Source organism: Novosphingobium aerophilum (assembly GCF_014230305.1).
In the GTDB taxonomy this organism is placed as follows: domain Bacteria; phylum Pseudomonadota; class Alphaproteobacteria; order Sphingomonadales; family Sphingomonadaceae; genus Novosphingobium; species Novosphingobium aerophilum.
This window is the reverse complement of sequence record NZ_JACLAU010000010.1, coordinates 1-56,726: the sequence shown is the minus strand read 5'-3', so window position 1 is coordinate 56,726 and position 56,726 is coordinate 1. Positions and strand designations below refer to the sequence as shown.

The window sequence follows — 56,726 nt, the reverse complement described above, 5'->3', positions numbered from 1 at the left end:
ACGGCACGGTGTCGCTCTCGGTCTTCACCTCGACCCCGGTCGGGTTCGACGAACCCGGGATGTGCAACGCCCAGATGTGCAGGATCACGACCGCGGCGATCACGAAGGGCAGGAGGAAGTGCAGCGAGAAGAAGCGGTTCAGCGCGGCATTGTCCGGCGCATAGCCGCCGAGCAGCCAGATCTGGATCGGCTCGCCGACCAGCGGGATCGCGCCGAACAGGCCGGTGATCACCTTGGCGCCCCAGAACGACATCTGGCCCCAGGGCAGCACGTAGCCCATGAAGGCAGTGGCCATCATCAGCAGAAAGATGACCACGCCGAGCAGCCAGATCATCTCGCGCGGGGCCTTGTACGAGCCGTAGAAGAAGCCGCGGAAGATGTGGGCATAGACCACCACGAAGAAGGCCGAGGCCCCGTTGGCGTGAGCGTAGCGCAGCATCCAGCCCCAGTTCACGTCGCGCATGATGTGCTCGACCGAATTGAAGGCGACATCGGCATTGGCCGCATAGTGCATCGCCAGGATCACCCCGGTGACGATCTGCAGCATCAGGCAGAAGCCGGCGAGCACGCCGAAGTTCCACGCATAGTTGAGGTTGCGCGGCACCGGATAGCCCGCACCGACCGCGTTGTAGACGAAGCGCGGCAGCGGCAGCTTTTCGTCAAGCCACTGCGTCAGCGCATTGGCAGGCTTGTATTCGTTGGCCCAGGGGAAGCTCATGGTGGTGACCTCAGCCGATCTTGACGATGGTGTCGGAGGTGAATGCGTACTCCGGAACCTGAAGGTTCTTCGGAGCCGGACCCTTGCGGATGCGCGCGGCCGTATCATAGGACGAGCCATGGCAGGGGCAGAAGTAGCCGCCGAACTCGCCCTTCACCTCGCCCTCGCCGGCACCCAGCGGCACGCAGCCGAGGTGGGTGCAGACGCCCATGGTGATCAGCCAGTTTTCCTTGCCTTCCTTGGTCCGCTGCTTGAGCGTCTCGGGATCGCGCAGGCTGGCGACGTCGACCTTGTTGGCGGCCTCGACCTCGGCCGGGGTCAGGTTGCGGATGAACACCGGCTGCTTGCGGAACATGCCCTTGATCGCCTGGCCGGGCGCGATCGCGCTGACGTCGATCTCGGTCGAGCTTTCGGCCAGCACGTCGGCCGAGGGGGCCATCTGGCTGACCAGCGGCAGCAGCGTGATGACACCGCCGACGCCGGCGGCACTGACCGCGGCAATGTTGATGAAGTCGCGCCGACGCACCCCTTCCCCTTCGGGAAGTACGGCTTCAGTGCCCGCATGATCTGACATGGTTGACCTTGCCCTGCTCTAGCGGCCCGCTCCGGCTGGTGCCGGGCCGGGCCCGTCGAAGTATTCGGTCGATGTTCCGGGTGACCGCAGACGGCGCGATTGCGCCTTTTTCAGCCGTTCCCGGTCCGACTTGGCCGGCCTGATAGACGCGAAACCAAGCCCTGCCAACCGCATTTTTACCGGCCCCGCATAGGCCTCTTGGTGCCGCGAGGGGAGTGTCCTTCAGGGCAGGGCAATCGCGGAAATCTGCCGGCCATAGGCGGGTTCGCCGCGGTGCGTGGCGCGGCGGAACGAGAAGAACCGCGACTCCTGGGCATAGGTGTCCTCCCCGAGCCGCTCGACCCGACCCACCCCGGCCGCGGCCAGGCGGTGGGCGACATAGCCTTCCAGATCGAACTGGGCATGGTCGGGGCGGCCGGGCGCGAAGAACCGTCCGTTGGCGGGATCGGCAGCCAGGAAGCGGGCCTCGAATCCGGCGTCGACCTCGTAACTGGCCATGGCGATGCACGGCCCGACCGCGGCGACGATCGCTTCGCGCCGGGCGCCCAGGGCCTCCATCGCCATGACGGTGGCATCGGTCACCCCGCCGAACGCCCCCTTCCACCCGGCATGGGCCGCACCGATCACTCCGGCGGTCCGGTCGGCAAGCAGCACCGGCGCGCAATCGGCGGTGACCACACCCAGCAGCAGGCCGGGCCGGTCCGTCACCAGGGCATCGGCCTCGGGCCGGGCGTCGTCGGGCCAGGGTTCGCCCACGGTGACGCATTCGGCCGAGTGGACCTGGTAGACCGTGACCAGCCGCGCCGTCGGCGCGATCGCCGCGGCCGCGCGCTGGCGGTTGGCGCGGACCGTGTCGGGATCGTCACCCGCGCCAAGGCCGACGTTCAGCCCCGCGACCGGCCCGCCGGAGAGGCCCCCGGCCCGTCCGAGGAAGCCGTGCGGCCAATCGCCGAACACGGCGGCCCGCAGGACCTCCACCTCAGCCAAGGCTGCGGCTGACCTGTTCGTAGGTGTCGCGCGAGAGGCGGGGCGCGGCGAGGATCCGCTCGAGCTCGGCGCGCATCAGGGCGGCCCGGCCCGGGTCGATCCGCCGCCAGCGACCCAGCGGGGGCACGAAGCGCGCGGCGGTCTGGGCATTGAGCGGATCGAGCGCGAGGATCAGGTCGGCGATGATCCGGTATCCGGATCCGTCGGCGGCGTGGAACGCCCCGGCATTGGCGGCGAAGGCCATGTAGAGCGAGCGCACCCGGTTGGGATTGGTCAGCGTCATGTCGGGATGCCCCGCAAGGGCGCGGACATGATCAAGCGCCGCAGGGTGGAGCGAGCCCGCCTGGAGCGAGAACCACTTGTCGATGACCAGGGCATCGGCGGCATAGCGGGCGTGGAAATCGGCCAGCTTCTGCGCCCGCAGCGGGGTGTCGAGCCCGCACAGCACCATCATCGCGCCCTGCCGGTCGGTCATGTTGTCGGCCGCATCGTACTGCGCCGCGGCCCGGCGCGCCGCCTCCTCGGGTCGCCCGGCGGCCAGGTAGACCAGGGCCTGGGTCTTGACCTTGCGCGCGCCGCGGGCCGCAGCGTCGAGCGAATAGGGCACCAGGATCGCCCGATCGTGGAGGGCGAGGAAACGGTCGGCCAGGCGGTCGGCCAGCCAGGCCTTCAGCGCCTCGCGCTCGCGGCGGATCGACACCGGATCGGCGGCGGCGACCTGTTCGGCCAGATAGCTTTCGGCGGGCAGGATCAGCAGCTCGCCGCGCATCAGATCGTCCAGCGCGGGATCGTCGAGCACGGCGGCCAGCGCCCCGCCGATCGCCTCGCGCCCGGCCTGGCGCCCGGCCGCGTCGAGCGTGCCATCGATCGCGCCGGTCAGGTGGCCGACGATCAGCCGTTGCAGCGCCTCGTAGCGGGCGAAGGGATCGTCATCGTGGGCGGCAAGGAACACCAGATCGGCGTCCGACTGCCCGGCATCCAGCGCCACCGGGGCCGAAAAGCCGCGGTTGATCGACAGGACCGGCGGCTGCGCATGGCCGGGAAAATCGAACCGCGCCTCGGCCGTGTCGAGCACGACCAGGTGTTCGCCGGCGTGGCGCCCGGTGGCGCGGTCCAGCAGGGCGATGCGCAGCGGGATCGGCATCGGCTGCTTGCTCGGCTGGTCCGGCGTGGCCGGGACCTGCTGGGCCAGGTGCAGCGTGGCGGTATCGCCGGCATGATCGAGCCGGGCCGTGACCCTGGGGGTGCCCGCCTGGCTGTACCACAGGCGGAACTGGGTCAGGTCGAGCCCGGCCCCCTCCTCGATCGCGCGGATGAAGTCCTCGCAGGTTGCGGCCTCGCCGTCGTGGCGGGCGAAGTAGAGGTCGCAGCCCGCGCGGAACCGCTCGGGACCGGCCAGGGTGCGCATCATGCGGATCACCTCGGCCCCCTTGTTGTAGACCGTGGCGGTGTAGAAGTTGGAGATCTCCTGGTACGAATCCGGCCGGATCGGATGGGCCAGCGGGCCCGAATCCTCGGGGAACTGGGCCGCGCGCAGCACCCGCACATCCTCGATCCGCTTGACCGGCTCGGACCCCATCGCGGCGCTGAAAAGCTGGTCGCGCAGCACGGTGAAGCCTTCCTTCAGGCTCAGTTGGAACCAGTCGCGGCAGGTCACGCGGTTGCCCGACCAGTTGTGGAAGTATTCGTGCCCGATCACCCCCTCGACCGCGTCATAGTCGCCGTCGGTGGCCGTTTCCGGATCGGCCAGGACATAGCGGGTGTTGAAGACGTTGAGCCCCTTGTTCTCCATCGCCCCCATGTTGAAATCGGACACGGCGACGATGTTGAACAGATCCAGATCGTATTCCCGCCCGAAGGCTTCCTCGTCCCAGCGCATCGACTGGATCAGGCTGCGCATGGCGTGGGCGGTGCGCCCCTCGTCCCCCGGGCGCACCCAGATCGCCAGCTCGACCGCGCGGCCCGACATCGTGGTGAAGCGGTCCCGGGTGGCCACGAGATCGCCGGCGACCAGCGCGAACAGGTAGGACGGCTTGGGCCAGGGATCGTGCCATTCGGCCCAGTGGGTGCCATCGCCATGGTCCCCGGTGGCGATGCAGTTGCCGTTTGCCAGCAGCACCGGGAAGCGGGCCTTGTCCCCGCTCAGCCGGACCCGGTAGACCGACAGCACGTCGGGCCGGTCCGGATGGAAGGTGATGCGGCGGAAGCCTTCGGCCTCGCACTGGGTGCAGAGCATCCCGCCCGAGGCATAGAGGCCCATCAGCTGGCTGTTGGCCGCCGGGTTGATCGCGGTCTCGATCCCGATCCGGTGTTCGGCGCCCGGCAGGTCGATCACCAGGTCGGCCCCGTCCATCCGCCACGCGTTGCTGGGCAGGCCATCGACCGTCACCGCCCGGGCGGCGATCCCGTCCCCCGCAAGGCGGAGCGGCGCGCGGTCGATGGCGGGGTTGCGGCGCACGGTCAGCTCGGCCCGGACCGTGGTCGCGTCGAGACCCAGCGCAAAGTCCAGCGCCACCTCGGGGACCAGCCAGGCCGGGGGGCGATAGTCGGCCCGGCGAATCACCGGCGGAGGGGTCGGCGCCGTCTCGGCATTGGCGGTCGGGGGGGGAGCGGTGTCGGGCAAGAGATCCATGACCGCCTTCTTAGTGCCTGCTTGCCCGAATGCCAGCCGTGCCCCTATGGAAAGTTACGATGCGGCGTCTGTTCATCTTCGGGCTGGGCTATTCGGCCGGCGTGATCGCCGATCGCTTCACCGCGCAGGGGTGGGAGGTGATGTCCACCGGGCGCCACGGCACGCTGGGCTTCGACGACGAGGGCACCGTGCGCGCCGCGCTGGCCGATGCCGCTGCGGTCCTGTCCTCCGTCCCGCCCGGGGGCGAGGGGCTGGACCCCGTGCTGGACCGCTATGGCGATGCCCTGGCCGGGCGCTGGCTGGGCTATCTGTCCTCCACCGGGGTCTATGGCGACGCGGGCGGGGCCTGGGTCGATGAAAGCGCGCCCACCGGCACCGGCCGGCGCAGCGCCCGCGCCGAATGCGATGCCGCCTGGCTGGCGCGCGGGGCCCGGGTGTTCCGCCTGCCCGGGATCTATGGCCCGGGACGATCTCCGTTTGACCGGCTGCGTGCCGGCCAGGCCCACCGGATCGACCTGCCGGAACAGGTGTTCAGCCGCGTGCATGTCGACGACATCGCCAGCGGTGTGCTCGCCGGGATCGCCGCGCCGCCGGGGGCCTACAACCTGGCCGACGACCTGCCCTGCCCGCAGAACGCGGTGATCGAGGAAGCTGCCCGGCTGACCGGCCTGCCCCTGCCACCGCTGCTGCCGCTCGACCAGGCCGGGCTCTCCCCGATGGCGCGCGCGTTCTATGCCGAGAATCGGCGGGTGACCAACCGCAAGGCCCGCCGCGTCCTCGGCTGGGTGCCGGCCTATCCAACCTATCGCGAGGGGCTGCGCGCGGTCCTTGCCGCCGGCGGTTAGGCCCCCGGGTCAGGTCCGTCTCGCGCTCAGCGCGATCAGCAGCCCGACCATGGCCAGAACCGATCCGGCCGCGGCGAGCAGAGTCCAGTGATAGCCTTCGAACAGGGTCGACAGGATCATCGCGACGATCGGGGTGACCACCGAGGTGTAGGCCGCCCGGCCCGCCCCCATGTCGCGGATGAGCTTGAAATAGAGCGGAAAGGGCAGGACCGAGCCGAAGATCGCCAGATAGACCACCCCGCCCCAGTAGGCCGGCCGCGGATCGATCACCGGGGGTCCGGCGGTGGCCAGGGCCCAGACCGTTTCGAACAGCACGCCCCACAGCATGGCCCAGGTGATGAACGGGATGGTCCCGCAGGCCGCGGCGCGCGGCGTGGCCTGGGCGACGTTGGCGCAGGAGGCGCAGAGCAGCCCGGCCAGTGACAGGACGATCCCCAGCCAGACCTGGTCGGCCGCCGGGGCAAGGCGGATCTCGTGCAGAAGCAGCAGCGCGATCCCCGCCACGGCCACGGCCGAACCGGCCAGGAACCGCCCGGTCACCCGGGTGCCCAGCACCACGGCCGAGAGGATCGCGTTGGGCACCATCAGCAGGGCATAGAGCACCGCGACCAGGCCGGAGGTGAGATAGGCCTCCGAATGGTAGACGAAGTGGTAGTTGGCGAGGAACTGGGTGAGCCCGACCAGCGCCGCCAGGCTCTGCCCGCCGGGCGGCAGGCGCAGCGGCTCGCGGCGAACCGCGGCAAGCAGGACCATGGCCGCACCGGCGACGACAAAGCGCCAGGTGATCGTCCAGGCCGGCGGCACCACGCTGATCTGGTCCTTGATCACCAGCCAGGTCGATCCCCAGACCACCGAGATGATCGCGAACGAGAGGATCGCCCCGGCCCGCGACGCCGGGGCCGCGGCGGGGCCAATCGCCTGCGGCGCGGTCACAGCGCCGCCAGGGCGCGGGCCAGCGCGGTGACGTGCGCGGGATCGCTGTTCCAGGCCGTGACCAGGCGGGCGGCGTCCGGGCCCCAGTCATAGAAGCCGAAGCCCTGCGCGCGCAGCGCGGCGCGCTCGGCCGCGGTGCAGCGCAAGAACAGCTCGTTGGCCTCGACCGGGTGGAGCAGCCGGTCGCCGCAGGCCGTCGCCAGCTCGGCCGCGGCGGCATTGGCGGCGCGGGCATTGTCCAGCCACAGGTCGCGCTCCAGCATGGCCAGGATCTGGGCGGCCAGGAACCGCCCCTTCGACTGGAGGTGCCCGGCCCGCTTGCGCCGATAGCGGGTCACCGCCGCCAGCTCGGGATCGAAGAACACCACGGCCTCGGCCCCCATCCCGCCGTTCTTGACGAAGCCGAACGACAGCGCGGCGACCCCGCCCGCGCAGCTCGCCGCGGCGGGGGTGCAGCCGAGATGGGCCACGGCATTGGCGAAGCGGGCCCCGTCCATGTGCAGCCGCAGGCCGCGCTCGCGCGCCAGGGCTCCCAGCGCCGCGACCGCGGCCGGGCGATAGACCCGGCCATATTCGCTCGCCTGGGTGATCGAGATCGCCTGGGGCTGGACCTGGTGGACATCGGGGCGAATGCCGGCGAGCACGGCCTCGACCGAAGCCGGGGTCAGCAGCGCGCCCTCGCCTTCGGCCAGGAGCAGCTTGGCGCCATGCAGGTAGAACCCGGGGGCCCCGCCCTCGTCGGTTTCGATATGCGCCTCGCGGTGGCAGATGACCGCCCCATGGGGCGGCACCATCGCCCCCAGCGCCAGGCAGTTGGCCGCCGTGCCGGTGGCCACCCACAGGGCCGTGCAGCTCTGCCCGAACAGGGCCGAGAAAGCCTCGTCCAGCCGCGCGCTCCAGCGATCGCCGTCATAGGGCGCATCGGGGGCATCGGCATCGCGCAGGGCCTGCCAGACGGCAGGGTGGACGGCGGCGGCGTTATCGGAGAGGAACTGCATGGGCTTTCGCTGATTGCGAAGAGTGCCCGGCGGGTCAAGCCGACAACCGCCCCGCTGCGCGAAAGGACTAGCCATCATGGATCATCTGGAGATCGTCAGGCTCGAGCAGGGTGGCGTGGGCGAGTATCACGCGCAACTGCCCGGCAGCAGCGAGGTTGCGCGGCTGACCTGGGTCGCGCGCGACGATGCCGGCGGTCCCGTCCGGGTGGCCGAGCACACCCTGGTCCCGCGGGCCTTCGAGGGGCGCGGCGTGGCCGGGCAGCTCGTCGCGGCGCTGATTGCCGACGCCCGGACGCAGGGTTTCCGTATCGTGCCGCAGTGCTCCTACGTGGCGGCCCAGTTCCGGCGCCATCCGGACTGGAGCGACCTGCTGGCCTGACGGCGCCGGGCAGGGTCGGCCGTCGGGCCGGAGCGGTCAGCCCTCGCGGCGCGACAGGCGGCGGCGGTTCGCGGCGACCTGGCGGCGATAGAAGGCCACGCTGCCCCGCGCGGCGCGATGCGGGGTCAGACCGAAGCCGCCCGAGGCGAGGCGCCACGAATGTTCGACCGCGGCCTGAACCTTCTCGCCCAGCATGAGCTCGCCTTCCGCCAGGGCCGAAGCGTCGAGCGCGGCCAGCTTGCCCAGGCGCAACCAGATCACCGCGGCCGATTCGAGCGACAGGCTCCAGGATTCGACCAGCAGGGCGGCGGTATCGCGGGCCAGGTCGAAACCGGCGTCGAGCGCGGCGGACGGAGAGGCAGACATCGGGACAGACTCCGGGCGCCGACGGGCAGGACCGGCCCGGCATAGGCCAGCAGGCCCGGAATGAACAGCGCTGACGACGGGAAAAAGGGAAATGGTGCTGCTGGGGAGGATTGAACTCCCGACCTCAGCCTTACCAAGGATGCGCTCTACCACTGAGCTACAGCAGCACACCATTTCCGCGCGCCGCTGGGGCCTGAGGGCACCGGCGGGCAGGGCGGCGCTAATGGAGGGGCAACCCCGGCTTGTCAAGCCGCGTTCGGCGGCCTGCGACGCCCGGCCTCTTGCCGGAAGCGTCGCCAGGCGGCAGGGAGGGGCGGTGACCGATCCGTCGACCCAACCGGGGCGCGCCGCGCCCACCACCCGCGAGGAGCGCCTGGCCGCCAAGCTGCGCGAGAACCTGCGCCGGCGCAAGGCCCAGGCGCGCGCGCTGGAAACGGGCGAATCGTCCCCCGCCCTTCCCAAACTGGACCCCAGCCGCTAGGGGCTGCGCGGTCCAGTCCTGCCCTCAACCAGCCGGGAGCCTGCCCAACCGTGCCGCGCCTGATCCTTGTCCGCCATGGCCAGAGCCAGTGGAACCTCGAAAACCGTTTCACCGGGTGGTGGGATGTCGACCTGACCGCCCAGGGCGAGGCCGAGGCCCGTGCCGCCGGGGCCCTGTTGGCCGCCAAGGGCGTGCTGCCGACCGTGGCCTTCACCAGCCTGCAGACCCGCGCGATCAAGACCCTGCACCTGGCGCTCGAGGCGGCCGGCCGCCTGTGGATCCCCGAAACCAAGGACTGGCGCCTGAACGAGCGCCACTATGGCGGGCTGACCGGGCTGGACAAGGCCGAGACGGCCGCGCAGCATGGCGACGAGCAGGTCAAGATCTGGCGCCGCAGCTTCGACATTCCCCCGCCGGTGCTGGAGCCCGGCGGCGCGTTCGATCTGGCGGCCGACCCGCGCTATGCCGGGATCGCGATCCCCAGCACCGAAAGCCTGAAGGACACGATCGCCCGCGTCCTGCCCTATTACGAAAGCGCGATCGCGCCCCAGCTCGCCGCGGGCGAGACGGTGGTGGTCGCGGCGCACGGCAATTCGCTGCGCGCCCTGGTCAAGCATCTGTCGGGCATTTCCGATGCCGACATCACCGGGCTGGAAATCCCCACCGGCCAGCCGATCGTCTACGAGCTCGACGCCGCGCTGAACGCGACCGAACGCTATTACCTGTCGGAGCGCTGAGATGAGCCAGCACGCCCCCGTCGCGATCATCATGGGCAGCCAGTCCGACTGGGCCACGATGCAGGGCGCGGCCGAGGTGCTGGACCAGCTGGGCGTCGCCACCGACGTGCGGATCGTGTCGGCCCACCGCACGCCCGAGCGGCTGTTCGCCTTCGCCAGGGGCGCCGCGGACGAGGGCTTCAAGGTGGTGATCGCCGGCGCCGGCGGGGCGGCGCACCTGCCCGGCATGGTCGCCAGCCTGACTCACCTGCCGGTGCTGGGCGTGCCGGTGCAGTCGCGCGCGCTGTCCGGTCAGGATTCGCTCCTGTCGATCGTGCAGATGCCGGCGGGCATTCCGGTCGGCACCCTGGCGATCGGCGAGGCCGGCGCGGTCAATGCCGGACTGCTCGCCGCGGCGATCCTGGCGACTCACGACGAGGGGCTGGCCGACCGGCTGAAGGCCTATCGCGCAGCGCAGACCGCCAAGGTCGCGGAAAGGCCGTCGTGACGCGATGATCCCGCCCGGCGAGACCATCGGCATCCTGGGTGGCGGCCAGCTGGGCCGGATGCTGGCCATGGCCGCGGCGCAGCTGGGCTATCGCTGTCACGTCTATGCGCCCGAAGCCGATTCGATCGCGGCCGAGGTCTGCGCCGCCTTCACCTGCGCGGGCTGGGACGATGCCGCCGCGCTGGCCGCCTTCGCTGCCGACTGCGCGGTGGTGACCTACGAGTTCGAGAACGTGCCGGTGGGCCCCCTCGCCGCGCTGGGCCACACGCCGCTGCTGCCTGGGGCCCGGGCGCTGGAAGTGGCGCAGGACCGCCTTTCGGAAAAGACCTTCGTCTCCGGCCTCGGCGGCCGTCCCGCGCCCTTTGCGGCGGTGGACGACGCCGCCGGGCTGGCCGAGGCGATTGCCGCGATCGGTGTGCCCGGCATCCTCAAGACCCGGCGCGACGGCTATGACGGCAAGGGCCAGTGGCGGATCATGGCCCCGGCCGACGCCGTCGGGCTGGACCTGCCCGCCACGCCGCTGATCTACGAAGGCTTCATCGATTTTCGCGCCGAGTTCTCGGTGATCCTGTGTCGCGCGGCGGATGGCGACGTGCGCTTCTGGGACACGCCCGAGAACGTCCACCAGGGCGGGATCCTGGCCCGGTCGACCGTGCCAGGGTCCACCCTGGTCCGGGACGAGGTGGCCGAGGCTCGCGCCCTGGCCCGGCGGGTGGCCGACGCGCTCGACTACGTCGGCGTGCTGACGCTGGAGTTCTTCGCCACCGAGGCCGGGCCGGTGTTCAACGAAATGGCTCCGCGGGTCCACAATTCGGGTCACTGGACGATCGAGGGCGCGATCACCAGCCAGTTCGAGAACCATGTCCGCGCGATCTGCGGGCTGCCGCTGGGCGACACCGGGCTGGCGGCGCGCGGCGTGGTGATGGACAACCTGATCGGCGATGCCGCGCATGACTGGCCGGCCCTGCTGGCCGATCCCGCCAATCACCTGCACCTCTACGGCAAGGCCGCCGCCCGCCCGGGCCGCAAGATGGGGCATGTCACCCGGCTGGTGCTGGACTGAAGCCGATGGCGCAGGACCTGTTTCTGATCGTCGCGGCCGCGCGCAACGGCACGATCGGCGTCGACGGGCGTCTGCCCTGGCACATTCCCGCCGACCTGAAGCGCTTCAAGGCGCTCACCATGGGCAAGCCGATGGTGATGGGGCGCAAGACCTTCGTCTCGCTGCCCGGACTGCTGCCCGGCCGCCGCCACATCGTGCTGACCCGCGATCCGGCCTGGTCCGCGCCGGGGGCCGAGGTCGCGCACGATCTGGACGCGGCACTGGCCCTGGCCGGCGCGGGCGAGGTGGCGGTGATCGGCGGGGCCGAAATCTTCGCCCTGGCCCTGCCCCGGGCGGCGCGGCTCGAGCTGACCGAGGTCCAGGCCGAGGTGGCGGGGGATACCGTGATGCCGCCGCTGGGGCCGGGCTGGCGCGAGACCTTCCGCGAGGACCACGTCCCTTCGGGCGAGACGCCGGGCCACGCTTTCGTGACGCTGGTCCGCGACCTATAGGCGCCGCGATGATCCGTCTCGACAGCCGCGAACCGTTCCCCGCCGAGCTGCGCGGCGCCGTGCTGGCGCTGGGCAATTTCGACGGCTTCCACCTGGGCCACCAGGCGGTGGTCGGCGAAGCGGTGCGCTGGGCAAGGGCCGAGGGGCGGCCGGCGATCGTCGCGACCTTCGATCCGCACCCCAAGCGCTTCTTCGTGCCGGACGCGCCCTGGTTCCGCCTGACCACGCTGGACCAGCGCGCGGCGCTGTTCGGCGCCGCCGGCGCCGCGGCCATGCTGGTGATCCACTTCGACGCGGCGGTGGCCGCCATGACCGGTCCGGAATGGATCGCCGCGATGCTGGACGAGCGGTTCGGCGTGGCCGGCGTGGTCACCGGCGAGGATTTCACCTTCGGCCGGGCGCGCAGCGGCACCACGGCGGTCCTGGCCGAAACCGGCGCGCGCCACGGCATCGCCGCGCGCACGGTCGGGCCGGTGCTGGACCAGGGCCAGCCGGTTTCCTCGACCCGCATCCGCGCCGCGCTCGAGGCTGGCGACTGCGCCACTGCCACCCGGCTGCTGACCCGCCCCTTCACCGTGCGCGGCGAGGTGCAGCACGGCGACAAGCTGGGCCGCACGATCGGCTTCCCCACCGCCAACCTGCCGATGGGGCACTATCTGCGCCCGCGCTACGGCATCTATGCGGTGCGCGGCCGCCTGCCCGACGGCCGGGTGCTGAACGGCGCCGCCAACATGGGGGTGCGGCCCAGTTTCGATCCGCCCAAGGAGCTGCTCGAACCGCACTTCTTCGACTTTGCCGAGGACCTCTATGGCCAGGTGATCGACGTGGAATTCCACGCCTTCCTGCGGCCCGAGGCGAAATACGACGGGCTCGAGGCCCTGACCGCCGCGATCGCGGCGGACTGTGCGGCGGCGCGGCAACTGCTTACCGCCTGACCTGCGGCAAATCCCGACAGGCGATTGTCGGAGTTGCAGCGGTCCCTGCGAAAAAGCGGTTCCCGTTCTTTCGCCGAATGTTCTAAGGCCGCCGATCATGACCGAACAGCGCGACTACAGATCGACCGTCTTCCTGCCGAAGACCGATTTCCCGATGAAGGCCGGCCTGCCCCAGAAGGAGCCGGGCATTCTCGCGCGCTGGCAGGACCAGGGCCTGTACGGCCAGTTGCGCGCGGCCCGGGCCGGGCGGGACAAGTTCATCCTCCACGATGGCCCGCCCTATGCCAATGGCGACATCCATGTCGGCCACGCGCTGAACCACATCCTCAAGGACATGGTCGTGCGGACCCAGTCCTTGCTGGGCAAGGACGCGCCCTATGTGCCCGGCTGGGACTGCCACGGCCTGCCGATCGAATGGAAGGTCGAGGAGGAGTACCGCAAGCAGAAGCGCAACAAGGACGAGGTGCCCGCCGCCGAATTCCGCGCCGAATGCCGCGCCTATGCCCAGAAGTGGGTGAACACCCAGCGCGAGCAGCTCAAGCGGCTGGGGATCAACGGGGACTGGGACAATCCCTACCTCACCATGGACTTCCAGGCCGAGGCGACCATCGTCGGCGAGCTGCTGAAGTTCGCGGAAAGCGGCCAGCTCTATCGCGGCGCCAAGCCGGTGATGTGGAGCCCGGTGGAAAAGACCGCCCTGGCCGAGGCCGAGGTGGAATACGAGGACATCGTGTCCACCCAGATCGACGTCGCCTTCGAAATCGTCGAGGCGCCCGATGCCGACCTGATCGGCGCCCACGTGGTGATCTGGACCACCACGCCCTGGACCATCCCGGTCAACCAGGCGGTCGCCTATGGCCCGCACATCGATTACCACCTGATCGAGACCGGCGGGCGGCGGTACCTGATCGCCGAACCGCTGGTGCAGGAATTCGTCCGCCGGATCGGCCACGAGACCCACGACCTGCACTTCTTCATCAAGGGCGCCTCGCTGGCCGGCACCAGGGTGCGCCACCCGATGCACGCGCTGGGCGGGTTCTTCGCCACGCTGCGCCCGCTGCTCAGCGGTGAATTCGTCACGGTCGATTCGGGCACCGGCTTCGTCCACATGGCGCCCGACCATGGCGAGGATGACTTCATCCTGTGCAAGGCCAACAAGATCGATCCGGTCTTCGCGGTCGAGGGGGATGGCCGGTACCGCGCCGACTGGCCGTGGCTGGGCGGCGAGGGCTCCGTCATCAATCCGAAGTTCAACGCCCCCGACGGGCCGATCTGCTCGGCCCTGCGCGAGGCCGGCGGGTTGGTAGCCGCCTCGGCCGATTACCGGCATTCCTATCCGCATTCCTGGCGGTCCAAGGCCAAGGTGATCTACCGCTGCACCCCGCAGTGGTTCGTGCCGATGGACAAGCACATCGATCCCGAGGGCGAGCACCTGGACGAGATCGAGAAGGCCATGCGCGAACTGGAGGGCGCCGGCACCACGCTGCGCCAGACCGCGCTGCAGGCCATCGACGACACCCGCTTCGTCCCGGAAAAGGGCCGCAACCGGATCCGTTCGATGGTGGAAGGGCGCCCGGACTGGGTGCTCTCCCGCCAGCGCGCCTGGGGCGTGCCGATCACCCTGTTCGTGAACCGCAAGACCGGGCAGTACCTGGTCGATCCGGCAGTCAACGCCCGCATCGTCGCGGCGGTCCATGCCAAGGGGGTGGACGCGTGGTGCGACGACAATGCACCGGCCCTGCTCGGCGACCAGTACCGCGTCGAAGACTATGAGCGGGTCACCGACATTCTCGACGTGTGGTTCGATTCGGGATCGACCCATGCCTTCGTGCTGGAAAGCGGGCGCTGGCCCGAACTGACCTGGCCGGCCGACCTCTATCTGGAAGGATCCGACCAGCATCGCGGCTGGTTCCAGTCCTCGCTGCTGGAAGCCTGCGCGACGCGGGGGCGGGCGCCCTACAAGGCGGTCCTGACCCATGGCTTCACGATGGACGCCAAGGGCATGAAGATGTCCAAGTCGCTGGGCAACACGGTTGATCCGCTGAAGGTGATGGAGACCTATGGCGCGGACATCGTCCGGCTGTGGGCCCTGTCGGTCGACTACACCGAGGACCACCGCATCGGCGACGAGATCCTGAAGGGCGTGGCCGACCAGTACCGCAAGCTGCGCAACACCTTCCGCTATCTGCTGGGCGCGCTCGACGGGTTCGACTGGGCGAGCGAGGGCATCGAGCCGGCGACCATGCCCGAGCTGGAACGCTATGTCCTGCACCGGCTGAGCGAGCTGGACGCCGCGCTGCGCCAGGCGATCGCCGATTTCGACTTCAACGGCTATACCCGGCTGCTGGTCGACTTCTGCAACGAGGACCTGTCGGCCTTCTTCTTCGACATCCGCAAGGATTGCCTGTACTGCGACGCGCCGTCCGATCCCAAGCGCCGGGCCTACCGCACCGTGCTGGACGTGCTGTTCCAGGCGCTGATCCGCTATGCCGCGCCGGTGCTGGTGTTCACCGCCGAGGAGGTCTGGGCCAGCCGCTTCCCGGACCGCGGCAGCGTCCACCTGGAAGAGCTGCACCCCCTGCCCGCCGACTGGCACGACCCGGCCCTGGGCGAGCGCTACGGCGCTTTGCGCGCGCTGCGCGAGCAGGTGACCGAAGCGATCGAGCCGCTGCGCCGCGACAAGGTGATCGGATCGAGCCTGGCCGCCGCGGTCACCCTGCCCGCCGGGGCGCCCGCCGACGTGTCCGCGGCGGACCTGGCCGAGCTGTTCATCACCGCGACAGTGTCGCCCGGGCAGGGCGAGGCCGTGACCGTCACTCCCACCACCGATGCCAAGTGCGGGCGCTGCTGGCGCCACCTGCCCGAAGTGGCCGAGGATGGCGCGCTGTGCGGCCGCTGCGAGGACGTGGTCGCGGCGCAGGACGCGGCCATGGGCGCCGGGGCTTGACCCCGGTCGGGCGGCATCGGCTGGCGGGGCTGATCGCCGCGGCGCTGGTCTATGGCGCCGATCAGCTGGTCAAGCGCGCCATGATCGGCCCGCTGCGCCTGCCCGAGCTGGGCGTGATCGATCTGCTGCCGGTGTTCGACCTGCGCTGGGCGATGAACTTCGGCGTCTCGTTCTCGCTGCTCAGCGCGACCTCGGTGGAGAGCCGCTGGCTGCTGGTCGGACTGACCGGACTGATCGCCGCCGCCGTGCTGGTCTGGCTGCTGCGCGAACGCACGCGGCCCGAATGCCTGGCCCTGGGCCTGGTGCTGGGCGGCGCGCTCGGCAACATCCACGACCGGGCGGTGCTGGGCTACGTGGTCGACTATGCCGACCTCCACTTCGGCGAGTTCCGCCCGTTCCAGATCTTCAACCTGGCCGATGCGGCGATCAGCATCGGCGTCCTGATAATCCTTGCCCGCTCGTTCCTTTCGCGCGACAAGCGCGCCGACGTGGACGGCGATGCCGGGCACGTGCCTTCGGAGAGTTGATACCATGCGCAAGTCCATCCCGCTCCTCACCCTTGCCGGGACCTCGCTGCTGCTCGCCGGCTGCGGATCGGGCGGCGGCTTGCTGAGCCGGGCGCGCCCCGACGAGTTCGCGGTGCAGCGCCAGGCTCCGCTGGTGGTGCCGCCCGACTTCGCGCTGACCCCGCCGCAGCCCGGCGCCCCGCGCCCGACCGACGCCAACAGCCAGCAGCAGACGCTCGACGCCCTGTTCGGCGGATCGGCCCCGCGCAGCGAGATCGAACGGAGCACACTGGGCCGGGCCGGCACCCCCGCCCCGGGAATCCGCACCGCCGTGGGCGATCCCAAGACCAACACCGTCGCCAAGGGCGAGGTGACCCGCGACATCATCGCAGCGCCGCAGGGCGACGGGCGCGAGGCGCAGGTCTCGATCTGACGTCTGTTCCCCTGGCGTGGAATCGGCGCCGGCCCGCTATGGCGCCCGGATTGCGCGCGTAGCCGCTTGACGGGACGGCCGATTTCGCCAAGCGCGTGCACCAGCACGCGTGGCGGAAGAGGGATCGAATCATGAGCGGAGCGGATGTCGTCATCGTCGGGGCCGGGCATGCCGGGGCCCAGGCCGCGCTGGTGCTGCGCCAGGCGGGCTTCACCGGCACGGTGACGATGATCGGCCGCGAAAGCGAGCCGCCCTATGAACGCCCGCCGCTGTCCAAGGAATACTTCGCCCGCGAGAAGACCTTCGACCGGCTCTACATCCGCCCGCCGCAGTTCTGGGGCGAAAAGGACGTGGCGTTGAAGCTGGGGGTCGAGGTCACCGCGGTCGATCCCGCGGCCAAGACCCTGACCCTGTCGGATGGCGGCACCTTCCCCTATGGCAAGCTGATCTGGGCGACGGGCGGCGATCCCCGCCAACTGACCTGCGCCGGGGCCGACCTGGCCGGGGTCCACGCGGTGCGCACCCGCGTCGACTGCGACCAGCTGATGGGCGAGATCGACGGCGGGGTGCGCCACATCGTGGTCATCGGCGGTGGCTACATCGGGCTGGAAGCGGCCGCCGTGCTGACCAAGCTGGGCTGCCAGGTCACCCTGCTCGAGGCCATGCCCCGCGTGCTGGCTCGCGTCGCCGGGCCCGAATTGTCCGCCTTCTACGAAAAGGAGCATCGCGCTCACGGGGTCGATCTGCGCACCGGGGTGGCGGTCGACAGCCTGGTCGGAGAGGGGCGCGTCAGCGGGGTCAAGCTGGCCGACGGCAGCGTGATCCCCGCCGATGCGGTGATCGTGGGCATCGGCATCGTCCCCGCCGTGGCCCCGCTGATCGCGGCCGGCGCCGCCGGGGGCAACGGGGTCGAGGTGGACGAGTTCTGCCGCACCTCGCTGCCCGACATCTATGCCGTGGGCGACTGCGCCAGCTTTGCCTGCGACTATGCCGGCGGTCTGGTGATGCGGGTCGAATCGGTCCAGAACGCCAACGATCAGGCGGCCTGCGTCGCCAAGGCGATCTGCGGCGAGGCCAAGCCCTATCGCGCGTTCCCGTGGTTCTGGTCCAACCAGTACGATCTCAAGCTGCAGACCGCCGGGATCTCGGCCGGCTACGACCAGAGCGTGATGCGCGGCGATCCGGAGGCGCGCTCGTTCTCGGTCGCCTATCTGAAGGGCGGACGACTGATCGCGATGGACTGCGTCAATGCGGTCAAGGACTATGTCCAGGCCCGCAAGCTGGTCGAGGCCGGGGCGGTGATCGATCCCGCGGTCCTGGCCGATGCCTCGGTGCCGCTCAAGGACCTGGTGCCAGCCTGAGCCGCTTCGGTTCGCGCAAAGGCGCGAAGGCGCAAAGGTGGCGTGACTGAGGCGAAGCTCCCCGGCGGAGCAGGCGGTCGGAGCAATCGTCATGATCGGTTTGGGCCGATTCGCGGAAGTCCGGGCGCCACCTCTTCGCGCCTTTGCGCCCCCTGCGCGAACCGCCTTACCGCAACCGCGCCAAGGCCCACCGCGCGGCGTCGGCCACGGCCTCGTCCGGATCGTCGAGCAGCGCCTGCACCGGGCCGACCAGCCCGGCATCGCCGCTGTTGCCCGCGGCATAGAGGCAGTTGCGGACGAAGCGGTCGCGCCCGATGCGCTTGATCGGCGAACCGGAGAACAGGCGGCGGAAGGCGGCATCGTCCAGCGCCAGCAGATCGGCCAGCTTCGGCGCGGCCAGTTCGGCCCGGGGCAGGAAGGCGCGCAGGGCCGCCGCGCTCTGGGCGAACTTGTTCCATGGGCAGACCGCCAGGCAATCGTCGCAGCCATAGATGCGGTTGCCCAGGGCGGCGCGGAATTCCTCGGCCACGGGGCCCTTGTGCTCGATCGTCAGGTAGGAAATGCAGCGCCGCGCATCGAGCCGGTAGGGGGCCGGGAAGGCCTGGGTCGGGCAGGCCCGCTGGCAGGCCTCGCACGAGCCGCAGCGATCGCGCGCCGGAGCCTGGGCGGGCAGGTCCAGCGTGGTGTAGATCGCGCCGAGGAACAGCCATGAGCCGTGTTCGCGGCTGACCAGGTTGGTGTGCTTGCCCTGCCAGCCCAGTCCCGCCGCCTGCCCCAGCGGCTTTTCCATGACCGGGGCGGTATCGACGAAGACCTTGACCCCGACCGGGCCCAGCCCCTGTCGCTGCGCAGCGTCGACCAGCCAGCGGGCCAGGGCCTTCAGCGCCTTCTTGACCGTGTCGTGATAGTCCGCGCCCCGCGCATAGACCGAAATGCGCGCGCGATCGGGATGGTCGGCCAGGGCGAGCGGATCGTCCGCCGGGGCATAGCTCATCCCCAGGGCGATCACGCTGCGCGCCTCGGGCCACAGCGCCTGCGGGCCGCGGCGGTGATCGAAGCGCTGCTCCATCCAGTCCATCTGCCCGTGCATCCCGGCATCGAGCCATTCGCGCAGGCGCAGGGCCGCCTGCCCGGGTTCGGCCGCCGGAGCGATCCCGCAGGCGGCAAAGCCCAGGCGCGCGGCTTCGGCGCGCAGCGCGGCGAGCAGGTCGGTCATGACCGGATCGTTAACCAAGACTGCTTAGGTCCATCTTCACACGCGGGGCTTAGCAGGGCACACCGATGAAGATGGACCTAGGCAATTGGCAGGCAGCGGGCAACGCGCCTGATTCGCAACCCGTCCCGGCTGGCGCCGCAACCGATCGGCCGCTGGCGATCGAGGCGCGCGGGCTGGTCAAGCGGTTCGACGGCTTCACCGCGGTCGACGGGGTGGACCTGACCGTGCCCGAAGGCGCGATCTATGGCGTGCTGGGCCCCAACGGGGCGGGCAAGACCACCACGCTGCGCATGCTGCTGGGGATCATCGATCCCGACGAGGGGGTGCGCCGCGTGCTGGGCGCCGAGCGGCCGCACGACGTGGCCCATGCGATCGGCTACCTGCCCGAGGAGCGCGGGCTCTATCCGGCGATGAAGGCGCACGAGGCGATCGCCTTCGTCGGCGCGCTGCGCGGGCTGCCGCTGGCCGAGGGCCGGCGCCGCGGCAAGCTGCTGCTGGAGGAGCATGGCCTGGGCTATGCCGCCGACCGGCAGATCCGCCAGATGTCGAAGGGCATGGCGCAGCAGGTCCAGATCCTGGCCTGCCTGGTCCACGAGCCGCGGCTGGTGATCTTCGACGAGCCCTTCTCCGGGCTCGACGCGCTCAACCAGGGCAAGCTCGAGAAGATGATGCGCGGTCTGGCCGAGCGCGGCACCACGGTGATCTTTTCCACCCACGTGATCGCCCATGCCGAGCGGCTGTGTGACCGGATCGCGATCATCGCCGGGGGCAAGGTGCCCTTCGCCGGGCCGGTGGACCTGGCGCGCGACCGGATCCGCCCGCAGGTGCGGCTGGAGACGCGCGCCGCCGAGGGTGCCTGGCGCGCGGCCCTGCCCGCCGATGCGCGGCATGACCGCAAGCTCGACGGATCCAGCTTCTTCTACTTCCCCCTGCCCGAAAGCGGGATCGAGCCGCTGCTGCGCGCGCTGATCCAGGGCGAGGCGGGGATCCTTTCGCTGTCGATCGAGCGCGCCGGGCTGCACGATGCCTTCGTCGCCATCGCCGGCGAGGCCGCGGCGCGCGCGCTGGACGCCAACCCCGAAGAGGAGCGGGCCCGATGACCACGACCCCCGACCGGTCCGGCGGCCGCCTGACCGCCCTGTCCGCCGCCCTGGTGGTCGCCCGGCGCGACTTTTCCGCCGTGCTGTTCTCGCGCAGCTTCCTGGCCTTCCTGATCGGCCCGCTGTTCATGCTGGCGGTCAGCGCGCTGGCCAGCAGCGTGGGCCAGCAGGTGGAGCAGAACGCCGGCCGGCCGCGGCTGGGCGTGGCCATGGCCCCGGCCGACACTGCGGCGATGACCGCGGCGGCGCGGCGGATCGATGGCGAGCTCGATCGCCTGCTGCCCGAACTCGTGCCCCTGCGCGCCCAGCCCGGCGAGGCCCCGGCCGCAACCCTGGCGGGACAGCGCGGCGCGGTGGACGCGGTGCTGAGCGGCACGCCCGAGCATCCGGTCCTGACCGGGTCGGCCGGCATGGTGGAAGCGCAGCAGGTGCCGGTGCGGCTGATCGCCGCCGCCGCCCTCGACACCCGGCCGCGGGCCATGCCCAAGGTGACCCTGGCCCCGGTGGCGGTGCCGTCCGGAACCAACAAGATCGCCCGCATGCGCACGGCTCAGCTCGGCCAGACCGTGCTGTTCCTGCTCACCATGCTCCTCGCCGGGATGGTCCTGTCCAACCTGGTCGAGGAGAAGGCCAACAAGATCATCGAGATCCTGGCCGCCGCCATCCCGATGGACGCGGTGTTCCTGGGCAAGCTGTTCGCCATGCTCGCGGTGTCCTTCGTCGGCATCGCGGTCTGGGGCCTGGCCGCGGGCGGGGTCCTGCTGGGCGGCGGGCATAGCCTGGCCGAGCTGGCCGCGCCGGCGGTCGGCTGGCCAGCCTTCCTGGCGCTGGGCGTGGCCTATTTCGCCATGGCCTATCTGCTGCTGGGCGCGGTGTTCCTGACGATCGGATCGATGGCCTCGACCGTGCGCGAGGTGCAGACGCTGTCGATGCCGGTGACCATGCTGCAACTGCTGGTGTTCTTCTTCGCCACGGCCGCGGTGGGCGCGCCCGATTCGTGGATGGCGCGCACGGCCCAGATCGTGCCGTTCAGCAGCCCCTTCACCATGCTGGCGCGCGCTGCGATGGAGCCGGGCCTGGCCCCGCACCTGCTGGCGCTGGCCTGGCAGGCGCTGTGGGTGACCCTGTTCGTGCGGTTCGGCGCCCAGTTGTTCCGCCGCCGCGTGCTCAAGTCCGGCCCGGCCGGCGGGGCCCAGGGCCGCTCCGGCGCAAGGCGCTGGCTGCGTCTCGGGAGGGCCTGACCAGCCGGTTCGAAACGTGCTTCCCCGGGAAAGAATATTACGCTAGGATGTTAACCTTGCAGACCCGGATGGACCAGCGATGACCCCTGACCGCCGTGCGTTCCTCATGCTGCTGGGCGGCGCTTCGGCGCTGGCCCTGGCAGCGCCGCGGATTGGTTCCGCGCGCAGCGGGGCGGACCGCCCGCCCCGCACCTGGCCGCTTCAGCTCAGCGAGGCCGAGTGGCGCCGCCGCCTGACGCCCGAACAGTTCCACATCCTGCGCGAGGCCGGCACCGAACGGCCCGGCACCTCGCCGCTGCTGCGCGAGCACCGGCGCGGGACCTTCGTCTGCGCGGCGGACGGGCATGCCCTGTTCGCCTCGTCCACCAAGTTCGAAAGCGGGACCGGCTGGCCCAGCTTCTGGCGTCCCCTGCCCGGGGCAGTGGTGAAGCAGAGCGACCGCAGCCTGGGGATCGAACGCACCGAGGTGCTGTGCGCCCGCTGCGGCGGCCACCTGGGCCACGTGTTCGACGACGGACCGATGCCGACCGGCGACCGTTACTGCATGAACGGCGTGGCGCTGCGCTTCGTCCCCGGCTGAATCTGCGCAATTCGTTACAGTCGTGTCGGAACTGACCCCGAGACCGCCTTACTCCGCATGGTAAGGTCCAAGGGCTTAAGGGCAGGCTGACGGGATTCTTCACAACGGACGGGCCAACCGTCCACCCCGTACGAGAGGACCAATCCGATGACCAAGCGCGCCACCGTCCCCGTCGAGGATCGGCCGGAGTCCCCGGTCGCGGCGCTGCAGCCCCGGCTGGCCGCGCGCCTGCGGGCCGCCATGCTGCCCGGCGACCAGCCGCTCGGCGACGAGGCGCTCGACGCCGCCGCCGCCTTCGTCCTGGCCACGGCGGCGCGCCGGGCGCCCGGCGAACCGGCGATCGCGATCGAGACGGTATCGGGGGACGGCGCCGGGCAGCGGCGCTTCATGCGCGTGGCCGTGATCAACGACGACATGCCCTTCCTGGTCGATTCGCTGGCCAGCACCGTGGCGGCGCGCGGGATCGGGATCGACCGGCTGGTCCACCCGGTCCTGGCCGTGCGGCGCGACGCCGGCCATGCCCTGACCGACCTGCCCGAGGGCCCGGCGGCGGTCGGCGAGCGGCGCGAATCGATGATCTACATGGAGGCCGAACGGATCGACGCGCGCGGCCGCAAGGCCCTGGCCGCGGCGCTGGCCGACACGCTGGGCGATGTCCATGCCGCGGTGCGCGACTGGCCGGCGATGCAGGCCGCGATGGCCGCCGACGCCGACCGCGCCGCCGACAGCGAGGGCGCGGCCCTGCTGCGCTGGCTGAAGGACGGAATGCTGACGCAGCTCGGCCATCTGACCTACCGGCGCGACGGCACCGTCGCCGATGCCCTGGGCATCTGCCGCCGCGATGCCGGGGGGATCCTGGGCGACATTTCCTACCAGCGCGCCTTCGCCTGGTTCGAGCAGCCCGGCGCGCGCGCGCCGCTGATCGTCAAGTCGAACCGGATCAGCGCGGTCCACCGCCGCACCCCGCTGGACCTGTTCATCGTGCCGGTGGTCGATCAGGGGCGGGTCACCGCGCTGTCGGTCCATGCCGGGATCTGGACCAGCGCCGCCCTCGCCGCCCCGCCGATGCACGTCCCGCGGCTGCGCCAGCAACTGGGCGCGCTGACCCAGAAGTTCGGGTTCGATCCCGGCGGCCATGCCGGCAAGGCGCTGGTCCATGCCCTGACCGCCCTGCCCCACGACATCGTCATCTCGTTCGACGACGGCGATCTGGAGCGCACCGCGACGACCATGATGAGCCTGGTCGACCGGCCGCGCCCGCGGCTGGTGGTGGTCGCCGCGCCGCTCGCCCGGCACCTGTTCGTCTTTGTCTGGCTCCCGCGCGAGACGATCTCGACCGCCACCCGGCTGCAGATCCAGGCCCTGGTCGAACAGGGCTGCGCCGCGCCGGTGCTCGACTGGTCGATGGAGATCGAAGGGCCGCTCGCCCTGCTGCGCTTCGTGCTGGACCTCGAGGTCGATGCCAAGGTGCCCGAGGAGGAGTCGCTCGACGCGCAGCTCCAGGCGCTGGTGCGCGGCTGGGCCGCGGCGGTCGAGGCCGAGATCGCCAAGAGTGAGGAGCCGGCCCGCGCCGCTGCGCTCGCCGGGCGCTATGCCGAGGCCTTTCCGCTGGCCTATCGCAGCGACCACGGCCCGGCCGAGGCCGCGATCGACATCGCCTATCTGCGCCGGCTGGGCGACAGCGGCACCCGCCGCGCGGTGCGCTTCCACCGCTTTGCCGAAGGCAGCACCCGGCTGCGCCTGAAGCTGTACCAGCGCCACGGCACCCTAGCCCTGACCGAGGCGGTGCCCGCGCTCGAGAACTTCGGCTTCCGCGTGATCGAGGACGTGCCGACCACCCTCACCGCGCGCGGCGAGACCCTGGCGACGATCCACGACTTCCTGCTTGACGCGCCCGGCACCGAGGGTGCGGCGCTGCACCGCCATGCGCCGATGGTCGAGGACGCGCTCGCCGCCGTGCTCAATGGCGAGGGCGAGGACGATGCCTTCAACCGCCTGATCACCGGCACCGGGCTGTCCGCGCGCGAGGCCAACTGGCTGCGCGCCTGGTATCGCTATCTGCGCCAGGCGGGCCTGAGCTTCGGCGTGGCCACCGTGGTCGAGGCCCTGGCCAATGCCCCCGCGGTGACCCTGGGGCTGGTCGACCTGTTCCGCGCCCGCCACGAACCCGGGCGCAGCGGCCGCGAGGCGCTGGTCGCCGCCGCCGAGGCGCGCATCCGCGACGGGCTGGGCAAGGTCGCGGCGATCAACGACGATCGCCTGCTGCGCCGCTACCAGGCGATGGTCGGGGCGATCCTGCGTACCAACGCCTTCACCGCCCATGCCGCCGAGGCCCTGGCCTTCAAGCTCGATTCGGCGCTGGTCCCCGGCCTGCCCAAGCCGGTGCCATGGCGCGAGATCTGGGTCTATGGCGGCCGGGTGGAGGGCATCCACCTGCGCTCGGGCCCGGTGGCGCGCGGCGGGATCCGCTGGTCCGACCGGCGCGACGACTTCCGCACCGAGATCCTCGGCCTGATGAAGGCCCAGCGCGTGAAGAACGCGGTGATCGTGCCGACCGGGGCCAAGGGCGGGTTCTATCCCAAGCGCCTGCCCGATCCGACGCGCGACCGCGACGGCTGGCTGGCCGAGGGCAAGGCCAGCTACCAACTGTTCATCCGCACCCTGCTGACCATCACCGACAACATCGTCGAGGGCCGGGTGGTCCACCCCGCCGGAGTCGAGGTGCGCGACGGCGAGGACCCCTACTTCGTGGTCGCCGCCGACAAGGGCACCGCAACCTTCTCGGACACGGCCAACGGCATCGCCGAAAGCGTCGACTTCTGGCTGGACGATGCCTTCGCCAGCGGCGGTTCGAAGGGCTATGACCACAAGGCCATGGGGATCACCGCGCGCGGCGCCTGGCTGTCGGTGCAGCGCCACTTCTTGGAACTGGGTGTGGACGTGCAGCGCGATCCGGTGCGCGTGGTCGGCTGCGGCGACATGTCGGGCGACGTGTTCGGCAACGGCATGCTGCTGTCCAAGGCGATCCGCCTGGTCGCCGCCTTCGATCACCGCCACGTGTTCATCGACCCCAACCCCGATGCCGCGCGCAGTTGGGACGAGCGCGCCCGCCTGTTCGCCCTGCCCCGATCGAGCTGGGACGATTACGACAAGGGGCTGATCAGCGCCGGCGGCGGCGTCTTCCCGCGCAGCCTGAAGGAAATCCCGCTGAGCCCCGAAGCGCGGGCCGCGCTGGGGATCGAGGCCGAGACGATCGATCCCGACAGCCTGATCACCGCGATCCTCAAGGCCCCGGTCGACCTGCTGTGGTTCGGCGGGATCGGCACCTATGTGAAGGCCGCGGGCGAGAACAATGTCGACGTCGGCGATCCGGCCAACGATGCCCTGCGCGTCAACGGCGGCGAGGTCCGCGCCCGGGTGATCGGCGAAGGCGCCAACCTGGGCTGCACCCAGGCCGGACGGATCGAGTTCGCGCTCGCCGGCGGGCGCAACAACACCGACTTCATCGACAATTCGGCCGGGGTCGACTGTTCGGACAAGGAGGTCAACATCAAGATCGCCCTGGCCGCGGCCAAGCGCGCCAACCGCCTGAGCGAGCCCGACCGCGTCACCCTGCTGGGCGAGATGACCGATGCCGTGGCCGCGCTGGTGCTGGAGGACAACCGCCTGCAGGCCCTGGCCCTGTCGATCGCCGAATCCGGCGGGCCGACCGTCGCCGCGACCCAGTTGCGGCTGATCGACGTGCTCGAGGCCAACGGCCAGCTCGACCGCCGCACCGAAGGTCTGGCCGACCGCGAGACCTTCACCCGCCGCCTGGCCGAAGGGCACGGGCTGACCCGGCCTGAACTGGCGGTGATCCTGTCCAGCGCCAAGCTGGCGGTGCAGGACGCGCTGGAACATTCGGCCCTGCCCGATGATCCGGCCATGCGGGACGAGCTGCTGGCCGCCTTCCCCGCGGCGATGCGCACCCGCTTCGCCCCGGAGATCGAGGCGCACCGGCTGCGGCGCGAGATCGTCGCCACGCGGCTGGCCAACCGGATCGTCAACCGCATCGGCATGGTCCACCCGTTCGAGCTGATGGAAGAGGAAGGGGCGACTGCCGCCCAGGTCGTGGCCGCCTTCTTCGCCGCCGAACGGCTGTTCGGGCTGGACGGGCTGTGGCAGGCGATCGAGGAGACCGCCATGCCCGAACCGGCCCGGCTGCGCCTCTTCGCCGAGGCCGCCGTGGCGACCCGCGCGCACATGGCCGACCTGCTGCGCGCCGGAGGGGGCACGCTGGTCCCCTCGGTGCTGGTGGCCGACCTGTTGCCGGGGGTCTCGGCCCTGGCCGATGCGGCCGGATCGCTGCTCGCCGGCGATACGCTGGCCCTGGCCGCCCGCCGCGAGGCCGATCTGACCGCGATCGGCGCCCCGGCCGAGCTCGCCGCGCAGGTGGCCCGGCTTTATGCGCTCGACGGCTCGGTGGGACTCGCCCGGCTGGCGCGGGAGGGCGGCGCCGAACCGGTCGCACTGACCCGGGCCTTCATCGACCTGGGCTTCCGGCTCGGGCTCGACTGGGCCCAGGGCACCGCGGCCCGGCTCGATCCCGCCGATCCGTGGGAACGCCTGCTGGTGGCCGGTCTGGCGCGCGACTTCCAGCAGATGCGGCTGGACTTCCTGCGCCTGCACATGGCGGGCCGTCAGGACGACCCGCTGGCCGGCGTGGCCGCCTGGGCCGAAGCCCAGGACACCGCCATCCGCCAGTTCCGCACCATGGTCGCCCGGGCGCAGGCCGCGCTGGGCGCCAGCCCGGCAATGCTGGCTCAGATCGCCAGCCAGGCGCGCAACCTGCTGGGGCGATGAGAGACGTCTGATGAGATTGGGCGGGCGCTGGCGCGAGGGGTCAGCGCCCGCCATTCCGTCCTTGAGTCATCCTGAAACAAGTTCAGGATGACGACCGGCGGAACAGGGCGACCGCTACCCGGCGTCCGTGGCTTCCGGCTCCACCCGCGCGAACAGCAGCTTGTCGATCTTGCGGCCATCCATGTCGACCACCTCGATCCGCCAGCCCCGCTCGACGAAGTGTTCGCCCTCGGCGGGGAGCCGCTTGAGCACCGACAGGACGAAGCCGGCCACGGTGGCAAAGTCCCGGTCATCGGGCAGGGCGATGCCGAAGCGGCTGACCAGGGCATCGGCCGGCAGCGCGCCCGAAACCAGCAGGCTGCCATCCTCGCGCGTGACGATCATCGGATCTGCGCCCTCGTCCTGGTACGAGGCGAAATCGCCGACGATCGCCGCCAGCAGGTCGGCCGGGGTCACCACCCCTTCGAGATGGCCGTACTCGTCATGGACCATGGCCATGGCCACGTCGGCGTTCTGGAGGATGCGCAGCGCGTCCATCGCGTCGAGCTGATCGGGGACGATCTCGGCCTTCTTCATCAGCCGGGCAACCTGCAGCCGCTTGCCCGCCAGCAGCACCGAGAGCACGTCCTTGGCCTTGACCACGCCGACGATCCGGTCCGGCGCGCCATCGGTGACCGGCCACAGCGAATGCGGCGATTCCTTGAGCAGGGCCCGCACCTCCACCTCGGTGGCGCGACGATCGATCGTGTCGAGTTCGGTCCGCGGGGTCATCAGTTCGCGCACCGGGCGATCGGCCAGGCGCATGATCCCGGTCATGATCGCCCGTTCGTCCTCCTCGATCACGCCGGAGCGGGTGGCCTCGGCGAACATCATGTGCAGCTCTTCCTCGGTCACCTCCTGTTCGGAGGCCGAGCGCAGCCCGATCAGCTTCATCAGCAGGATCGACGAGCCATCGAGCAGCCAGACCAGCGGCGCGGTGACGCGGGACAGCACGCGCATCGGCTGGGCGGCGATGATCGCGATCGGCTCGGCCAGGCGCAGCGCGACCTGCTTGGGCACGAGCTCGCCCACCACCAGGCTGAGATAGGTGGTCGCGGCGATCACCAGGGCGAAGCCGACATCATCGGCATAGCGCGCCGGCAGCCCCACCGCGGCGAGCCGCTCGCCCACCGGGCCGCCCAGGCTGGCGCCGGAATAGGCGCCGGCGATGATCCCGACCAGGGTGATCCCGATCTGCACGGTCGACAGGAACTTGCCGGGATTGTCGGCCAGGGCCAGGGCGCAGCGCGCCCCGCGCGATCCGCGCTCGGCCGCGATCTTGAGCCGCGCCGGACGGGCCGACACGATCGCCAGCTCGGACATCGAGAACAGGCCATTGAGCAGGATCAGCCCGACGATGATGAGGACATCGGACCAGGGGAACGGGGCGCCGGTTGGGTTCACGCCTTACGGGCTAGCAGAAAGGGCGCGCGCGGCGAAGGGGGCGCGGGACGATTTGCACGTGGCGGGGACCCGGCGCGGCCCTGTGGTCGGCTGCGTGCTCGGTTGCGGGCATGGGGCCGGTTGCGAAGGTAATGGGGAACTTTGCTTGCCACGCAGCCGTTCATTGCGCGATCATCTTTGACGCGCCAGTCTGGGTGCGAACTGAGGACCGTGCGTTCGGACAGGCGTTCGGCCACAGGACAGTCAAGGAGACCGCCGGGATTGGACATGCCGTTCGTCCCGGCCGCCAGGAAGGACCGCATCATGAAGAAAAGCCGCATCCTTATCTCCAGCCTCTGCGCTGTCTCGCTGGTCAGCCTGTCGGCCTGCGTCACCGATCCCAACACCGGGGAGCGCAAGGTGTCGCGCACCGCGATCGGTGGGGGCGTGGGCACGCTGGGCGGCCTGCTGCTGGGCGGGCTGATCGGCGGGGGCACCGGCCGGATCATCGGCGCGGGGATCGGCGGGATCGCCGGGGCCGCGGTGGGCTACACCATGGACAAGCAGATCAAGCAACTGCGCGAACAGACCGCCGGGTCCGGGGTCGACGTCTCGGCGGTCGACAATGGCCAGGCAATCCTGGTCAACCTGCCCGACGGCGTCACCTTCGACGTCGCGTCGTACAGCCTGAAGCCGGAATTCCGCGCCACGCTGGACAAGGTTGCCGACAGCTTGAAGCAGTATCCCAACAGCCTGATCGACGTTTACGGCCATACCGATTCCACCGGATCGGACGCCTACAACCAGACCCTGTCGGAAAACCGGGCGCGGACCGTGGCCAATTACCTGTCGATGCAGGGCGTATCGCCCGCGCGCATCCGCAGCCAGGGCTTCGGCAAGACCATGCCCGTGGCCGACAACGCCACCGACGACGGGCGCCGTCGTAACCGGCGGGTGGAAATCAAGATCGTGCCGGTCACCACCGACGACGTCGCCCGGGCGCGCTCGGGACAGTAAGGCCCGCCTCCAGGGCCGCAGCGGCGCTCCGGGGCGACCCGGGGCGCCGTTGGCGCGAGTGCTCGGGTGGGCGCCTCGGGTTGGCGGGGATGCGTGGCCCGCTCGATCGGGCGTCCCGCCGATCGAATCATCGCACGGCCTTGTCCCGGGGTGCCCTTCCCGACCCCGCTTTGGCTGAGCTTGTCGAAGCGCATGCGCCAACCCTTGACCCGGACGCTGCTGCTTACCGCGCTGCCCCTTACCCTGCCGCCACCCTATCCTGCCGAGAGCCGCGCGGCCCGCTCGGCCAGCCGGCCCACCGCCGCCGTATGGATCGCGGGCGCCGTGACCAGCACCCCGAAGGCGCGCGGATCGGGCTTGTTGTAGTTCAGGGTCTGGCCGAAGGCGTCGCTCACCGCGGCGCCGGCCTCGCGCGCGATCAGCGCGGCGGCGCCGATGTCCCATTCCCAGCCCCAGCGCAGCGTGGCGAGCAGATCGGCCTCGTCGGCGGCGACCATGGCGATGCGCAGCGCGATCGAGTTGGGCTTGTCGACCAGGACCAGGTCGGCGTCCTCGGCCGAGAGCGCGTCGGCGGGCACGCGGGCGCCGGTGAGCGTGCGCCGGCTGCTGGCGACCAGGCGGCGACCGTTGCGCCAGGCGCCCTGCCCGGCCTCGGCGCGCCAGAATTCACCGCGGGCCGGCGCGCAGAGCATGCCGAACAGGGGGCGGCCGGCGCTGATCAGGGCGACCGACACCGCCCAGCCGGGGCGCCCGCGGATGAAATCGCGCGTGCCGTCGACCGGATCGACCAGCCAGATCAGTCCGCCGTCGAGCCGTTCGGGGGCATCGGTGGTCTCTTCGGACAGCCAGCCCGCGGCGGGCAGCAGCCGGGTCAATTCGCGCCGCAGGTAGCGATCGACCTGCAGATCGGCCTCGCACACCGGGTTGTCGGGCGATTTCTCCCAGACCTGCGGAGCATGGCCGTTGCCCGGCCACAGATCGAGCGCGATCCGGCCGGCCTCGGCGACGATCGCCTGCAGGCGCGCGCGATCAATCACGCCCAGCCATCATGGGCGCCATCACGGGCGCCATCATGGGGGCAATCCCGCGAGGCCGCAGCGATCTTCTTGCTAATGCTTCGCATATGCTGACATCTCCTCGCAGATCCCGGCATGGTCAAGCGTCATGGCCCTTTTCAAGCCCGCTTCCTTCGCCTATGCGCGGCGCTGAAGGGCGATTCAATCGCTCGCTTAACTGGTTTCCCGCCCATCGCGGCCAGCCGCCGCCGGGCCTTATTAGCGGAAAGAGCCAAGGCGATGAACATCCACGAATACCAGGCCAAGGAACTGCTGGCGAAGTTCGGCGTCGGGATCCCGGCGGGCATTGCCGCGCTGACCGTGGAAGAGGCCGTCGCCGCCGCCAAGCAGTTGCCCGGGCCGCTCTATGTGGTCAAGGCGCAGATCCACGCCGGCGGGCGCGGCAAGGGCAAGTTCAAGGAACTGCCGGCCGATGCCAAGGGTGGCGTGCGCCTGGCCAAGTCGATCGAGGAGGTCGAGGCCTTCGCCCGCGAGATGCTCGGCAACACCCTGGTGACGATCCAGACCGGTGAGGCCGGCAAGCAGGTCAACCGCCTTTACGTGACCGACGGGGTCGACATCGCCAAGGAATACTACCTGTCGATGGTGGTCGACCGCGCCACCGGTCGCGTCGCGATGATCGTCTCGACCGAAGGCGGCATGGACATCGAGGAGGTCGCCCATTCGACCCCCGAGAAGATCACCACGATCGTGATCGATCCGGCCGAGGGCTTCATGCCGCACCATGGCCGCGCCGTGGCCTATGGCCTGAAGCTGGAGGGTGAGCTCAACAAGCAGGCCCAGGTCCTGGCCAAGCAGCTCTACGAGGCCTTCATGGCGCTCGACTGCGCGATGCTCGAGATCAACCCGCTGGTTGAAACCAAGGATGGAAACCTCCTGGTCCTCGACACCAAGATGAGCTTCGATTCGAACGCGCTCTACCGTCACCCCGACGTGATGGCGCTGCGCGACGAGACCGAGGAGGATCCGGCCGAAATCGAGGCGAGCAAGTACGATCTGGCCTACATCAAGCTCGACGGCGACATCGGCTGCATGGTCAACGGCGCGGGCCTGGCCATGGCGACCATGGACATCATCAAGCTGAACGGCATGTTCCCGGCCAACTTCCTCGACGTGGGCGGCGGCGCCACCACCGAGAAGGTCACCGCGGCGTTCAAGATCATCCTGTCCGATCCGGCGGTGAAGGGCATCCTGGTCAACATCTTCGGCGGCATCATGAAGTGCGACGTGATCGCCGAGGGCATCATCGCCGCCGCCAAGGAAGTGAACCTGTCGGTCCCGCTGGTGGTCCGCCTGGAAGGCACCAACGTCCAGCAGGGCAAGGACCTGCTCAACAATTCGGGCCTGCCGATCGTTTCGGCCAATGATCTGGGCGATGCCGCCGCGAAGATCGTGGCCGAGGTCAAGAAGGCCGCCTGACCGGCCCAACGGGTCCAGTCAGCCATTCGGTTCCTGAAGGGCCTCGCCGGCAACGGCGGGGCCCTTCGACGTTGGTCGGGCTGGCGGACCCGCCCGGCCATTTTTGCGCCATGTACGATCGGGGACTTGACCTTGTCCGCGCGCGGCGCAATGGGTCAGCGGGAATTTAATCGATCGGCTAAACACCCCGCAACGGGCATCGCGGCCCGGGAGAGGCGCCGACCGACAACTGGAAGGGCAGTCCACGATGAAGATCCTCGTGCCCGTGAAGCGGGTGATCGATTACAACGTGAAGCCGCGTGTGAAGTCTGACGGGAGCGGGGTTGACCTTGCGAACGTGAAGATGAGCATGAACCCGTTCGACGAGATTGCGGTGGAAGAGGCGATCCGCCTGAAGGAGAAGGGCGCGGCGAGCGAGATCGTGGCGGTGTCGGTGGGTCCGGCGAAGGCGCAGGAGACGCTGCGCACGGCGCTGGCGATGGGCGCGGACCGGGCGGTGCTGGTCCAGGTCGAGGACGGCGCCGAGGTCGAGCCGCTGGCCGTGGCGAAGATCCTGAAGGCGGTGGCCGACGAGGAGGCGCCGGGCCTGGTGATCTGCGGCAAGCAGGCGATCGATGACGATTCGAACCAGGTCGGGCAGATGCTGGCGGCGCTGCTCGGGCGGCCGCAGGGCACCTTCGCCTCGGCGGTGGTGGTCGAGGGCGATGCGGTGGTGGTCACCCGCGAGGTCGACGGCGGGCTCGAGACGGTGAAGCTCGCGCTGCCGGCGGTGGTGACGACCGACCTGCGCCTGAACGAGCCGCGCTATGCCTCGCTGCCGAACATCATGAAGGCCAAGTCCAAGCCGCTCGCGGTCAAGACCCCGGCCGACTACGGGGTCGACGTGACGCCGCGGCTCAAGACGCTGAAGGTGGCCGAGCCGCCGGTGCGTTCGGCCGGGATCAAGGTCCCCGATGTCGACACGCTGGTCGCCAAGCTCAAGGAAATGGGCGTAGCCTGATCACTCACCTTCCTCCGTTCGTGTCGAGCGAAGTCGAGACACGCTGCGCGAGGCATCTCGACTTCGCTCGATGCGAACGGGGATGGGTTGAAAGGAATTGCGAAGATGAACGTTCTCGTCTGGGTCGAACACGACAACGCGTCGGTCAAGGATGCGACGCTGGCGGCGGTCACGGCCGCGGGGCAACTGGGTGAGGTGACCGCGCTGGTCGCCGGCGCGGGCTGCGACGGCGCTGCTGCGGCCGCCGCGCAGATCGCCGGGGTGGGCAAGGTGCTCAAGGCCGATGATGCGGCCTATGCCCATGCGCTGGCCGAGAATGTCGCGCCGCTGATCGTGGCGCTGATGGCCGGTTATGACGCCTTCGTCGCCCCGGCGACCAGCCACGGCAAGAACGTGGCGCCGCGCGTCGCCGCGCTGCTCGACGTGATGCAGGTCTCCGAAGTCCTCTCGATCGACGGGCCGAAGACCTTCACCCGCCCGACCTATGCCGGCAATGCCATCGCCACGGTCGAGAGCAGCGACGCCAAGCTGGTGCTGACCGTGCGCGGCACCGCCTTCGCCAAGGCCGCGGCCACGGGCGGCAGCGCGGGCATCGAGGCGGTGTCGGGCACGGGCGATGCGGGCCTGTCCCACTTCGTCGGGGCCGAGATCGCCAAGAGCGAGCGGCCCGAACTGGGCAGCGCCAAGGTGATCGTCTCGGGCGGCCGCGCGCTGAAGGATGCGCAGACCTTCCAGGACGTGATCTTCCCGCTGGCCGACAAGCTCGGCGCGGGCGTCGGCGCGAGCCGCGCGGCGGTCGATGCGGGCTATGTCCCCAACGATTACCAGGTCGGCCAGACCGGCAAGATCGTCGCCCCCGAGGTCTATGTCGCGATCGGCATCTCGGGCGCGATCCAGCACCTCGCCGGCATGAAGGACTCCAAGACCATCATCGCCATCAACAAGGACGAGGACGCCCCGATCTTCCAGGTCGCCGACATCGGCCTCGTCGGCGACCTCTTCGCCCTGGTGCCGGAGCTGACGGGCAAGCTGTGAACCCCGACAACAGCCGAGACAAGGAAAGCCCCGCTTCGGCGGGGCTTTTTCTTTGTCCCGAAAGCAATACGCCATTCAGTCTTGAAGGACTGATGTTGTTCCGGTTACTCTCCGCGACAGGTGCAGGAGGTGGTCATGGCCGTCAGTGGAACTGTTTGTCGGGCCTGGCCCACAGTCCCGGTCCTTGCCTTGGGCGCCCTGCTGGCTTCACCGGCCACGGCCGCTGGAAACGCGAATGGCAACCTGCTGTCGCCGAGCAGCCCCTGGCGGCTGGACTACGACAGGGACCGTTGCGTGATGTCGCGCCGCTTCGGCAGCGAGAACGACCCGTACTTCCTTCAATTCATCCGCTATGAACCGTCGGACGGCTTCGCGTTCAACCTGATCGGACGCCGCTTTGCCACCGTGGACAACCGTCCTGACCTGCGTATCCGTTTCGGCAGCGGCGGAACCCCGGTCAAGGTTTCGACCATGACCGGCCGCCTCGGCGATCTGCCGATGATTTTCGCCAGCGCCCGACTGGACAACCTGGACTGGAACGAGGACAAGTCCGGCCCACCCCCGGCTGTTCCGCCGACCACCGAGGCGTCCGTCACCGAGGTGCAGGTCGCGCTAAAGGGACAACGCCTGACCTTCAAGCTGGGCCCGATGGATAGGCCGATGGCGGCGATGCGCCGCTGCGAAGCGGACCTCGTCCGATCGTGGGGACTCGATCCGCAAGTGCAGGCGGCCCTCGCCACCCGGGTGCAACCGGCCACCCCACCCTACCGCTGGCTGCAAACGGAAGACTATCCCGAGGGCATGTTGCTGGCCGGGCAACAGGCGATCATCGCGTTTCGCCTGATGGTGGACCTCCAGGGAAAACCCACCGCCTGTTCGGTGCAGGCGAACATCGCCCGCGACAAGACCTTCGCTGAGACAACCTGCAAGGCACTGATGCGCCGGGCGCGCTTTACGCCTGCCAGATCGGCGACGGGGGACGCCGTGGTCAGCTTCTACGCCAGCCGGGTCAACTGGGTCATCCCCTGAGCCTCGGGCGACGCAGGAAATCGCTCAGGGCTGGCGCTCGTAAAGCACCAGCACGGTGCCATTGTCGCCGCTGTGCTCATGATAGGGCACGAAGCCGAGCCGTGCGGCCACCCGTTCCGAAGCGACATTGCCCTGTTCGATCATGCAGGCGATCCGCTGGCGGCCGTGGGTCCGATCGAACCAGTCGAGCACCGTGGCCATCACCTGGGTCGCCACGCCCCGGCCCCACCAGTCCTGACCGATGATCCAGCCCGCCTCGGCCACGTCGTTCAGGCCGGGCAGGCCGCGCCAGCTGCGGAACACCCCGCAGTGCCCGACCAGCGCGGGCCGTCCCGCCTCGCGCACCATCAGCGTGCCATATCCGTGCAGGGCCCAGCTGCCCGCGTTGCGATAGAGCCGGGCGAAGCTGTCGCCCTCGTCAGGCTGGTGGCCCCCGAGGAACCGCCGCATCGCCGGATCGAGCGTCAGGGCATGCAGATCGGCATGATCGGCGGCAGTCGGCCGCCACAATTCGTAGGGCCCGGCACGGAGCAGCGGTCCGGCATCCGCCTCGATCACAGGAACACCTCCACCGCATGAATGGCGAGGCCGAACAGCCCCCCCACCAGCGTGCCGTTGATGCGGATGAACTGCAAGTCCCGCCCCACGGCGCCCTCCAGACGGTCGGTCACCGTGGTCGCATCCCAACGCTTGACGGTCTCCGAGACCAACTGGACGATCTGCGCGCCATAGCGGCTGGCCAGGCCCACCGCGGTCCGCCGGGCGAACCGGTTGATCTGGACCTGCAGCAGCGGATCGTCGCGTAGCGCGCGGCCCAGATCGCTGAGCCCGTCGCTCAACGGGATGCCGCTGCCGGCCGAGGGATTGCGGGCCAGCGCGATGAGCGCGGCACGAATCTGTTCCCACACCCCCTGCCACCATTCGGCCACAGCCGGGTTGGCGAGCAGATCGCGCTTGGCCTGTTCGACCCGATCGCGCGTGGCGGGATCGTGGACCAGATCCTGGGCGAGCGTCTGCAGTCCCTCCTCGATCTTGCCGCGCAACGGGTGCTCCGGATCGACGATCACTTCCGCCAGCAGCTTGTAGAGGCCGTCCAGCACCGAGTTGGCGACCCGTTCGTCAAGCCCGGTCCAGCGCAGCACGGCATTGGCGCGGCGATGGATCAGATCGCGCACCAACTCCTCGTTGGCTTCCAGCGTGAACCCGGCCCAGCGCACCAGGCTGCCGATCACCGGCCGGTGGCGGCCATCGGCGATCGCGGTTGACAGCATGCGCCCCAGCAGGGGCGCGAGCTCAAGCCGACCGAGCTGGCGGACCAGACCACCGCGGACCTGGCTGCCAAGCCGTTCGGGATCGAGCGATTCGAGCACCTGGGCCGCCAGCTCTCCCGCCCCGGCCCGCAGCCGCGATCCGTCCGAAGAGCGCGGATCGGCGAGCCATGTGCCAAGCGCACCCGCCAGGTTGAGGTCCTGCAGGCGGCGGGCGATCACCGGCGGGGTGAGGAAATTGTCGCGCAGGAAGGCCGCCATCGTATCGGCGATGCGGTCCTTGTTGTCGGGGATGATCGCCGTGTGCGGGATCGGCAGGCCCAACGGGTGGCGGAACAGCGCGGTGACGGCGAACCAGTCAGCCAGCCCGCCGACGAGGGCCGCCTCGCTGAAGGCCAGGACCCAGGCCCAGGCGGGGTGCACGGGCTGCAGGTGGCGCGAGACCAGGAACAGCCCGGCCATGGCCACCAGCAGCCCGGTCGCCACCCGGCGCATCCGCCGGGCCCGATCGGGGGATGCCCCGCCTCCCGGGCGCGAGGACCGATGCGACGCCGTTACGCTCACTCCGCCGGCAGGGCGGCCGGTCCGGTGGAAGGGGTGCCAGCCGCCACGGCATGGTGCGGCTCGAAGGTCAGGAAGCGGCGCCGCAGCGAGGGACCGAGGCGCTTCTCCAACCCGTCCGCCAGGCTGAAGGCCGCCGGGACGATCAGCAGGGTCAGGGCCGTCGACAGGACCAGGCCGCCGATCACGACGACACCCATCGGCGCCCGCCAGGCTCCGTCACCCCCCAGCGAGATCGCCGTGGGGATCATGCCGGCGGTCATCGCCACGGTGGTCATCACGATCGGCACCGCGCGCTTGTGACCGGCTTCGATGATGGCATCGAACTTGTCACGGCCCATCGCCATTTCCTCGATCGCGAAATCAATCAGCAGGATCGAGTTCTTGGCGACGATACCCAGCAGCATCAGGATGCCGATGTAGACCGGCATCGACAGCGGCTGGCCGACGAAGGCCAGCAGCAGCAGGCCCCCCAGCGGCGCCAGGAACAGCGAGCCCATGTTGACCAGCGGGGACACGAACCGGCGGTACAGCAGGACCAGCACTGAAAACACCAGCAGGATGCCCGCGACCACGGCGGTGAGCACGCTGGAAATCATTTCCTGCTGCCAGCGGTCCTCGCCGAAAGCCTTGTTGGTGACGCCGGCGGGCAGGTTCCGCATGATCGGCAGCTGGTTGATCGCTTCGGTCGCCTGGCTCTTGACCACGCCGGGCGGAAGATCGGCGCCGATGAAGACGCGGCGCTGCTGATCGTAACGCTGGACGCTGGTCGGCCCCGAACCGAAGCCGATCTCGGCCACGCGCGAGAGCGGAACCATGCCGCCACTGGCGGTGGGCACCGGCAGGTTGGCGATGTTCGACAGGTCGCGGCGGGCCTCGACCGGCATGCGCACCCGGATCGGCACCTGGCGATCGGACAGCGAGAACTTCGCCGCGTTCTGGTCGATCTCGCCCTGGGTGGCGATGCGGATCGCCTGGCTGAGCGCCTGGGTGCTCACTCCAAGGCTGGCCGCAAGATCGAGCCGGGGCTTGATGATCACCTCGGGCCGGCGCAGGTCCGCGCTGATGCGCGGCGCAACAACCTGCTTGAGCCCCTTCATCTGTTCGACCAGCTCGGTGGCGGTGCGTTCGAGCAGGACCGGATCGGTTCCGGCCAGCATGATCGAGATCGGCCGGCCACTGCCACCGCCCCCGCCGCCGCCATTCATCGACTGGAAGGTGACCCGGGCATCGGGGAAGCGCTGCAGGATCGGGGTCAGCCGCCGGGTGAACTGCTGCGCGGTCTCGTCGCGGTCCTTGTTGAGATTGACGAACAGGCGCGAGTTGCCTTCGGACATCCGTTCGAGCACCGATTCGACCTGCGGCTGCTTGCGCAGGAAGGCCGAAATCTCGCCCGAGACATCGGCGGTCTGCTGCAGCGTGGTGCCCGGGACCATCTCGATCTTGGCCATCAGGAAATCGTTGTTGCTGTCCGGGAAGAACTGACCCGGCAGAACCATGAACATGACCACGGTCAGCAGGAGCGAGCCGAGCGCGACCCCGACCATGCCGATGCGGTGATCGCGCAGCCGCGCCTTGATCCGCCGGCCCAGCGTGAGCCGGCCCGCCGCATCGCGGTGTGCGGCGCGATAGGCATCGGCCTTGCTGGTATCGAGCGACCAGTGGAGGATCGCCAGGTAGCGGTCCATGGCCCGGCCGCCGGCGTGCTCGGCCTGGCCGTGCGACTTGAGGAAGTAGGCCGCGACCATCGGCGTGATCATGCGCGCGACGGCGAGGCTCATCAGCACCGAGATGACGACGGTGAGACCGAAATTCTTGAAGAACTGGCCCGAGACGCCGGGCATCAGCCCGACCGGCAGGAACACCGCGACGATCGAGAAGGTGGTCGCGACCACGGCCAGGCCGATCTCGTCGGCCGCGTCGATCGCCGCCTGGTAGGCGGTCTTGCCCATGCGCATGTGCCGGACGATATTCTCGATCTCGACGATCGCATCGTCGACCAGCACGCCCGCGACCAGCCCCAGCGCGAGCAGGGACATCATGTTGAGCGTGAAATCGAGCATGCCGATGAACCAGAAGGTCGGGATCGCGGATAGCGGGATGGCGATCGCTGCGATCACGGTGGCCCGCCAGTCGCGCAGGAAGAAGAACACCACGATGACCGCCAGCACCGCCCCTTCGACCATGGCCGACATCGAGCTTTCGTACTGCTTGCGGGTGTAATCGACGCTGGTGAACAGCGTCTTGAAGTGAATGCCGGGCGTGTCCTTCTCGATCTGGTCGAGCGCCTTGACCGTCTCGTCATAGACCGACAGGTCGGATTCGCCGCGCGCCCGGCTGATCCCGAAGGTCACCACTTCGCGCCCGTTCATCCGCCCGCGCGAGGTGATCTCGCCGAAGGCATCGCTGACCTTGGCGATGTCGGCCAGCTTGGCCATGCGCCCGCCGCCGAGGGAAATTTCGGTCTGGCTGAGCTGGAAGGCGGTGCGGGCATTGCCCAGCACGCGGACCGACTGGCGCGACCCGGCGATCTCGGCCCGGCCGCCAGCGGCATTGGTGTTGAGCTGGCGCAGCGCCGCGTTGACCTGGGCTGCGGTGACCCCGATCGCTTGCATCCGGGCCGGATCGAGCGTCACCAGGATCTCGCGGTTGACGCCGCCGCCACGATTGACCGAGGCCATGCCGGGAATGGCCAGCAGCCGCTTGGCAACCCGGTCGTCGACAAACCACGACAGTTGCTCGAGCGTCATGTCATCGGCCGCGACCGCGAAATAGGCGATCGGGTCCGACGAGGTTTGCGCCTTGATCACCTGCGGCTCGAGAATGCCATCGGGCAGATCGCCGCGGACCTGGTCGACCGCGTTCTTGACCTCGTTCACCGCGGCGTTGATGTCCTCACCGATCTGGAACTCGACCACGGTCTGGCTCGAGCCCTCGGTCGCGGTCGAGCTGATCGAGCTGACCCCGGCGATCGAGCGCACCGCGGATTCGACCCGCTGGGTGATCTGGGTCTCGATCTCGGACGGGGCGGCACCGGGTTGCGCGACGGTGACGATCACCATCGGGAACTCGATGTCCGGCATGTTCTGCACTTCCATCCGGCTGAAGCTGACCAGTCCGGCCAGCATCAACCCGATGAACAGAACGATCGGCACCACCGGGTTGCGGATCGACCAGGCGGAAATGTTGCGAAAGTTCATGGTGCGCGCCCTGTTTCGATCAACGTTTCGATCAACCCGGCAGCTTGGCCGCGGTGTTTAGCTGCGGCTTGACCGTTTCGCCCGGCTGGAGGAACCCGCCGGCGCGGAGCACCACGCGTTCGGTTCCGTTCAGCCCTTCGACCACGGCGATCCCGTCGCCGGTGACGAGGCCGGTCTTGACCGGGCGGCGCACCACCTTGTTGTCGCGGCCGACCACATAGACGTAGCTGCCGGCATTGTCGGACAGGATCGCGCTTTCCGGAAGCTTGGGCGCGACCACCGTGCCGGCGCGGATCACCACGCTGGCGAAGCCGCCGGGGCGCAGTTCCGGGGAATAGGCCAGCGCCACGCGGGCCGTGCCCTGACGGGTCGTCGGATCGATGACCGGGGAAATCTGCCAGACCTCACCGGTGAACGACTTGCTCGACCCGACCGGGGTGACACTGGCTGCGACGCCCGGCGAAAGGGCCGCGAGATCGGTTTCCGAGAGCCGGGCCTGCACTTCGAGCTCGCCGCCGCGGGCCAGCCGGAACAGCACGCCGCTGCCGCCGCCGACCACCTGGCCGCGTTCGACCCGGCGCTCGAGCACCAGACCGTCCGAGGGGGCCACGATGTTGAGCCGGGCCGCCTGGGCCTGGAGCTGCCCGAGGGTGGCGCGCGCGACGTTGACCCGGGCGAGCGCGCTGTCGCGCGTGGCGGTCAGCCGGTCGATGTCCGCCCGGGAGATGAAGCCGCGTTCGACCAGCTTGAGCGCGCGATCGAGATTGGCCTGGGCCAGGCGGGCATCGGCCTGGGCAACCTGGACCTGCGCGGCCTGGCTGGCCTGCTGCTGGATCTGGACCGAACGGTCGATCACGGCCAGGATCTGGCCCTTGCGCACCCAGTCGCCCGCCTCGACCCGCACTTCGGCGACCTGCCCGCCCTCGCCGACGGAACCCACCGGCTCCTCGCGTCGTGCGGCCAGGGTGCCGGTGGCGTTGATCTCGCCGGCGATCGTCGCCCGGCCGGGCACGACGACCGTCACGGTCGCGGCCTGCTGCACAGCCCCGGCCTTGGCCGCCGGGACATCGTTGCGATGCACGAAGAACCACAGCGCCACCAGCAGCACCGCGGTGACGGCGAGAATGATCCAGACCCGCCGGCCCGAGGCCCGGTCTTCCGCCGTGACGTACAGCTCGTCGGTGTCGTCCGGAGCCGGCACGGCGCTCGGGGTCATGATCCTGGCCTCATAATTCATGGTGCAGCGGTCCCGCAGGCAAGGCGCCAAGCGGCGCCAAACTGTATTACATTAGCAAGTCACCCGCCGCAATGGGCATTGATCAGCGCCCGGCGGGAGACGGTTCATCCGCCGAGATAGTGTGCGGGCCGGGGCTAGGCAATGAGCCGTTGGGACGCATCGGGTGCTTGGGGCGCCCACTGCGGCCATCGCGCCACGGTTGCCGCCGACACGCGAACGGCCGGACCATGGGGTCCGGCCGTCGCCCGGGATGCCTGCGCCTGGCCGGGCCGGCGCCCGGGGTCAGTACTTCAGTTGGCGCTCGTAGAGATCGCGGTAATGCTGGATGCGGGTCACGCGCAGGCCCTGCATCCCCGACCGGTCCACCGCGCGCTGCCACGAGGCGAATTCCTCAAGGGTCAGGCCATAACGCTCGCAGGCTTCCTCGATGGACAGGAGGCCGCCGTTGACGGCCGCCACGACTTCGGCCTTGCGCCGGACGACCCAGCGGGTGGTGCTGGGCGGCGGAAGCGAATCCAGGGTCAGCGGCTCACCAAGCGGGCCGATCACCATCGCGGGACGAATATTCTGGTTCTCGATCATGCTAGTCCTCGGTCGCCGCATGTGGGGGCACGGCGACTGGTCCGTTGATGGCGCAAGGCGCTTTGATATTGGCCCAATAAACAGGGTTAACGACGGGTCCGGGGCGGCATGCCGAAAGCACGGATTCGCCGGCCGAGGCAAAGCCGCCGACCGCCACGGGCACGGCCATGTCGCGATTCAGGGTGCGGTGCAGGGCATGGATCGCGGCAAAGCGGGCGCGCAGCGATGACCAGTCCGGATGGCGCAGGGGCGCGGGTTCGGCGGCCGCGATCGCGGTCGCGGCCCCATCGGCGACGAGCGCGGCATCACCCGCCCGCACAGCCCCGGGGCGTGCCCGCCACGCGGCGGCGTCGGCCGCCGGCCAGTCCTTGTCGAAGTCATAGCCCATCTGCATGAGCCGGTACTTACGCCAGGGGTGGTCAAGGGAAGGTAAAGACCCCCTTTACGGAACGGAGAGAGAGATTAACGGGAATCCGCGCGGGCCATTTTGGCATTTCGGCCCGCCGCGTGTAGGACGCCGGGCATGGCCTCCTTCCCTTCTGCCCTGCCCATCCCTCCAGCCGCCCTGGCCGGGATCGCGTCCTGGCCGGACCTGTTCCAGTTGCCCGGACACCCCGACGGCTCGCTGGCCGGGCGGCGGATCGTGGTCGCCATGTCGGGCGGCGTCGACAGCTCGGTGGTGGCGGCGCTGGCCGCCGCGAGTGGCGCCGAGGTGATCGGAATCACCTTGCAGCTGTACGATCACGGTGCCGCCACCGGGCGCAAGGGCGCCTGCTGCGCGGGCGACGATATCCGCGATGCGCGCAAGGTGGCGGACCGTCTGGGCATCGCGCACTATGTGTTCGACCATGCCAGCAGCTTCCGCGAGGAGGTGGTCGAACGCTTCGCCGACGATTACCTGGCGGGGCGCACCCCGATCCCCTGCATCCGCTGCAACATGGGGCCCAAGTTCACCGACCTGCTGGGCATGGCGCGCGAGCTCGGCGCCGATGCCCTGGCCACCGGCCACTATGTGCGACGCCTGCCCGGAGAGGCCGGTGCCGAGCTGCACCGGGCGCTCGATCCCGCGCGCGACCAGAGCTATTTCCTTTACGCCACGACCGAGGCCCAGCTCGATTTCCTGCGCTTTCCGCTGGGCGGCCTGCCCAAGACCGCGGTGCGGCAGATCGCCGAGGCGGCCGGGCTGGCGGTCGCCGCCAAGCCCGACAGCCAGGACATCTGCTTCGTGCCCGATGGCGACTATGCCAAGGTGGTCCGGGCGGTGCGGCCCGATGCCGAGGCCGACGGCGAGATCGTCCATGCCCAGAGCGGCGACGTGCTGGGACGGCATCGCGGCGTGATCCACTACACCGTGGGCCAAAGGCGCGGGCTGGAGATCGGTGGACAGCCCGAGCCGCTCTACGTCACCGGAATCGACGCCGCGACCCGCCGGGTGCTGGTCGGGCCCCGTCGGCTGCTGGCGGTCGGAGCGGCGCGGATCGGGGAAACCAACCGGATCGGGCCTCTGCCCACGGACGGTGACGGCTGCGACGCCCCGGTGCTCCATGCCAAGGTCCGTTCGCTGGCCAAACCGGTGCCGGTCCGGCTGGAGGGCGTGCCGGGCGAGGGCCGCGCCGTGACGATCCGCTTCGCCGAGCCGGAATATGGTGTCGCCCCGGGCCAGGCGGCGGTGCTGTACAGCGGCGACCGGGTGATCGGCGGCGGCTGGATCGAAGCGACCGAACCGGCCTGATCGCCCCGGGCCCCCTTGCCCCGCGTCGACCGGGCGTCAGTCGGCCCAGCGATCGAGCTGGCAGCCCCACCCTTCGCGATAAGTGGCGCTCTCGCGGACGAGCAGGGCAAAGCGCGCGGTCACGCGGCGCGACGCCTCGTCGGCGCTGAGCGTGACGAGCCCCATCCCCGGTTCGAAGTCCTTGCGGCAATCTCCGAGCGGCCGGCCAGCCACGAACCGGCACGAACAGGCCACCCGCGCCCCATAGGCCGCTCCGGTGCGCGCGGTGGCGAGCAGCGGCCGGGCATACCACGCGACCATTGCCGCCAGGACCAGCAACAGCACGGCGGCCGTCCGTTTGCCACGGGACAGGCGGCGGGGCTGGAGGGTGGCGGCGGGGATCGGGCGTCGCGGTGTTGCCATTGCCCCCCATTCTTCGCATGACGGCACCCGCCATGTCGACCCCGCCCCTCCCGCAACGCCTGTCGGGCCCGCCCCCTGGCGGTCACCCTCCCCGCCGATCGGCCGTGTCGCGCCGACTCGCGCTGGGCCTCGCGGTGGGGCTGGCGGCCGGCCTGGCCGGGGCTCTGGCCGGATGCGGCGGCGGTGATTCGGGGCCTGCCCCGCTCAGCGAGGCGGCGCTGGCGGCGGTCGTCCCTGCCCCGGGCGTGCCCCGCAAGGATCTGGCCCGCGCCATCGACGGGCTGTTCGACCCCGCCGCCGGCGAAACCCGCGCGGTTGTCGTCCTGTCGGGCGGACGGATCGTGGCCGAACGCTATGGCCCGGGATTCGGCCCCGAGACCCGGCTGATCGGCTGGTCGATGTCGAAAAGCGTCACCGGCGTGCTGATCGGGCTGCTGGTTTCCGACGGGCGGCTGCGGCTGGATGAGAGCGTGCCGGTGCCCGCCTGGCAGCGCAGCGGCGATGCCCGGGGCGAGATCACGCTGCGGCAACTGCTGCAGATGCGTTCGGGCCTGCGCCACACCGAGGGCGGATCCCCGGTCTGGCGCGCCGACGAGGTGCGGATGCTGTTCCTGGACGGGCGCGACGACATGGCCGGCTATGCCGAGGCCCAGCCGCTCGAGGCTGAGCCCGGCAGCCGCTTCGAATATTCCAGCGCGACCAGCGTGATCCTGTCGGACCTCGCCGCCCGCGCCCTGACCGACAGTCCGGATCCGGAAACCCGCCGCCGCACCGTGGCCGACTATCTGCACACCCGCCTGTTCGAGCCCGCCGGGATGCGCTCGATGCGGGCCGAGTTCGATTCCGCCGGCACGCTGATCGGATCGAGCATGGTGTTCGGCACCGCGCGCGACTGGGGTCGCTTCGGCGAGTTCCTGCGCAATGGCGGGGCGGTGCGGGGCGCCCAGGTGCTGCCGCGTGGCTGGATCGAGTTCATGACCAGCTCCTCGCCGCGCAACCCCGGCTACGGCGCGCAGCTCTGGCTCAATCGCCCGCAGGCCGACGGCTCGGTGGTCCTGCTGCCCGGGCGCGCCCCGGCCGATGCCTTCGCCTGCGTCGGCCACCTTGGCCAGTATGTGCTGGTGTCCCCGCGGCAGCGCCTGACGATCGTCCGGCTGGGCCACAGCGACGAGACGCAGCGCAAGCGCGTGCTGGACAGCATGGCGGACATCACCGCGCTGTTCCCCAGGCGCTGACCCGGACCCTGCCGCCCGCCCGGCCTCAGCCGGCCTCGACGATGTCCTGCGCGGTGAGTTCGGGGCGCGCGGCCAGCCCCTTGTCGACGTGGCCTTCGGGATCGGGATGGATCAGGATCTCGATGCCGGGAAACTCGGCGAGGATCTTGGCCTCGATCTGATCCATCACATCGTGCGCGGCCGCGACGGTCATGTTGCCATCGACCCACACGTGGAACTGGACGAAATCGCGGTTGCCCGCGGTGCGGGTGCGCAGATCGTGCACCCCGCGCAGCTCGGGATGGCGGGCCAGCACCTCGATGAAGCGATGCTTCTTCTCCTCGGGCCATTCGCGATCCATCAACTGCTCGATCGCCTCCTGCGAGGCGCCCCAGGCACCCCAGGCGAGCCAGCCGGCAATGGCCAGGCCGAACAGCGGATCGGCCCCGGAAAAGCCCAGCCACTGATCCAGGCTGAGCGCCGCGATCACCGCCAGGTTGAGCAGCAGATCGGACTGGTAGTGGACGTGGTCGGTCGAGATCGCCAGGCTGTTGGTGCGACGGATCACGTGGCGCTGCCAGGCCAGCAGGGCAAGGGTGGCACCCATCGCGATGGCCGAGACGATGATCCCGTCCTGCGCGGCCTCGGTCCGCCCGCCGGCGATCAGTTGCTGCAACGCCCGCGCCGCCAGCCCGAGCGCCGAGATCGAGATCAGCACGACCTGGAACATCGCCGCGATCGCCTCGGCCTTGCCGTGACCGAAGCGGTGGTGGTGATCGTCCGGCTGGGCCGCGACCCAGACCCCGGCGAGGGTGGCGATGCTCGCGATCAGATCGAGCCCGGTGTCGGCCAGGCTGCCCAGCATCGCGGTCGACCCGGTCGACCAGGCCGCCCAGGCCTTCATCCCGAGCAGGAGCACGGCCACCGCGATCGAGGCGAGGGCGGCACTGCGGTTGAGCGCGGCGGCAGAGCTGTCGGGACCGGCCATGGGCAACCTCAGGGATAGAGCAGGGTGCTGGCCCAGCCATCGGGCGCGGCCGGATCGCGGACATAGCGGCGCCGGTCGTGCAGGCGGTGTTCGCGGTCCTGCCAGAATTCGATCGCGCGCGGCGCCAGCCGGAAGCCGAACCAGTGCGCCGGCCGTTCGACCGGCCCTGCCGCGAAGCGCGCCTCGGCCGCGGCGAAGCGCGCGGTGAAGGTGTCGCGCGAATCGAGCGGCGCCGACTGGTCCGAGGCCACGGCCCCCAATTGGCTGTCGCGCGAACGGCTGGCGAAATAGGCGTCGGCCTCGGCCTCGCTCACCCGCTCGACCGGGCCCTCGATGCGGATCTGGCGGCGCAGCGATTTCCAGTGGAACAGCAGCGCCGCGTTGGGATTGGCGAGCAGCTCGCCGCCCTTGCGGCTGCGCGAATTGGTGTAGAACACGAAACCGTCGGGGCCGTGGCCCTTGAGCAGAACCATGCGGACCGAGGGGATGCCATCGGGCGTGGCCGTGGCCAGGGCCATGGCGTTCGAATCGTTGGGCTCGGTCCCGCGCGCTTCGCGATACCAGGCATCGAAGAGGGCAAAGGGATCGCCATGGGGCAGGGCGGTCGCCGCAGCGGCAGTGGTCACGGGAAATTCCTGTCGAGGTTCAAGAGTCTGGCGGCCTGGGCGCGTCATAGACCCGGCGGAGAGCCAGGGGAAGGGCGCGGGCGGGCGCGGGACGAACGGGCAAGCCGCCCTGGCGCCTGCCCGCCACCCGGACCGGCTGGCGCGGGCGTGCCGGGCTGGCGATCGGCCTGGCCCTGTCCGTTTCCCTTGTGCCGGGCGGGCCGCGCTCCTAGCTAGGCAGGATGGCAGATCCATACGCGACCCTGGGGGTGGCTCGCGGCGCGAGCGAGAAGGACATCAAGTCCGCTTATCGCAAGCTCGCCAAGGAGCTTCACCCCGACCGGAACACGGACAACCCGAAGGCGGCCGAGCGCTTCAGCGAGGTGACCCGAGCCTATGACCTCCTGTCCGACAAGGACAAGCGGGCGCGGTTCGATCGCGGCGAAATCGACATGGACGGGAACCCGGCCAATCCGTTCGGCGCCGGATTCGGAGGCGGGGGATTCGGCGGGGGAGGCCAGCGCGGCTTCCGCCATGAGGGCTTTGGTGGTGGCGGGCCCGAGGGTGTCGACATTTCCGACCTGTTCGAAGGGCTGTTCGGAGGCGGACGGAAAGGCGGTGGCGGTGGTCCCTTCGGCGGACAGCGCGCGGCCCCCAAGGGTGCGACAGTGCAGTACCGCCTGCAGGTCTCGCTGACCGATGCCGCCCTGCTGGCCCCGCAGCGCATCACCCTGTCCGACGGCAAGACGATCGACCTGAAGCTGCCCGCCGGGGTGGAGGATGGCACCCAGATGCGCCTCGCTGGGAAGGGTGAGCCGGGCCCGGGCGGCAACGGCGACGCCCTGGTGACGATCGTCCTGCAGCCCCACCCGTTCTTCCGGCGCGACGGCGACAACCTCAAGCTGGATCTGCCGGTGACCCTGGACGAGGCGCTGGGCGGGGCCAAGGTCAAGGTTCCGACCGCGGACGGCGCCGTGATGCTGACGCTCGCCCCGGGGACCAGCTCGGGCAAGACGCTGCGCCTGAAGGGCAAGGGCATGACCCGCAAGGACGGGTCCCGCGGGGACCAGCTGGTGCGGGTGCAGATCGATCTGCCTCAGGCCGACTCGGCGGAGCATGCGGAACTGGCGCGAAGGCTGGCGGGTTGGCAGGACACCCGCAATCCGCGGCAGAAATTCGGGCACTGAACCGCCAGCGCCGCGCGCGTGGGGGCCGGACAGCAAAGGGGGCACGCCATGGAGGAACGCCCGATCGGGGGGCCGGACTCCCCCGCACCCGCCCTATCCGCGCCCGACCTGTCGCCCGAGGCGCGCCGCCGCGACGCCCTGCGGCGCCAGCACGGAGAGGGCGGCGAGGGTGGTCCGACCGGGCGGATGGCACGCGACCTGCGCCCCGGAGCGCGGGTCCGTGCGGTGATCGCCCGGGTGGTGACCGGCGTATGGAACGACGGCTTCATCCACGCCGGCAACCTGGCCTACATGGCCGTGGTCGCGCTGTTTCCGTTCTTCATCACCGCCGCGGCGATCTTCTCGGCACTGGGCGAACGGGGTGAGCGCGCGGCGATGATCAACGCCTTCCTGCTGGCCGTGCCGCCGGCCGTGGCCCGGGCCATCGCCCCCGTCGCCCGTGACGTGGTCGAGGCGCGGACCGGCTGGCTGTTGTGGGTTGGCGGGCTGGTCGGGCTGTGGACCGTGGGCAGCCTGATCGAAACGATCCGCGACGTGCTGCGGCGCGCCTATGGCACCCGCCCCACTCACGCGTTCTGGCGCTATCGCCTGGTCTCCACCGGGATCATCATCGGCGCGGTGATCCTGCTGCTGCTCTCGCTGATCGCGCAGGTGCTGATCGGCGCGGTCCAGCAGGCGATCCTCGCCTGGATCCCGCGGCTGGCCCCCCTGACCGAGGCCATGGCGCTGTCCCGCCTGATCCCGGCCGCCGTCCTGTTCGCATCGCTGTACCTGCTGTTCCTGTCGCTGACCCCGGCCGCCTACCGCGGTCCGCGCTATCCGAAATGGCCCGGCGCCCTGTTCGTCACCGGCTGGTGGGTGGCGGTCACGGTCTCGCTGCCCTGGGCGCTGCGCAGCCTGCTGCACTACGATGCGACCTACGGCAGCCTCGCCGGGATCATGATCACGCTTTTCTTTTTCTGGCTGGTCGGCTTAGGGATGGTATTCGGCGCCGAACTGAATGCCGCGCTGGCCGAACCGCCGGAGGAGCGCGACATGGTCGGACAGGACGACAACCGCGCCCAAGAGGGTGGCCAGCGACCGGTGGTCGCGACGCCAGGGCGCCGGAATGAGGGTGGAGATTAGACGCATGACCGGACTGATGGCGGGCAAGCGCGGGCTCATCATGGGCCTGGCGAACGACAAGTCGCTGGCCTGGGGAATCGCCCAGCAGTTGCACGCGCATGGCGCGGAGCTGGCCTTTTCGTACCAGGGCGAGGCGCTGGAGAAGCGGGTCCGTCCACTGGCCGCGAGCCTGGGCAGCGATTTCCTGATCGATTGCGACGTGTCCGACATGGCCGCGCTCGACGCCGCCTTCGACCAGCTCAAGGCGCGCTGGGACACGATCGACTTCGTGGTCCACGCCATCGGCTATTCCGACAAGACCCAGTTGCGCGGCAAGTTCTACGACACGACGCTCGACAACTTCCTGATGACGATGAACATCTCCGCCTACAGCCTGGTCGCCGTGACCAAGCGCGCGGTCGCAATGATGCCGAACGGCGGATCGATCCTGACGCTGACCTATTACGGCGCCGAGAAGGTCGTGCCGCACTACAACGTGATGGGCGTGGCCAAGGCCGCGCTGGAGGCGAGCGTGCGCTATCTCGCCAACGACTGCGGGCCTTCGGGAATCCGCGTCAACGGCATTTCGGCGGGCCCGATCAAGACCCTGGCCGCAAGCGGGATCGGCGATTTCCGCTACATCCTGAAGTGGAACGAGCTGAACTCGCCGCTGCGCCGCAATGTCACCATCGAGGACGTCGGCGGATCGGGGCTCTACTTCCTGTCCGACCTGTCCTCGGGCGTCACCGGCGAGATTCACCACGTCGACGCCGGGTATCACACCGTCGGCATGAAGCAGGAAGACGCGCCGGACATCGCGCTGGGGTGAGGGGATGGTGGCACTGCCGCCCCCGCACCCACGTCCCGTCATCCTGAACTCGTTTCAGGATCCATGGCGCCGCTACGGGCAGTTCGTCGAATAGCGGGGGGCAATGCCGAGCTTTTTCCGCGCGGCCTGAGCTCACCGCGCGATGGATCCTGAAACAAGTTCAGGATGACGAAGAAACTGTCGGCAGCGCGGCCGGTCGGAGCAGGCCTTCACCCCGCCCTCAGACCTCAGCCCTCAGCCCACCGCCTTCAGCTTCGGCGTCGGCGCGGCCGCACCCGCAGCGGGCTGGTCCGGCCAGATGCCGCGCGTGTCATAGACGATCTTGCCGGCGCGTTCCGACAGCGGGATCGACTTGAACAGGTCATGATCGACCAGCACGATCAGGATGTCGCAGGTTTCCAGCGCCGTATCGATGTCGATCAGCGCGACCGGGGTGTCCTTGTATTCCAGCGGCAGGGCGCTGACGAAGGGTTCGACGATGGCGATCCGGTCGGCATAGCGACGCGCCAGGGTCGAGGCGACCAGCCGCGCCGGGCTTTCGCGGAAATCGTCGATGTTGGCCTTGAACGCCAGGCCGAGGCAGGCGACCCGCGCGCCGGGATGGGCGGCGATCAGCGCATCGGCCTGGGCGATCACGTGATGGATCTTGGTGTCGTTGACCCCGCGCGCGGTGCGGATCAGCGGGGTGTCCTCCGGCGCGGAGTGGACGATGAACCACGGATCGACCGCGATGCAATGCCCGCCCACGCCCGGACCGGGCGACAGGATGTTGACCCGGGGGTGGCGGTTGGCGAGACGGATCACCTCCCACACGTCGAGCCCCATGCGGTCGGCCACGATCGACAGCTCGTTGGCGAAGGCGATGTTGACGTCGCGATAGGCGTTCTCGACCAGCTTGGTCATCTCGGCCGAGCGCGCATCGGTGGTCACGCAGGTGCCGCGCACGAACAGCTTGTAGAAGGCCAGCGCCTTGCGCGCGCAGCGCGGGGTGACGCCGCCGATCGAACGGTCGTTGTTGGCCAGCTCCTCGAGGATCCGGCCCGGCAGGACCCGCTCGGGGCAATAGGCGAAAGACACGTCGGGCGTGTCGCCGACCAGTCCGGGGAACTTCAGATCGGGCCGCAGGCTCGCCATCAGGTCGCGCAGCTGCTCGGTCGTGCCGACCGGCGAGGTCGATTCGAGGATCACCGTGTCACCGGCCTTGAGCACCGGGGCGACCGACCGGCCGGCTTCGAGCACATAGGACAGGTCGGGGGCATGATCGTGGTCGAACGGGGTCGGCACCGCGATCACGAAGACATCGGCGGGTTCCACCGTGGTGGATGCGGTCAGCAGCCCGCGCGCGACGACGCCGTGGACCAGGCCGTCGAGATCGACCTCCTCGATATGGATTTCACCCCGGTTGATCGTGTCGACAACCGCCTGGGACACGTCGACGCCGCGGACCCGGCACCCGGCGCGGGCGACGATGGCAGCGGTGGGAAGACCGATATAGCCCAGCCCGACGACACAGACCTCAGGCTTCTTGTCCAACTTCATGCGCGATCAGCTCCACGATACGGGCCGAGGAGTGGCCGTCGCCGAACGGATTGTGGGCGCAGGCCATGGCCTCGTAGGCGGCCTTATCGTCGAGCAGGGTGAACAATTCGGTAACGATGCGGTCCTCGTCGGTGCCGACCAGCCGCGCGGTTCCGGCCGCGACACCTTCGGGCCGCTCGGTCGTCTCGCGCATCACCAGCACCGGCTTGCCGAGCGCGGGCGCCTCTTCCTGGACCCCGCCCGAATCGGTCAGCATGATCTCCGCCAGGCCCAGCAGCCGCGCGAAATGCGGGTAGTCGAGCGGTTCGATCAGCGCGACGTTGTCCAGCCCGGCCAGGGCCCCGTCCATCACCGCGCGGACATTGGGATTGGGATGGACCGGGAAGATCACCGCCACATCGGGCCGCGCGGCGATGCGCCGCACCGCGCGGGCAATGGCTTCCAGCCCGCCGCCGAAGTTCTCGCGCCGATGGCTGGTCACGCCGATGATCCGCTTGCCCGCAAACCGCGCCTCCAGCCCGGCCAACCCGGCGACCAGCCCGGGATCGGCCGCGATCCGCGCAGTGACCCAGTGCAGCGCGTCGATCACCGTGTTGCCGGTGACATGGACCCGTTCGGGCGCGACGTTCTCGCGCCTCAGGGCTTCGGCCGCAGTTTCGGTCGGCGCGAAGTGGAGGCTGGCCATGGTGCCGATGATCTTGCGGTTGACCTCCTCGGGCCAGGGATGGTGGATGTCGCCCGAGCGCAGCCCCGCCTCGACATGGTCGACCGGGAGCTTGCGGTAGTAGGCGGCCAGCGCCCCGGCCATGGCCGTGGCCGTATCGCCCTGGACGATCACCCGGGCCGGCCGCACCGCATCCATCACCTGCCCGAGACCGGTCAGCAGCGCCGCCGTCAGCCCGTCGAGGGTCTGCCCGGGCTGCATCAGGTCCAGATCATGGTCAGGGGTGATTCCCGCGATGTCGAGCACCTGGTCCAGCATGCCGCGATGCTGCGCCGAAACGCAGACCACCGGTTCGAGCCGCGGATCGGCCTGCAGCGCGGCGACGACGGGGAACAGCTTGATCGCTTCGGGCCGGGTGCCGAAGATGACGAGAATGCGGGCGGGAGAGGCAGTCATGCGCCCGCGTCTAGCACGCGCGGGTTAAGGAGTTGATGGCTGCGCGGGAGCCGGATGCGGCAGCGGGATGCGGCCACCGCACCGCGATCAGTGGTGCGGGTCGTGGCCGGCAGCGGGGGTCTGGGCGGCCGGATCGTTGGCGGCCCGCTGGCGCGCCTCGAAATCCTTTTCGATCTGTTCGACCCGGGCCTGGGTCGCGGCCGCCTCGGCATCGACCGTGGCCGCGCGCTTGGCCCGTTCGTCTTCGATCATCTTGGCGAAGTTGACGTCGGTCGCGCCCTTCTTCTCGGCATAGGCGTTGCGGATCAGCCTCTGGGTGCAGCCCAGCGCGCCCCCGGGCCCGACCGGCGAGCACGAGTTGATCCCGTCGCGTCCGACCGTTTCATAGGCCAGCACACGCTGCGCCCAGGCCTCGCTCTTGGTGGAAGGCGTTTCACGCAACGGAGCCGGAATGCGGAAGCGTTCGGCCTCGGCCTTGCGCGCACAGACCGTGATCTCATCGCCCTTGGGCGCAGGGCAAACGTCATCGCCGTAAATGATGATCGTGTTGATCCGCTCGCCGTTCGATCCCGGCGAATCCTGCGCCGCGGCGGGCACCGCGGCGGCGAGGCCGAGCGTGGCGAGAATCAGCGTGGCAGAACGGCGCATCGGTACGGCTCCCAGGTTCATGGCTTGCCTATAGGGCCTAGAACCCTTGAACGATAGATGAAGCGGGTTGCTGGCGTGTTGCCGGCGCGTTGCGCCCCAAGGCGCCGGAACGCCGCGTCAGATCCGTTCCGACAGGCGGATCGCCAGGCGGCAGCCCAGCCGGATCGCTCCGCTCAGCAGCGGATAGGCCGGGGCCCGTTCCGCCCCCGCGGCGATCGCGGCATCGTGGTGCTCACGCTCATCGTCGCGGAACTTGTGGACGATCGCGGCGAGCTCGGGATCGCTGTCGCCCAGCTGCTCGAGCTGCTCGGTGTAATGCTGGTCGATTTCGGTCTCGATCGCCGCGGTGCAGGCCATCGCCGCCTCGGGCCCGATCAGGGCCGTGGCCGCCCCCAGCGCGAAGCCCGCGATCGACCACAAGGGCTGCAGCGCGGTCGGCCGCACGCCGCGTTCGGCCAGCAGCGCATCGAAGCGGGCGCGGTGTTCGGCCTCCTGCGCAGCCATGGCGGCGATCTCGGCGGCATGCGGCGCGCGGTTGCCCATCACCGCCAGTTGTCCGGCATAGATCCGGATCGCCCCGTATTCACCGGCCTGATCGACTCTCAGCATGCGGGCGGTGGCGGATTCGGCCATGACGATCAGGTCCTTGCGCTACGGACGAGCAGGGCGGCAAGCGCAAGCGCGCCGCCGGTCGAGAACAGGAAGTTGAACCCGGCGAGCGAGATCCCCAGCAGGGTCCATTGCGCCTGGTCGCAGCGGACCAGCGGCGCATCGAGGATCGACTGCAGCGCGTCCCCGCCGGGGGTGGCCGTGGAGGTGCAGTGCGTGATGCCCTCCCACCAGTGATACTCCACCCCGGCGTGATAGCCGCCGATCAGGCCCGAGACGGCAATCGCCAGCGCCGCCAGGCCCACCGGCCAGCGCGCCGAGGGCACGGCAAAGCCGACCCCGGCGAGAACGATCGCGGCGAAATGGGGATAGCGCTGCCACCAGCACATCTCGCAAGGGTAGAGCCCGAAGCCGTATTGCGACAGGTAAGCCCCGCCGAGCAGGGCGGCGGGCAGCAGCAGGACGAGCAGGCGGGCGAGGCGCAGCGCGGCGGGTCCGGTCGGCAGCATGGGCGGGTCCTAGCGTGCCTTGGGCCGCGCCGGAGCCGCGGCGGCCATGGCGGCGCCGCCGGTGCGCTTGATCGTGTTCAGGGCATACCAGAGCTGGAAATCGTCGATCCCCTTGGCCTTGAGCTCGTCCGGGGTCATCTTGAAGCGGGGATCGTCCTGCTTGTCATCCTCGAGCTTCTTGTCATCCAGATCGACCTCGTTGACCAGGTGCCCGCGCAGGTCGCTTTCGCGGAAGGCGAGCTGCGAGCGCTTGCGGGCGTCGGGATCGGAAATCTGCGGCACGCGGATATCGGGATCGATCCCGCCTTCCTGCACCGAACGGCCCGAGGGCGTGTAGTAGCGCGCGGTGGTGAACTTGACCGCATGGGTCTTGTCGAGGCGAATCAGCGACTGGACCGAACCCTTGCCGAAGCTGCGTTCGCCCATCACGAGCGCGCGGTGCTGATCCTGCAGCGCACCGGCGACGATTTCCGAGGCCGAGGCCGAGCCGGCATCGATCAGGACGATCACCGGAAGCCCGGCCGCGGCATCGCCCTTGAACACCGATTCGGCGCGGTAATACTCGTTCTCGGCCGCCACCCGGCCGCGTTGCGACACGATGTCGCCCTTGGTCAGGAACAGGTCGGACAAGGCCACCGCCTCGTCCAGCGAGCCGCCGGGGTTCTGCCGCAGATCGAGCACCACCCCGGTCAGCTTGCCCCCTGCCTGCCGCCGCAGCGTGGCGATCGCCTGGTTCACGTAGTTGCCGACATCGGCGGAGAACTGGTTGACCGAGATCACGGCGACCCCGTCGCTCAGCTTGGAGGTGACCGGTTCGAGGCTGATCTCGCCGCGCTGCACCGTCAGGTCGAAGGGCTGGTCGCGCCCGGGGCGGAAGATGGTCAGGCGGATCCGGGTTCCGGCCGGACCGCGCATGCGCGCCACGGCGTCATCCAGATCGAGCCCGTAGATCAGCTTGCCGTCGAGGTGGGTGATGTAGTCGCCCGCCTTGATCCCGGCCGCCTCGCCCGGGCTGCCGCGCATCGGCGAGACCACCTTGACCGCGCCGTCATCCCCGACGACCGACAGGCCCAGGCCGGAATACTTGCCGTCGATCATCGTATCCAGCCGCTGCAGGCTGGACCCTTCGAGATAGCTCGAATGGGGATCGAGGCTGGCCAGCATGCCGTCGATCGCGCCCTTGATCAGCTTGTCGTCGCTCACCGGCTCGACATAGTTGGCCTTGACCAACTGGTAGATCGTGAACAGCCGGCCGAATTCGGGGCTGGCCTGGGCATCGACCGCGGCCAGCCCGGCTGTGGCCACCGGCAGCAGGGCAATCGCCGAAAGGAGCAGTCCGGCCTTGGCCAAGGGACGAAAACGGAGGGCGGGCGTCATGATCGGGAATGGGCCTTTGGCGCAGTTTCGGGACGGTTCTATACCCCCCGCGCGGTGAACGCCAGATGGCCCAGGGTTCGCATCGACCGGTCAGGGTAGCGCAGCCTCGCCGGACGCCCAGCCCGCGCACCGTTCAGGGATGGGCGACGTCGAGCGGATTGACCGGCTGGCCCCGCTGGCGCAGCTCGAGCGCGACGATCGGCCGCCCCGGCCCGGTGGTGCCGATCGGCGAGCCGGCAAGGACCTCGGCCCCGACATTGATGCTGAGCTGCCCCAGCCCGGTGACCAGGCTGGTCCAGCCGCCGCCATGATCGATGATCACGATCTGGCCGAAGCCGCGGTAGGGACCGGCGAAGGCCACGCGCCCCGGGCCCGGGGCGACCGCCTGGGCGCCGGCGCGGGCGGCCAGGGCCACCCCGCGCGAGACCGGCGCACCCGGGCGCGCCTCGCCGAAGCCGGCGACCAGCCGGCCCTGGACCGGAAAGACGAAATCCGGCCTCGCCGCCGCGACCGGGGCGAGACCGGCGGCGGGTTCAACCGGCGCGGGGCGTGCATCGCCCGGACGGGCCGGGCGGATGACCGGGCCGGGCAGGGCGGCGAGCTGTTCGCGCAATTGTCCGGCCTGGCCGAGGGCATCGCTGAGCGCCCCGAGATCGCGCACCTGTTCGGCCAGGGCCAGGGCCCGTTCGCTCTCGCGGTCGGCGATCCCGGCCGATTGGCGGGCTGCCAGCCGCTGGCGGGTTTCCAGCGCGGCCAGCTCGGCGCGGCGGGCGGTCAGATCGCGCTGCTCCTGCCGCAGCCGGCCGATCGCGGCATCGGCCGCGGCGCGCAGCGCCCGGCGGCGGTCGAGCTCGGCGCGAACGCCCGCCGTGCGGCGCGACACCTCGGGCAGCATGGTGGTGAGCATGGCGCGCAGGTGCATGGTGTCGCGCACCGATCCGGGGCGGAACAGCGAGAACACCAGCGGTCGCCGGGCGAGGCGTTGCAGCGCGCCGGTCAGGCGGACCAGCGGCCGCTGCTGTTCGGCCAGCCGGGCGCGCAGCGCGGCCCGCTGGCGATCGATCAGCGCGATCGCCACCTGCTGGGCGGCGACTCCGGCCTCGGCCTGCTGGATCCGCGCCGCCGCCGCGGCCGCCTGCGCGGCGCTGCGCTCGGCGGCCTGCCC

The 56,726-nt window shown here is 70.1% G+C and carries 52 protein-coding genes and 1 tRNA gene (1 of these 53 running past the window's edge); 26 read left to right on the top strand and 27 right to left on the bottom strand.

Annotation, left to right across the window (positions count from 1 at the left end; translation table 11 throughout):
- The 4 genes from H7F49_RS08850 to pepN all read right to left on the bottom strand — a co-directional run.
- Positions 1-718 carry the 5' portion of a cytochrome b gene (locus tag H7F49_RS08850; protein WP_185683231.1) on the bottom strand. It extends 569 nt beyond the left edge of the window, so the window shows 718 of its 1,287 coding nt (coding positions 1-718); the start codon lies at positions 716-718; the stop codon falls past the left edge of the window.
- 10 nt (positions 719-728) lie between these two features.
- Complete coding sequence (petA, locus tag H7F49_RS08845) at positions 729-1,292, bottom strand: ubiquinol-cytochrome c reductase iron-sulfur subunit (RefSeq protein WP_185683230.1); 564 nt, start codon at positions 1,290-1,292, stop codon at positions 729-731.
- A gap of 222 nt (positions 1,293-1,514) precedes the next feature.
- Positions 1,515-2,279: a peptidoglycan editing factor PgeF gene (gene pgeF, locus H7F49_RS08840; protein WP_185683229.1), complete on the bottom strand. Its 765-nt coding sequence runs from the start codon at positions 2,277-2,279 to the stop codon at positions 1,515-1,517.
- Positions 2,272-4,911, bottom strand: a complete 2,640-nt coding sequence (pepN, locus tag H7F49_RS08835; RefSeq protein WP_185683228.1) for an aminopeptidase N — start codon at positions 4,909-4,911, stop codon at positions 2,272-2,274. The genes pgeF and pepN overlap by 8 nt, the downstream gene beginning before the upstream one ends.
- A gap of 59 nt (positions 4,912-4,970) precedes the next feature.
- On the opposite strand from pepN, the gene H7F49_RS08830 reads away from it, so the two are divergent.
- Positions 4,971-5,756 (top strand): Rossmann-fold NAD(P)-binding domain-containing protein, encoded by a 786-nt coding sequence (locus H7F49_RS08830; RefSeq protein WP_185683227.1) that lies wholly within the window; start codon positions 4,971-4,973, stop codon positions 5,754-5,756.
- 9 nt (positions 5,757-5,765) lie between these two features.
- Here H7F49_RS08830 and H7F49_RS08825 read toward each other — a convergent pair whose 3' ends face one another.
- Both H7F49_RS08825 and H7F49_RS08820 read right to left on the bottom strand, forming a co-directional pair.
- A complete protein-coding gene (locus H7F49_RS08825; RefSeq protein ID WP_328806627.1) occupies positions 5,766-6,689 on the bottom strand; it encodes a DMT family transporter in 924 nt (307 codons plus the stop codon).
- Positions 6,686-7,687 carry a threonine aldolase family protein gene (locus H7F49_RS08820; protein ID WP_185683226.1) on the bottom strand — a complete coding sequence of 334 codons (1,002 nt, stop codon included), beginning with the start codon at positions 7,685-7,687 and terminating at the stop codon, positions 6,686-6,688. Before H7F49_RS08820 ends, H7F49_RS08825 begins: the two co-directional genes overlap by 4 nt.
- Positions 7,688-7,763: 76 nt before the next feature.
- Between H7F49_RS08820 and H7F49_RS08815 the strand changes: the two genes are divergently transcribed.
- Positions 7,764-8,066: a GNAT family N-acetyltransferase gene (locus tag H7F49_RS08815; protein WP_185683225.1), complete on the top strand. Its 303-nt coding sequence runs from the start codon at positions 7,764-7,766 to the stop codon at positions 8,064-8,066.
- Positions 8,067-8,102: 36 nt separating this feature from the next.
- Here the strand turns inward: H7F49_RS08815 and H7F49_RS08810 are convergent, their stop codons facing one another.
- Positions 8,103-8,432 carry a hypothetical protein gene (locus H7F49_RS08810; RefSeq protein ID WP_185683224.1) on the bottom strand — a complete coding sequence of 110 codons (330 nt, stop codon included), beginning with the start codon at positions 8,430-8,432 and terminating at the stop codon, positions 8,103-8,105.
- Between the two features lie 92 nt (positions 8,433-8,524).
- Positions 8,525-8,599 (bottom strand) — tRNA-Thr (locus tag H7F49_RS08805).
- Between the two features lie 149 nt (positions 8,600-8,748).
- Here H7F49_RS08805 and H7F49_RS08800 point away from each other — a divergent pair.
- The 10 genes from H7F49_RS08800 to H7F49_RS08755 all read left to right on the top strand — a co-directional run bounded on the left by H7F49_RS08800 (position 8,749) and on the right by H7F49_RS08755 (position 17,873).
- Positions 8,749-8,913: a hypothetical protein gene (locus H7F49_RS08800; RefSeq protein ID WP_185683223.1), complete on the top strand. Its 165-nt coding sequence runs from the start codon at positions 8,749-8,751 to the stop codon at positions 8,911-8,913.
- A 50-nt stretch (positions 8,914-8,963) separates the two neighbouring features.
- Entirely contained in the window at positions 8,964-9,650 is a 687-nt protein-coding gene (gene gpmA / locus H7F49_RS08795) for a 2,3-diphosphoglycerate-dependent phosphoglycerate mutase (protein WP_185683222.1), read from the top strand.
- A 1-nt stretch (position 9,651) separates the two neighbouring features.
- Positions 9,652-10,137, top strand: a complete 486-nt coding sequence (gene purE / locus H7F49_RS08790; protein ID WP_185683221.1) for a 5-(carboxyamino)imidazole ribonucleotide mutase — start codon at positions 9,652-9,654, stop codon at positions 10,135-10,137.
- Positions 10,138-10,141: 4 nt separating this feature from the next.
- Positions 10,142-11,200 (top strand): 5-(carboxyamino)imidazole ribonucleotide synthase, encoded by a 1,059-nt coding sequence (locus H7F49_RS08785; protein WP_185683220.1) that lies wholly within the window; start codon positions 10,142-10,144, stop codon positions 11,198-11,200.
- Positions 11,201-11,205: 5 nt separating this feature from the next.
- Complete coding sequence (locus tag H7F49_RS08780; protein ID WP_185683219.1) at positions 11,206-11,691, top strand: dihydrofolate reductase; 486 nt, start codon at positions 11,206-11,208, stop codon at positions 11,689-11,691.
- A gap of 8 nt (positions 11,692-11,699) precedes the next feature.
- Positions 11,700-12,626, top strand: coding sequence for a bifunctional riboflavin kinase/FAD synthetase (locus tag H7F49_RS08775; protein WP_185683218.1), 927 nt, complete (start codon positions 11,700-11,702; stop codon positions 12,624-12,626).
- A gap of 97 nt (positions 12,627-12,723) precedes the next feature.
- Positions 12,724-15,573 (top strand): isoleucine--tRNA ligase, encoded by a 2,850-nt coding sequence (gene ileS, locus H7F49_RS08770; protein WP_185683217.1) that lies wholly within the window; start codon positions 12,724-12,726, stop codon positions 15,571-15,573.
- The gene (gene lspA / locus H7F49_RS08765; RefSeq protein WP_185683216.1) at positions 15,570-16,100 is read left to right on the top strand and encodes a signal peptidase II; all 531 of its coding nucleotides are present in this window, start codon (positions 15,570-15,572) and stop codon (positions 16,098-16,100) included. Before ileS ends, lspA begins: the two co-directional genes overlap by 4 nt.
- A gap of 4 nt (positions 16,101-16,104) precedes the next feature.
- A complete protein-coding gene (locus H7F49_RS08760; protein ID WP_185683215.1) occupies positions 16,105-16,512 on the top strand; it encodes a DUF3035 domain-containing protein in 408 nt (135 codons plus the stop codon).
- Positions 16,513-16,643: 131 nt separating this feature from the next.
- A complete protein-coding gene (locus tag H7F49_RS08755; RefSeq protein ID WP_185683214.1) occupies positions 16,644-17,873 on the top strand; it encodes an NAD(P)/FAD-dependent oxidoreductase in 1,230 nt (409 codons plus the stop codon).
- Positions 17,874-18,039: 166 nt separating this feature from the next.
- Here the strand turns inward: H7F49_RS08755 and queG are convergent, their stop codons facing one another.
- The gene (gene queG, locus H7F49_RS08750; RefSeq protein WP_185683213.1) at positions 18,040-19,089 is read right to left on the bottom strand and encodes a tRNA epoxyqueuosine(34) reductase QueG; all 1,050 of its coding nucleotides are present in this window, start codon (positions 19,087-19,089) and stop codon (positions 18,040-18,042) included.
- A gap of 65 nt (positions 19,090-19,154) precedes the next feature.
- Here queG and H7F49_RS08745 point away from each other — a divergent pair, with 65 nt between their 5' ends.
- The 4 genes from H7F49_RS08745 (at position 19,155) to H7F49_RS08730 (ending at position 26,852) form a co-directional block, all read left to right on the top strand.
- A complete protein-coding gene (locus H7F49_RS08745; RefSeq protein ID WP_185683212.1) occupies positions 19,155-20,189 on the top strand; it encodes an ABC transporter ATP-binding protein in 1,035 nt (344 codons plus the stop codon).
- Positions 20,186-21,430 (top strand): ABC transporter permease, encoded by a 1,245-nt coding sequence (locus H7F49_RS08740; protein WP_185683211.1) that lies wholly within the window; start codon positions 20,186-20,188, stop codon positions 21,428-21,430. The genes H7F49_RS08745 and H7F49_RS08740 overlap by 4 nt, the downstream gene beginning before the upstream one ends.
- Positions 21,431-21,509: 79 nt before the next feature.
- Positions 21,510-22,010: a peptide-methionine (R)-S-oxide reductase MsrB gene (gene msrB, locus H7F49_RS08735; protein WP_185683210.1), complete on the top strand. Its 501-nt coding sequence runs from the start codon at positions 21,510-21,512 to the stop codon at positions 22,008-22,010.
- A gap of 147 nt (positions 22,011-22,157) precedes the next feature.
- The gene (locus H7F49_RS08730; protein ID WP_185683209.1) at positions 22,158-26,852 is read left to right on the top strand and encodes an NAD-glutamate dehydrogenase; all 4,695 of its coding nucleotides are present in this window, start codon (positions 22,158-22,160) and stop codon (positions 26,850-26,852) included.
- A 114-nt stretch (positions 26,853-26,966) separates the two neighbouring features.
- Here H7F49_RS08730 and H7F49_RS08725 read toward each other — a convergent pair whose 3' ends face one another.
- Positions 26,967-28,295: a hemolysin family protein gene (locus H7F49_RS08725; RefSeq protein WP_185683208.1), complete on the bottom strand. Its 1,329-nt coding sequence runs from the start codon at positions 28,293-28,295 to the stop codon at positions 26,967-26,969.
- A gap of 303 nt (positions 28,296-28,598) precedes the next feature.
- Between H7F49_RS08725 and H7F49_RS08720 the strand changes: the two genes are divergently transcribed.
- The gene (locus H7F49_RS08720) at positions 28,599-29,291 is read left to right on the top strand and encodes an OmpA family protein (RefSeq protein WP_185683207.1); all 693 of its coding nucleotides are present in this window, start codon (positions 28,599-28,601) and stop codon (positions 29,289-29,291) included.
- A 254-nt stretch (positions 29,292-29,545) separates the two neighbouring features.
- Here H7F49_RS08720 and H7F49_RS08715 read toward each other — a convergent pair whose 3' ends face one another.
- The gene (locus tag H7F49_RS08715) at positions 29,546-30,328 is read right to left on the bottom strand and encodes a 3'(2'),5'-bisphosphate nucleotidase CysQ (RefSeq protein ID WP_185683206.1); all 783 of its coding nucleotides are present in this window, start codon (positions 30,326-30,328) and stop codon (positions 29,546-29,548) included.
- 258 nt (positions 30,329-30,586) lie between these two features.
- Here H7F49_RS08715 and sucC point away from each other — a divergent pair, with 258 nt between their 5' ends.
- From sucC to H7F49_RS08695, 4 genes are all read left to right on the top strand, one after another.
- Positions 30,587-31,786, top strand: a complete 1,200-nt coding sequence (sucC, locus tag H7F49_RS08710) for an ADP-forming succinate--CoA ligase subunit beta (RefSeq protein ID WP_185683205.1) — start codon at positions 30,587-30,589, stop codon at positions 31,784-31,786.
- Between the two features lie 247 nt (positions 31,787-32,033).
- Positions 32,034-32,786 (top strand): electron transfer flavoprotein subunit beta/FixA family protein, encoded by a 753-nt coding sequence (locus H7F49_RS08705; RefSeq protein ID WP_185683204.1) that lies wholly within the window; start codon positions 32,034-32,036, stop codon positions 32,784-32,786.
- Between the two features lie 105 nt (positions 32,787-32,891).
- Positions 32,892-33,821: an electron transfer flavoprotein subunit alpha/FixB family protein gene (locus H7F49_RS08700; protein WP_185683203.1), complete on the top strand. Its 930-nt coding sequence runs from the start codon at positions 32,892-32,894 to the stop codon at positions 33,819-33,821.
- A gap of 189 nt (positions 33,822-34,010) precedes the next feature.
- Positions 34,011-34,850 carry an energy transducer TonB gene (locus tag H7F49_RS08695; RefSeq protein WP_185683202.1) on the top strand — a complete coding sequence of 280 codons (840 nt, stop codon included), beginning with the start codon at positions 34,011-34,013 and terminating at the stop codon, positions 34,848-34,850.
- Between the two features lie 24 nt (positions 34,851-34,874).
- Here H7F49_RS08695 and H7F49_RS08690 read toward each other — a convergent pair whose 3' ends face one another.
- The 6 genes from H7F49_RS08690 to H7F49_RS08665 form a co-directional block, all read right to left on the bottom strand.
- Positions 34,875-35,408, bottom strand: coding sequence for a GNAT family N-acetyltransferase (locus tag H7F49_RS08690; protein ID WP_328806625.1), 534 nt, complete (start codon positions 35,406-35,408; stop codon positions 34,875-34,877).
- Positions 35,405-36,613: a DUF445 domain-containing protein gene (locus H7F49_RS08685; protein ID WP_185683201.1), complete on the bottom strand. Its 1,209-nt coding sequence runs from the start codon at positions 36,611-36,613 to the stop codon at positions 35,405-35,407. Before H7F49_RS08685 ends, H7F49_RS08690 begins: the two co-directional genes overlap by 4 nt.
- Positions 36,614-36,678: 65 nt before the next feature.
- On the bottom strand, positions 36,679-39,879 hold the full coding sequence (locus tag H7F49_RS08680) for an efflux RND transporter permease subunit (protein WP_185683200.1): 3,201 nt from the start codon (positions 39,877-39,879) through the stop codon (positions 36,679-36,681).
- Between the two features lie 31 nt (positions 39,880-39,910).
- Positions 39,911-41,116: an efflux RND transporter periplasmic adaptor subunit gene (locus tag H7F49_RS08675; RefSeq protein WP_185683199.1), complete on the bottom strand. Its 1,206-nt coding sequence runs from the start codon at positions 41,114-41,116 to the stop codon at positions 39,911-39,913.
- Positions 41,117-41,398: 282 nt separating this feature from the next.
- The gene (gene sciP / locus H7F49_RS08670) at positions 41,399-41,698 is read right to left on the bottom strand and encodes a CtrA inhibitor SciP (RefSeq protein WP_185683198.1); all 300 of its coding nucleotides are present in this window, start codon (positions 41,696-41,698) and stop codon (positions 41,399-41,401) included.
- Between the two features lies 1 nt (position 41,699).
- Positions 41,700-42,086 carry a hypothetical protein gene (locus H7F49_RS08665; protein WP_185683197.1) on the bottom strand — a complete coding sequence of 129 codons (387 nt, stop codon included), beginning with the start codon at positions 42,084-42,086 and terminating at the stop codon, positions 41,700-41,702.
- Between the two features lie 135 nt (positions 42,087-42,221).
- Between H7F49_RS08665 and mnmA the strand changes: the two genes are divergently transcribed.
- Positions 42,222-43,430, top strand: coding sequence for a tRNA 2-thiouridine(34) synthase MnmA (gene mnmA, locus H7F49_RS08660; RefSeq protein WP_185683196.1), 1,209 nt, complete (start codon positions 42,222-42,224; stop codon positions 43,428-43,430).
- Between the two features lie 36 nt (positions 43,431-43,466).
- On the opposite strand, the gene H7F49_RS08655 is transcribed toward mnmA, so the two are convergent.
- The gene (locus H7F49_RS08655) at positions 43,467-43,754 is read right to left on the bottom strand and encodes a hypothetical protein (RefSeq protein ID WP_328806622.1); all 288 of its coding nucleotides are present in this window, start codon (positions 43,752-43,754) and stop codon (positions 43,467-43,469) included.
- 182 nt (positions 43,755-43,936) lie between these two features.
- Between H7F49_RS08655 and H7F49_RS08650 the strand changes: the two genes are divergently transcribed.
- Positions 43,937-45,067, top strand: coding sequence for a serine hydrolase domain-containing protein (locus H7F49_RS08650; RefSeq protein WP_328806621.1), 1,131 nt, complete (start codon positions 43,937-43,939; stop codon positions 45,065-45,067).
- Between the two features lie 25 nt (positions 45,068-45,092).
- On the opposite strand, the gene H7F49_RS08645 is transcribed toward H7F49_RS08650, so the two are convergent.
- Together H7F49_RS08645 and pdxH are read right to left on the bottom strand one after the other, a co-directional pair.
- A complete protein-coding gene (locus H7F49_RS08645) occupies positions 45,093-46,034 on the bottom strand; it encodes a cation diffusion facilitator family transporter (RefSeq protein ID WP_185683193.1) in 942 nt (313 codons plus the stop codon).
- 8 nt (positions 46,035-46,042) lie between these two features.
- Entirely contained in the window at positions 46,043-46,660 is a 618-nt protein-coding gene (pdxH, locus tag H7F49_RS08640; protein ID WP_328806620.1) for a pyridoxamine 5'-phosphate oxidase, read from the bottom strand.
- Between the two features lie 221 nt (positions 46,661-46,881).
- Here pdxH and H7F49_RS08635 point away from each other — a divergent pair, with 221 nt between their 5' ends.
- Genes H7F49_RS08635 through fabI form a run of 3 tightly spaced genes read left to right on the top strand, consistent with a single transcriptional unit; the run spans position 46,882 to position 49,759 of the window.
- The gene (locus H7F49_RS08635) at positions 46,882-47,826 is read left to right on the top strand and encodes a DnaJ C-terminal domain-containing protein (protein ID WP_185683191.1); all 945 of its coding nucleotides are present in this window, start codon (positions 46,882-46,884) and stop codon (positions 47,824-47,826) included.
- A 48-nt stretch (positions 47,827-47,874) separates the two neighbouring features.
- Positions 47,875-48,951 (top strand): YihY/virulence factor BrkB family protein, encoded by a 1,077-nt coding sequence (locus H7F49_RS08630; RefSeq protein ID WP_185683190.1) that lies wholly within the window; start codon positions 47,875-47,877, stop codon positions 48,949-48,951.
- 4 nt (positions 48,952-48,955) lie between these two features.
- Entirely contained in the window at positions 48,956-49,759 is an 804-nt protein-coding gene (fabI, locus tag H7F49_RS08625) for an enoyl-ACP reductase FabI (RefSeq protein WP_185683189.1), read from the top strand.
- A 234-nt stretch (positions 49,760-49,993) separates the two neighbouring features.
- Here the strand turns inward: fabI and wecC are convergent, their stop codons facing one another.
- From wecC to H7F49_RS08590, 7 genes are all read right to left on the bottom strand, one after another.
- Positions 49,994-51,298, bottom strand: a complete 1,305-nt coding sequence (gene wecC / locus H7F49_RS08620) for a UDP-N-acetyl-D-mannosamine dehydrogenase (protein WP_185683188.1) — start codon at positions 51,296-51,298, stop codon at positions 49,994-49,996.
- Complete coding sequence (gene wecB, locus H7F49_RS08615) at positions 51,276-52,418, bottom strand: non-hydrolyzing UDP-N-acetylglucosamine 2-epimerase (protein WP_185683187.1); 1,143 nt, start codon at positions 52,416-52,418, stop codon at positions 51,276-51,278. The genes wecC and wecB overlap by 23 nt, the downstream gene beginning before the upstream one ends.
- A gap of 87 nt (positions 52,419-52,505) precedes the next feature.
- Positions 52,506-53,066, bottom strand: coding sequence for a hypothetical protein (locus H7F49_RS08610; protein WP_185683186.1), 561 nt, complete (start codon positions 53,064-53,066; stop codon positions 52,506-52,508).
- A 117-nt stretch (positions 53,067-53,183) separates the two neighbouring features.
- The gene (locus tag H7F49_RS08605) at positions 53,184-53,699 is read right to left on the bottom strand and encodes a demethoxyubiquinone hydroxylase family protein (RefSeq protein WP_185683185.1); all 516 of its coding nucleotides are present in this window, start codon (positions 53,697-53,699) and stop codon (positions 53,184-53,186) included.
- Positions 53,700-53,704: 5 nt separating this feature from the next.
- Positions 53,705-54,184 (bottom strand): disulfide bond formation protein B, encoded by a 480-nt coding sequence (locus H7F49_RS08600; RefSeq protein ID WP_185683184.1) that lies wholly within the window; start codon positions 54,182-54,184, stop codon positions 53,705-53,707.
- A 9-nt stretch (positions 54,185-54,193) separates the two neighbouring features.
- Positions 54,194-55,561, bottom strand: a complete 1,368-nt coding sequence (locus H7F49_RS08595; protein WP_185683183.1) for a S41 family peptidase — start codon at positions 55,559-55,561, stop codon at positions 54,194-54,196.
- Positions 55,562-55,694: 133 nt separating this feature from the next.
- Positions 55,695-56,726, bottom strand: a 1,032-nt coding sequence (locus H7F49_RS08590; protein ID WP_185683182.1) for a murein hydrolase activator EnvC family protein, incomplete at its 5' end; no start/stop codon positions are given.

Excerpts from the sequence above, each read along its gene's own strand:
- petA (WP_185683230.1), bottom strand. The coding sequence starts at position 1,292 with ATGTCAGATCATGCGGGCACTGAAGCCGTACTTCCCGAAGGGGAAGGG.
- pepN (WP_185683228.1), bottom strand. The coding sequence starts at position 4,911 with ATGGATCTCTTGCCCGACACCGCTCCCCCCCCGACCGCCAATGCCGAG.
- H7F49_RS08830 (WP_185683227.1), top strand. The coding sequence starts at position 4,971 with ATGCGGCGTCTGTTCATCTTCGGGCTGGGCTATTCGGCCGGCGTGATC.
- H7F49_RS08820 (WP_185683226.1), bottom strand. The coding sequence starts at position 7,687 with ATGCAGTTCCTCTCCGATAACGCCGCCGCCGTCCACCCTGCCGTCTGG.
- H7F49_RS08815 (WP_185683225.1), top strand. The coding sequence starts at position 7,764 with ATGGATCATCTGGAGATCGTCAGGCTCGAGCAGGGTGGCGTGGGCGAG.
- H7F49_RS08810 (WP_185683224.1), bottom strand. The coding sequence starts at position 8,432 with ATGTCTGCCTCTCCGTCCGCCGCGCTCGACGCCGGTTTCGACCTGGCC.
- purE (WP_185683221.1), top strand. The coding sequence starts at position 9,652 with ATGAGCCAGCACGCCCCCGTCGCGATCATCATGGGCAGCCAGTCCGAC.
- H7F49_RS08785 (WP_185683220.1), top strand. The coding sequence starts at position 10,142 with ATGATCCCGCCCGGCGAGACCATCGGCATCCTGGGTGGCGGCCAGCTG.
- H7F49_RS08780 (WP_185683219.1), top strand. The coding sequence starts at position 11,206 with ATGGCGCAGGACCTGTTTCTGATCGTCGCGGCCGCGCGCAACGGCACG.
- H7F49_RS08775 (WP_185683218.1), top strand. The coding sequence starts at position 11,700 with ATGATCCGTCTCGACAGCCGCGAACCGTTCCCCGCCGAGCTGCGCGGC.
- ileS (WP_185683217.1), top strand. The coding sequence starts at position 12,724 with ATGACCGAACAGCGCGACTACAGATCGACCGTCTTCCTGCCGAAGACC.
- H7F49_RS08760 (WP_185683215.1), top strand. The coding sequence starts at position 16,105 with ATGCGCAAGTCCATCCCGCTCCTCACCCTTGCCGGGACCTCGCTGCTG.
- H7F49_RS08755 (WP_185683214.1), top strand. The coding sequence starts at position 16,644 with ATGAGCGGAGCGGATGTCGTCATCGTCGGGGCCGGGCATGCCGGGGCC.
- queG (WP_185683213.1), bottom strand. The coding sequence starts at position 19,089 with ATGACCGACCTGCTCGCCGCGCTGCGCGCCGAAGCCGCGCGCCTGGGC.
- H7F49_RS08745 (WP_185683212.1), top strand. The coding sequence starts at position 19,155 with ATGAAGATGGACCTAGGCAATTGGCAGGCAGCGGGCAACGCGCCTGAT.
- H7F49_RS08740 (WP_185683211.1), top strand. The coding sequence starts at position 20,186 with ATGACCACGACCCCCGACCGGTCCGGCGGCCGCCTGACCGCCCTGTCC.
- msrB (WP_185683210.1), top strand. The coding sequence starts at position 21,510 with ATGACCCCTGACCGCCGTGCGTTCCTCATGCTGCTGGGCGGCGCTTCG.
- H7F49_RS08730 (WP_185683209.1), top strand. The coding sequence starts at position 22,158 with ATGACCAAGCGCGCCACCGTCCCCGTCGAGGATCGGCCGGAGTCCCCG.
- H7F49_RS08720 (WP_185683207.1), top strand. The coding sequence starts at position 28,599 with ATGAAGAAAAGCCGCATCCTTATCTCCAGCCTCTGCGCTGTCTCGCTG.
- sucC (WP_185683205.1), top strand. The coding sequence starts at position 30,587 with ATGAACATCCACGAATACCAGGCCAAGGAACTGCTGGCGAAGTTCGGC.
- H7F49_RS08705 (WP_185683204.1), top strand. The coding sequence starts at position 32,034 with ATGAAGATCCTCGTGCCCGTGAAGCGGGTGATCGATTACAACGTGAAG.
- H7F49_RS08700 (WP_185683203.1), top strand. The coding sequence starts at position 32,892 with ATGAACGTTCTCGTCTGGGTCGAACACGACAACGCGTCGGTCAAGGAT.
- H7F49_RS08685 (WP_185683201.1), bottom strand. The coding sequence starts at position 36,613 with ATGCGCCGGGTGGCGACCGGGCTGCTGGTGGCCATGGCCGGGCTGTTC.
- H7F49_RS08680 (WP_185683200.1), bottom strand. The coding sequence starts at position 39,879 with ATGAACTTTCGCAACATTTCCGCCTGGTCGATCCGCAACCCGGTGGTG.
- H7F49_RS08675 (WP_185683199.1), bottom strand. The coding sequence starts at position 41,116 with ATGAATTATGAGGCCAGGATCATGACCCCGAGCGCCGTGCCGGCTCCG.
- sciP (WP_185683198.1), bottom strand. The coding sequence starts at position 41,698 with ATGATCGAGAACCAGAATATTCGTCCCGCGATGGTGATCGGCCCGCTT.
- H7F49_RS08665 (WP_185683197.1), bottom strand. The coding sequence starts at position 42,086 with ATGGGCTATGACTTCGACAAGGACTGGCCGGCGGCCGACGCCGCCGCG.
- mnmA (WP_185683196.1), top strand. The coding sequence starts at position 42,222 with ATGGCCTCCTTCCCTTCTGCCCTGCCCATCCCTCCAGCCGCCCTGGCC.
- H7F49_RS08645 (WP_185683193.1), bottom strand. The coding sequence starts at position 46,034 with ATGGCCGGTCCCGACAGCTCTGCCGCCGCGCTCAACCGCAGTGCCGCC.
- H7F49_RS08635 (WP_185683191.1), top strand. The coding sequence starts at position 46,882 with ATGGCAGATCCATACGCGACCCTGGGGGTGGCTCGCGGCGCGAGCGAG.
- H7F49_RS08630 (WP_185683190.1), top strand. The coding sequence starts at position 47,875 with ATGGAGGAACGCCCGATCGGGGGGCCGGACTCCCCCGCACCCGCCCTA.
- fabI (WP_185683189.1), top strand. The coding sequence starts at position 48,956 with ATGACCGGACTGATGGCGGGCAAGCGCGGGCTCATCATGGGCCTGGCG.
- wecC (WP_185683188.1), bottom strand. The coding sequence starts at position 51,298 with ATGAAGTTGGACAAGAAGCCTGAGGTCTGTGTCGTCGGGCTGGGCTAT.
- wecB (WP_185683187.1), bottom strand. The coding sequence starts at position 52,418 with ATGACTGCCTCTCCCGCCCGCATTCTCGTCATCTTCGGCACCCGGCCC.
- H7F49_RS08610 (WP_185683186.1), bottom strand. The coding sequence starts at position 53,066 with ATGCGCCGTTCTGCCACGCTGATTCTCGCCACGCTCGGCCTCGCCGCC.
- H7F49_RS08605 (WP_185683185.1), bottom strand. The coding sequence starts at position 53,699 with ATGGCCGAATCCGCCACCGCCCGCATGCTGAGAGTCGATCAGGCCGGT.
- H7F49_RS08600 (WP_185683184.1), bottom strand. The coding sequence starts at position 54,184 with ATGCTGCCGACCGGACCCGCCGCGCTGCGCCTCGCCCGCCTGCTCGTC.
- H7F49_RS08595 (WP_185683183.1), bottom strand. The coding sequence starts at position 55,561 with ATGACGCCCGCCCTCCGTTTTCGTCCCTTGGCCAAGGCCGGACTGCTC.